General features: G+C 67.4%; 44 protein-coding genes. 30 read left to right on the top strand and 14 right to left on the bottom strand.

Translation table 11 applies throughout. The features are described from left to right. Nucleotides 1-467 precede the first annotated feature (467 nt). The 11 genes from LW840_RS16400 (at nucleotide 468) to LW840_RS16350 (ending at nucleotide 16,435) form a co-directional block, all read left to right on the top strand. A complete protein-coding gene (locus LW840_RS16400; RefSeq protein ID WP_291277387.1) occupies nucleotides 468-3,476 on the top strand; it encodes a SusC/RagA family TonB-linked outer membrane protein in 3,009 nt (1,002 codons plus the stop codon). Nucleotides 3,477-3,489: 13 nt separating this feature from the next. Then, complete coding sequence (locus tag LW840_RS16395; protein ID WP_291277386.1) at nucleotides 3,490-4,752, top strand: hypothetical protein; 1,263 nt, start codon at nucleotides 3,490-3,492, stop codon at nucleotides 4,750-4,752. Between the two features lie 355 nt (nucleotides 4,753-5,107). After that, nucleotides 5,108-8,146 carry a SusC/RagA family TonB-linked outer membrane protein gene (locus LW840_RS16390; protein ID WP_291277385.1) on the top strand — a complete coding sequence of 1,013 codons (3,039 nt, stop codon included), beginning with the start codon at nucleotides 5,108-5,110 and terminating at the stop codon, nucleotides 8,144-8,146. 17 nt (nucleotides 8,147-8,163) lie between these two features. Further along, complete coding sequence (locus LW840_RS16385) at nucleotides 8,164-9,600, top strand: hypothetical protein (protein ID WP_291277384.1); 1,437 nt, start codon at nucleotides 8,164-8,166, stop codon at nucleotides 9,598-9,600. 16 nt (nucleotides 9,601-9,616) lie between these two features. Next, the gene (locus LW840_RS16380; RefSeq protein ID WP_291269450.1) at nucleotides 9,617-10,150 is read left to right on the top strand and encodes a CHRD domain-containing protein; all 534 of its coding nucleotides are present in this window, start codon (nucleotides 9,617-9,619) and stop codon (nucleotides 10,148-10,150) included. A gap of 312 nt (nucleotides 10,151-10,462) precedes the next feature. Beyond that, nucleotides 10,463-11,446, top strand: a complete 984-nt coding sequence (locus tag LW840_RS16375) for a phytoene/squalene synthase family protein (RefSeq protein WP_291267485.1) — start codon at nucleotides 10,463-10,465, stop codon at nucleotides 11,444-11,446. A gap of 12 nt (nucleotides 11,447-11,458) precedes the next feature. Then, complete coding sequence (locus tag LW840_RS16370) at nucleotides 11,459-12,421, top strand: carotenoid biosynthesis protein (RefSeq protein WP_291267484.1); 963 nt, start codon at nucleotides 11,459-11,461, stop codon at nucleotides 12,419-12,421. 143 nt (nucleotides 12,422-12,564) lie between these two features. Further along, on the top strand, nucleotides 12,565-12,855 hold the full coding sequence (locus tag LW840_RS16365) for a hypothetical protein (RefSeq protein WP_291267483.1): 291 nt from the start codon (nucleotides 12,565-12,567) through the stop codon (nucleotides 12,853-12,855). 41 nt (nucleotides 12,856-12,896) lie between these two features. After that, entirely contained in the window at nucleotides 12,897-14,411 is a 1,515-nt protein-coding gene (locus LW840_RS16360; RefSeq protein ID WP_291267482.1) for a phytoene desaturase, read from the top strand. Nucleotides 14,412-14,543: 132 nt separating this feature from the next. Next, a complete protein-coding gene (gene tig, locus LW840_RS16355; protein ID WP_291260797.1) occupies nucleotides 14,544-15,788 on the top strand; it encodes a trigger factor in 1,245 nt (414 codons plus the stop codon). A 35-nt stretch (nucleotides 15,789-15,823) separates the two neighbouring features. Further along, the gene (locus LW840_RS16350) at nucleotides 15,824-16,435 is read left to right on the top strand and encodes an ATP-dependent Clp protease proteolytic subunit (RefSeq protein WP_291260796.1); all 612 of its coding nucleotides are present in this window, start codon (nucleotides 15,824-15,826) and stop codon (nucleotides 16,433-16,435) included. 112 nt (nucleotides 16,436-16,547) lie between these two features. Here LW840_RS16350 and LW840_RS16345 read toward each other — a convergent pair whose 3' ends face one another. Together LW840_RS16345 and LW840_RS16340 are read right to left on the bottom strand one after the other, a co-directional pair. Further along, a complete protein-coding gene (locus LW840_RS16345; RefSeq protein WP_291260795.1) occupies nucleotides 16,548-17,918 on the bottom strand; it encodes a cytochrome P450 in 1,371 nt (456 codons plus the stop codon). Beyond that, nucleotides 17,915-18,673: a hypothetical protein gene (locus tag LW840_RS16340; RefSeq protein WP_291267480.1), complete on the bottom strand. Its 759-nt coding sequence runs from the start codon at nucleotides 18,671-18,673 to the stop codon at nucleotides 17,915-17,917. Before LW840_RS16340 ends, LW840_RS16345 begins: the two co-directional genes overlap by 4 nt. 265 nt (nucleotides 18,674-18,938) lie before the next feature. Here LW840_RS16340 and clpX point away from each other — a divergent pair, with 265 nt between their 5' ends. The 4 genes from clpX to LW840_RS16320 are packed head-to-tail and all read left to right on the top strand — an operon-like array spanning nucleotide 18,939 to nucleotide 23,960. Further along, entirely contained in the window at nucleotides 18,939-20,201 is a 1,263-nt protein-coding gene (clpX, locus tag LW840_RS16335; RefSeq protein ID WP_291260793.1) for an ATP-dependent Clp protease ATP-binding subunit ClpX, read from the top strand. Next, nucleotides 20,198-22,630, top strand: coding sequence for an endopeptidase La (gene lon, locus LW840_RS16330; RefSeq protein ID WP_291260836.1), 2,433 nt, complete (start codon nucleotides 20,198-20,200; stop codon nucleotides 22,628-22,630). The genes clpX and lon overlap by 4 nt, the downstream gene beginning before the upstream one ends. Continuing rightward, the gene (yihA, locus tag LW840_RS16325; protein ID WP_291260792.1) at nucleotides 22,627-23,280 is read left to right on the top strand and encodes a ribosome biogenesis GTP-binding protein YihA/YsxC; all 654 of its coding nucleotides are present in this window, start codon (nucleotides 22,627-22,629) and stop codon (nucleotides 23,278-23,280) included. The genes lon and yihA overlap by 4 nt, the downstream gene beginning before the upstream one ends. Then, nucleotides 23,277-23,960 carry a hypothetical protein gene (locus LW840_RS16320; protein ID WP_291260791.1) on the top strand — a complete coding sequence of 228 codons (684 nt, stop codon included), beginning with the start codon at nucleotides 23,277-23,279 and terminating at the stop codon, nucleotides 23,958-23,960. The genes yihA and LW840_RS16320 overlap by 4 nt, the downstream gene beginning before the upstream one ends. Nucleotides 23,961-23,973: 13 nt before the next feature. Here LW840_RS16320 and LW840_RS16315 read toward each other — a convergent pair whose 3' ends face one another. Further along, a complete protein-coding gene (locus tag LW840_RS16315) occupies nucleotides 23,974-24,501 on the bottom strand; it encodes an NUDIX domain-containing protein (RefSeq protein ID WP_291260790.1) in 528 nt (175 codons plus the stop codon). A 58-nt stretch (nucleotides 24,502-24,559) separates the two neighbouring features. On the opposite strand from LW840_RS16315, the gene LW840_RS16310 reads away from it, so the two are divergent. The 4 genes from LW840_RS16310 to LW840_RS16295 are packed head-to-tail and all read left to right on the top strand — an operon-like array spanning nucleotide 24,560 to nucleotide 29,539. After that, a complete protein-coding gene (locus LW840_RS16310; RefSeq protein WP_291267479.1) occupies nucleotides 24,560-26,071 on the top strand; it encodes a chorismate-binding protein in 1,512 nt (503 codons plus the stop codon). A gap of 11 nt (nucleotides 26,072-26,082) precedes the next feature. Next, nucleotides 26,083-27,657: an adenylate/guanylate cyclase domain-containing protein gene (locus LW840_RS16305; RefSeq protein WP_291277383.1), complete on the top strand. Its 1,575-nt coding sequence runs from the start codon at nucleotides 26,083-26,085 to the stop codon at nucleotides 27,655-27,657. Continuing rightward, nucleotides 27,654-28,430: a lipopolysaccharide kinase InaA family protein gene (locus tag LW840_RS16300; RefSeq protein ID WP_291260787.1), complete on the top strand. Its 777-nt coding sequence runs from the start codon at nucleotides 27,654-27,656 to the stop codon at nucleotides 28,428-28,430. Before LW840_RS16305 ends, LW840_RS16300 begins: the two co-directional genes overlap by 4 nt. 20 nt (nucleotides 28,431-28,450) lie before the next feature. Beyond that, nucleotides 28,451-29,539, top strand: a complete 1,089-nt coding sequence (locus LW840_RS16295) for a glycosyltransferase family 9 protein (protein WP_291277382.1) — start codon at nucleotides 28,451-28,453, stop codon at nucleotides 29,537-29,539. 21 nt (nucleotides 29,540-29,560) lie between these two features. Here the strand turns inward: LW840_RS16295 and LW840_RS16290 are convergent, their stop codons facing one another. Next, nucleotides 29,561-30,172 carry a Maf family protein gene (locus LW840_RS16290; RefSeq protein ID WP_291267477.1) on the bottom strand — a complete coding sequence of 204 codons (612 nt, stop codon included), beginning with the start codon at nucleotides 30,170-30,172 and terminating at the stop codon, nucleotides 29,561-29,563. A 35-nt stretch (nucleotides 30,173-30,207) separates the two neighbouring features. Here LW840_RS16290 and LW840_RS16285 point away from each other — a divergent pair, with 35 nt between their 5' ends. Then, nucleotides 30,208-31,410 carry a PLP-dependent transferase gene (locus tag LW840_RS16285; RefSeq protein WP_291267476.1) on the top strand — a complete coding sequence of 401 codons (1,203 nt, stop codon included), beginning with the start codon at nucleotides 30,208-30,210 and terminating at the stop codon, nucleotides 31,408-31,410. Between the two features lie 96 nt (nucleotides 31,411-31,506). Here LW840_RS16285 and dtd read toward each other — a convergent pair whose 3' ends face one another. Next, nucleotides 31,507-31,986 (bottom strand): D-aminoacyl-tRNA deacylase, encoded by a 480-nt coding sequence (gene dtd / locus LW840_RS16280; protein WP_291267475.1) that lies wholly within the window; start codon nucleotides 31,984-31,986, stop codon nucleotides 31,507-31,509. Nucleotides 31,987-32,107: 121 nt separating this feature from the next. Here dtd and LW840_RS16275 point away from each other — a divergent pair, with 121 nt between their 5' ends. Beyond that, the gene (locus tag LW840_RS16275) at nucleotides 32,108-33,628 is read left to right on the top strand and encodes a hypothetical protein (RefSeq protein WP_291277380.1); all 1,521 of its coding nucleotides are present in this window, start codon (nucleotides 32,108-32,110) and stop codon (nucleotides 33,626-33,628) included. A 264-nt stretch (nucleotides 33,629-33,892) separates the two neighbouring features. On the opposite strand, the gene LW840_RS16270 is transcribed toward LW840_RS16275, so the two are convergent. The 3 genes from LW840_RS16270 to glmM all read right to left on the bottom strand — a co-directional run bounded on the left by LW840_RS16270 (nucleotide 33,893) and on the right by glmM (nucleotide 38,917). After that, nucleotides 33,893-35,539, bottom strand: coding sequence for a peptide chain release factor 3 (locus tag LW840_RS16270; protein ID WP_291260781.1), 1,647 nt, complete (start codon nucleotides 35,537-35,539; stop codon nucleotides 33,893-33,895). Between the two features lie 173 nt (nucleotides 35,540-35,712). Further along, entirely contained in the window at nucleotides 35,713-37,539 is a 1,827-nt protein-coding gene (gene glmS / locus LW840_RS16265) for a glutamine--fructose-6-phosphate transaminase (isomerizing) (RefSeq protein ID WP_291260780.1), read from the bottom strand. A 31-nt stretch (nucleotides 37,540-37,570) separates the two neighbouring features. Beyond that, a complete protein-coding gene (gene glmM, locus LW840_RS16260) occupies nucleotides 37,571-38,917 on the bottom strand; it encodes a phosphoglucosamine mutase (protein WP_291277379.1) in 1,347 nt (448 codons plus the stop codon). A gap of 217 nt (nucleotides 38,918-39,134) precedes the next feature. Between glmM and LW840_RS16255 the strand changes: the two genes are divergently transcribed. The 6 genes from LW840_RS16255 to LW840_RS16230 all read left to right on the top strand — a co-directional run bounded on the left by LW840_RS16255 (nucleotide 39,135) and on the right by LW840_RS16230 (nucleotide 46,169). Then, nucleotides 39,135-39,821 (top strand): hypothetical protein, encoded by a 687-nt coding sequence (locus tag LW840_RS16255; RefSeq protein WP_291277378.1) that lies wholly within the window; start codon nucleotides 39,135-39,137, stop codon nucleotides 39,819-39,821. Between the two features lie 229 nt (nucleotides 39,822-40,050). After that, nucleotides 40,051-41,220 carry a PLP-dependent transferase gene (locus LW840_RS16250; protein WP_291267472.1) on the top strand — a complete coding sequence of 390 codons (1,170 nt, stop codon included), beginning with the start codon at nucleotides 40,051-40,053 and terminating at the stop codon, nucleotides 41,218-41,220. 142 nt (nucleotides 41,221-41,362) lie between these two features. Then, nucleotides 41,363-42,418: a M48 family metallopeptidase gene (locus tag LW840_RS16245; protein ID WP_291277377.1), complete on the top strand. Its 1,056-nt coding sequence runs from the start codon at nucleotides 41,363-41,365 to the stop codon at nucleotides 42,416-42,418. Nucleotides 42,419-42,565: 147 nt separating this feature from the next. Continuing rightward, nucleotides 42,566-43,846 (top strand): phosphoribosylamine--glycine ligase, encoded by a 1,281-nt coding sequence (gene purD / locus LW840_RS16240; protein ID WP_291260775.1) that lies wholly within the window; start codon nucleotides 42,566-42,568, stop codon nucleotides 43,844-43,846. Nucleotides 43,847-44,083: 237 nt separating this feature from the next. Next, on the top strand, nucleotides 44,084-44,938 hold the full coding sequence (mutM, locus tag LW840_RS16235; protein ID WP_291277376.1) for a bifunctional DNA-formamidopyrimidine glycosylase/DNA-(apurinic or apyrimidinic site) lyase: 855 nt from the start codon (nucleotides 44,084-44,086) through the stop codon (nucleotides 44,936-44,938). Nucleotides 44,939-45,008: 70 nt separating this feature from the next. Next, nucleotides 45,009-46,169, top strand: coding sequence for a GIY-YIG nuclease family protein (locus LW840_RS16230; protein WP_291277375.1), 1,161 nt, complete (start codon nucleotides 45,009-45,011; stop codon nucleotides 46,167-46,169). A gap of 120 nt (nucleotides 46,170-46,289) precedes the next feature. Here LW840_RS16230 and LW840_RS16225 read toward each other — a convergent pair whose 3' ends face one another. The 6 genes from LW840_RS16225 to LW840_RS16200 are packed head-to-tail and all read right to left on the bottom strand — an operon-like array spanning nucleotide 46,290 to nucleotide 51,338. Continuing rightward, a complete protein-coding gene (locus tag LW840_RS16225) occupies nucleotides 46,290-46,781 on the bottom strand; it encodes a metallophosphoesterase family protein (protein ID WP_291267468.1) in 492 nt (163 codons plus the stop codon). 8 nt (nucleotides 46,782-46,789) lie between these two features. Further along, complete coding sequence (locus tag LW840_RS16220) at nucleotides 46,790-47,470, bottom strand: hypothetical protein (RefSeq protein WP_291277374.1); 681 nt, start codon at nucleotides 47,468-47,470, stop codon at nucleotides 46,790-46,792. 4 nt (nucleotides 47,471-47,474) lie between these two features. Next, nucleotides 47,475-48,083 (bottom strand): flavin prenyltransferase UbiX, encoded by a 609-nt coding sequence (locus LW840_RS16215; RefSeq protein ID WP_291260770.1) that lies wholly within the window; start codon nucleotides 48,081-48,083, stop codon nucleotides 47,475-47,477. Further along, complete coding sequence (locus tag LW840_RS16210; protein WP_291260769.1) at nucleotides 48,080-49,039, bottom strand: UbiA-like polyprenyltransferase; 960 nt, start codon at nucleotides 49,037-49,039, stop codon at nucleotides 48,080-48,082. The genes LW840_RS16215 and LW840_RS16210 overlap by 4 nt, the downstream gene beginning before the upstream one ends. A gap of 7 nt (nucleotides 49,040-49,046) precedes the next feature. After that, nucleotides 49,047-50,531, bottom strand: coding sequence for a menaquinone biosynthesis decarboxylase (locus LW840_RS16205; protein WP_291277373.1), 1,485 nt, complete (start codon nucleotides 50,529-50,531; stop codon nucleotides 49,047-49,049). Between the two features lie 30 nt (nucleotides 50,532-50,561). Next, the gene (locus LW840_RS16200) at nucleotides 50,562-51,338 is read right to left on the bottom strand and encodes a ubiquinone/menaquinone biosynthesis methyltransferase (protein WP_291269460.1); all 777 of its coding nucleotides are present in this window, start codon (nucleotides 51,336-51,338) and stop codon (nucleotides 50,562-50,564) included. Between the two features lie 142 nt (nucleotides 51,339-51,480). Here LW840_RS16200 and LW840_RS16195 point away from each other — a divergent pair, with 142 nt between their 5' ends. From LW840_RS16195 to LW840_RS16185, 3 genes are all read left to right on the top strand, one after another. Next, nucleotides 51,481-52,083, top strand: coding sequence for a sigma-70 family RNA polymerase sigma factor (locus tag LW840_RS16195; protein ID WP_291267464.1), 603 nt, complete (start codon nucleotides 51,481-51,483; stop codon nucleotides 52,081-52,083). A gap of 130 nt (nucleotides 52,084-52,213) precedes the next feature. After that, nucleotides 52,214-52,798 (top strand): hypothetical protein, encoded by a 585-nt coding sequence (locus LW840_RS16190; RefSeq protein WP_291277372.1) that lies wholly within the window; start codon nucleotides 52,214-52,216, stop codon nucleotides 52,796-52,798. Nucleotides 52,799-52,814: 16 nt separating this feature from the next. Then, nucleotides 52,815-53,543, top strand: coding sequence for a hypothetical protein (locus LW840_RS16185; RefSeq protein ID WP_291277371.1), 729 nt, complete (start codon nucleotides 52,815-52,817; stop codon nucleotides 53,541-53,543). Nucleotides 53,544-53,671: the final 128 nt, after the last annotated feature.

Here is a 53,671-nt window from a genome sequence, read left to right as displayed (position 1 = left end):
TGGCGGTCAGGTAGAGCAGAAATGTGAGATACGGCGTCATCGAGCAGGCACTGGGGAGTGCAGCCTGTGTGGAGACTGGGGGCAGGACGGGGCGCAACGCTGCCCCTGGTGGGGAGCATCCGGCAGACTGATCCACACACTCTGACGGATGCGCGAACGTGAACCCCGGTACCAGCCCCCGTCAAGGCGCAGGAGCCATCGGCGCCCTGGTTGTTCCATTAGCGGGAACTTGCGCGAACCCGGCCGGTTGCCTCCGGCCATCCCTGACCGCCCGGCCGGCATTCGGTGGGTCGAGCCGCGGCCACTGTCTACTCTTTGTAAACTTTTCGGTTAGCATCCATATTCGTCCCGTGTCGGCGCGACTGGCCCCCCAACCGGCCCGTCCTCGCTCACGGCGCGTTCCCCTCCTCGCCCCGCCCGTTTCGCTGCGGGGCCCTCCTCCTCTGTTCCACTCTCTGGAGAAGTTGATGTCCCATCGGTTGAGCATTACCCGTTGGGCAGCAGCGGTAACCTCCCTGGTCCTGGCGGGATCGTTGGGCGCGCAGCAGGCGCCCACCGGAACCATCAGCGGCAAGGTGATCGACGCCGCCACCAAGCTGCCAATTTCGGATGTTCGGATTTCCCTCGTGGGAACCATGTTGGCCGCCCCCACCAACAAGGACGGTGAGTACCGCCTCCTGAACGTTCGGGCGGGTAGCGTCACCGTCGCCGCCCTGCGCATCGGCTACAAGTCGGTCACGCAGACGGCCACCGTCACCGCCGGCACGACGACCAATCTCAACTTCGAGATGTCCACGTCGGCCATCAACCTGTCCGAAGTCGTCGTGACCGGCACCGCCGGCAACCAGGAGCGCAAGGCGCAGTCGGCGCTCGTCGCCTCCGTCACGGCGGCAGACATCATCAAGGATGCGCCCGTCACGAACGTGGCCAACCTGCTGCAGTCGCGCGTGCCCGGTGTGGCGCTCAGCTCGCAGTCGGGCACGAAGGGTACGGCCACGCAGATCCGCATCCGCGGCGCCTCCTCGATCAACCTGTCGAACCAGCCGCTCGTCTTCATCGACGGCGTGCGCGTGAACGAAGGCATCATCGGGTCCGGACAGTCGGGTCAGGCCTACGACCGCTTCAACGACCTCAACCCCGATGAAATCGAAAGCATCGAGGTGGTGAAGGGCCCCGCAGCCGCGACGCTGTACGGTGCCGACGCATCGGCCGGCGTGATCCAGATCATCACGAAGAAGGGCAAGGCCGGCTCGGGCAACTTCCAGCAGACGCTGCGCGCCGAACAGGGCACGTCGAGCGTGTCGTACTGGGACATCCCCGACAACTTCGCCAATTGCACGGCGGCGACCGTGGCCCCCACGAGCACCAACCCGCTCTGCCGCGGTCGCGCAGTGGGCGACCTGGTGAGCGACAACCCGCTCGAGCGCGTCGGCGCCTTCCGCGACGGCACCGAGCGGCTCGTGAACTACGGCATCCGGGGTGGCGGCCAGAACTACGGCTTCGCCCTCAACTATGGTTCGGACAACTCGTCGGGCACGCTGCCGAACGAAAGCTTCAACCGCTACAACCTCCGTACGAACGCCAACTACATCGCCAACTCGAAGCTCAACTTCGACATCGGCCTCGGCCTCGTGCAGACGGCGACGCGCCTCCCGGACAACGACAACAACATCTTCGGCTGGCTCGGCGGCGCCCTGCTGGGCAGCCCCGCCACCCGCAATGACGGGCCGAATGCCGGGTTGTCGAACAACGGCTGGTTCTCCAACCGCCAGTTCAACGCCATCAACTCGGTGTATCGGCAGCTGCTCTCCAAGCGCGTCACGTCGAGCATCACGGCCAACTACGCGCCGACCGAGTGGTTCACCAACCGGTTCACCGGCGGTCTCGACTTCGCGAACGACCTGCAGACCAGCTTCTTCCCGCGCAACGACAGCCTCTGGTACGGTGGGCTGACCGACGGCGGCAGCAACGCCCAGACCAGCCGCGGCGCGGAGCGCTACACGTTCGACTATCTCGGCAACATGAAGAAGCAGTGGGGGAGCGACTGGGAAACGAACCTCTCGTTCGGCCTCCAGGTCATCTCGACCCGCAACACGAACCTGAACGCCACCGGCATCGGCTTCGTGACCAACGCGAACAACTCGATCGGCTCGGGGTCGCAGACCACGGGCGGTGGCGGCTTCACGGAGCAGCGTCAGTACGGCTATCTCGGCCAGCTGCAGATCGGCAACCAGAACAAGCGCTTCCTGCAGGTGGGCGTGCGCATCGACCGCAACTCGTCGTTCGGTGACCAGGCGCCGAGCTTCGTGCTCCCCAAGATCGGCGGTTCGTGGGCGATCAGCGAAGAAAGCTTCTTCTCCCCCCTGAGCCGCTTCGTGAACACGTTGCGCCTCCGCGCGGCCTACGGTACCACGGGTCGCTCGCCGAACCCGGGTGACGCGCTCACCACGCTGGCGGCGGCGTCGTACAACATCACCGGCACGACGCTCGCCGGCGCCGTGCTCGGCAACCCCGGCAACGCCGACCTCAAGCCGGAACGCGGCACGGAGTTCGAGGCGGGGCTCGATGCCGGCTTCTTCGACAACAAGGTGTCGACGGAACTCACGTTCTTCCGCAAGACCACGCAGGACCTGATCATCGCCCGTCCGATTCCGCCGTCGCTTGGCTTCAACGCCAACCCGCTGGCCAATCTCGGCTCCGTGCTGAACCAGGGTGTGGAAGTGGCGGTGAACGTGACGGCGGTGAACAAGCGCAACGTGCGCTGGGACGTCCGCGGTGCGGCCAACACGCTGCGCAACGAGCTGACGAGCCTGGGTGGCATTTCGCCCTTCGCGCTGGGTGGCGTGGGTCGCGCCCTCGAGGGTCAGCAGCTCGGCGTGATGGTGGCCAAGCGCGTGCGCTCGGTCGATGTGGCAGCCAACCGCGTGGTGGTGAGCGATACGCTCGAGCCGGTGGGCAACCTGTTCCCGACGCTCGAGTGGAACATCACGAACACCCTGACGCTCTTCAAGAATCTGCGCATTGCCGCGCTGCTCGACGCGAAGCGTGACTTCGCGGTGTACAACAACACGCGCTTCTTCCGCGAGACGCAGCTGGTGCGTTCGAACCTGCGCCTCGACCCCACGGCCCTGTCGGCCGAAGAGCGGCTGCGCCGGTTCGGCCCGTTCGTGTCGGAAGCCAACGGGTCGGCGGTGCCGGTGAACGACGCCCGCGAGCCCTACATCGAGCGCGGTGACTTCGTGCGCCTCCGCGAACTGTCCGCCACGTACGATGTGCCTCGCTTTCTGATGGACAAGCTGGGCAAGCGCGTGCAGGGCGCCTCGGTGACGCTGGCGTTCCAGAACGTGCGCCTGTGGAGCAACTTCTCCGGTGCCGACCCGGAAGTGAATTCGCAGACGGGTGCGTTCGCGCGCGAAGACTTCCTCACGGCGCCGCTGCCGCGCCGCTCGGTGCTCCGTTTCAATCTCAACTTCTGACCGCAACCATCCCATGAAGAAGATCGTCCGCGCGGTTTCGCGCACGGCGGCGGGTGCGGTACTCGCCCTCGGCGCGACCGCCTGCGGTGACGAGTTCGTCACCGTGACCAATCCCAACGTCATCGACGCCTCCACGGTGGACCCGGTGTCGAGCGGCAACACCCTGGCGCTGTCGGCGCAGCAGAACTTCGTCGACATGTTCGGGCTGCTCGCGATGTACGGCGCCTGGTTCAGCGGCGAGGCGAACGTGTCCGACACGTTCCCCACGCGCAACGAGTTCGGCGTCCGCAACATCACGCCGCTCAACGGGTCGCTGAACGGCGACGTGTGGGCGCCGTTGTCGCGCGCCATCGCCTCGGCCAAGCAGGTGCTCGACCTCGAGCTGCCGAACCCGAACACCAACATCAGCGTGGCGCGTGCGGCCACGTTCCGTGGCTTTGCCATGCTGCAGATGGCCAGCGATTTCTGCACCGGCAGCTTCTCGTCGGGGCCGGAACTCAACACAAATCAGATGCTCGATTCGGCCTCCTTCTGGCTCACCCGCGGTATCGAGGTGGGGCGCGCCAACGGGACGGCGGAAGGCGCATCGCTGGCGAACCTGGCGCTCGTGGGCCGCGCCCGTGCGCGCCTGCAGCGCCGGGACAATGCCGGGGCGGCGGCGGATGCCGCGGCCGTACCGGCCGGGTTCGAGTTCAACATGCGCTACACGGACGACCCGGGTAATCGGGCCCGCCTGTCGAACGACCTGTGGTTCTTCAGCTTCGACCGTGGGTCGATCAGTGTGGCTCCGTTCTGGCGCACGAACGATCCGCGCGTGCCGTACCGTGTGCAGGGCGGTACGCCCGCGCCCACGGCGCAGCCGCAGGATCCCGTGCCTGGTGGGTTCCACCAGCAGTTCAAGTTCCCCGGCTATGCGGCGCCCATCCGCCTCGCGAGCAAGCTGGAAGCCGACTACATCGCGGCCGAAGCGTCGGGGAACGTGACCACGCAGCTGACGCTGATCAACGCCCGCCGGGCGGCGGCCGGCCTGGTGCCGTACAGCGGTCCGCAGGACGCGGCGAGCGTGAAGCGCGAGCTGTTCACGCAGCGCGGCTATGACTTCTATCTCGAAGGCAAGCGCGTGGCCGACTTCCGCCGCGATCCGGCGGCCACGGCGGGCGTGACGGCGACCGGGCAGCCGTACTTCAAGCCCGGCATCGGCAACACGGGAACGGACACCTGCTATCCGATTCCGTTCGTCGAGCGTGACAACAATCCCAACATGCGCACGCCGTAACCAGCAGCGCGTGGTGTGCAGGACGGATCAGGGAGGAGCCTTCGGGCTCCTCCCTTTCTCTTTTTTTGCGGAAGTGCCAACCGGTTCCGTCCAGCACTTCCTCACACCGGCATCCGCTCCTCGCTGGCCCCGTGGGCACCATTTGGGAGCCTCATCAGTTTATCAGCGCGGTTGGCCCCATCCACGCGCGTCTTGCACCGCGAGTGCACGCCCTGCTCCCTCGTCCCGCTCCGGAGGCTGTTTCATGCAGTTGACTAGATCACGTGTCACGCGCGTCGTGGCCTTGCTGCTGTCACTCGCCGGCATCAGCCAGGGTGCAGGGGGCCAAGCCGCAACCGGCGCGGTCACTGGAAGGGTGACCGACGTCGGCACCAAGGGACCACTGTCAGACGTCCGGGTGCAGGTCGTGGGCAGCGTGAGCGCTGGCCGCTCGGACGCCAACGGTACCTATCGCATCACCGGCCTCCCCGCCGGCACCTATACGCTCCGTGCGATTCGGCTGGGCTATTCCCAAGGGGTGGCCAGCGTCACGGTGACGACAGGCGGCACGGTGACGGCCAATTTCGCGCTCAGCGTGGCCGCCACGAACCTCGACGCGATCACCATCTCGGCGACCGGTGAGCAGCAGCGCAAGCGCGAGGTGGGTGCCTCCATCAGCCGGATTGACTCGGGCGCCTTCAATCCGGCGACGGTCGCCAACTTCTCGCAGGTGCTGGCTGCACGCACCCCGGGTATCGTGGTGCAGCAGGGGGCCGGCACCAGCGGCGTGGGAAGCCGGATCCGGTTGCGTGGCGTGACCTCGATCAACCTGTCGAATGATCCGTTGCTGGTGATCGACGGCGTCTTCGCGAACAACAACGTGGGCTCACTGACGTTCGGCGTCGGTGGTGCGCAAGCGTCGCGCTTCGATGACATCAACCCGGAAGACATCGAGGACATTCAGGTGATCAAGGGGCCGGCGGCGACCGCGCTCTACGGCACCGGCGCCGCCAACGGCGTCATTCAGATCACCACCAAGCGCGGCAAGGCGGGGAAGGCGCGGTGGAACTTCTATGGCGAACTTGGCCAGCAGGAAACGCTACTGGACCTGTCAAGCAATGGCACGCTCTCAAATGATGCGTTGCTGCTGGTCAACTACCGTCAGGTCGGGCGGAATGCGGCGGGTGCGCGCGTTGGTGCCTGCTCGCGTGAGGCCCAGGTGCTGCGCACCTGCGTCACGCCGGATACGCTGTACAAGAACAGCCCCTTCATCAACGAAAATCCGTTCCGCACCGGTGGCAATGAGAGCTACGGCCTCTCCGTCTCGGGTGGCGGGCAGGATGCGCAGTACTACCTCGCCGCGGACATCGAACAGGACCGCGGCATCTTCGCGCCGAACAACCTGTACCGGCGCAACTTCAGGGCGAACGTGTCGGCCAACGTACTGCCTTCCCTGCAGGCGGTGGTCAATATCGGGTACCTGAACAGTTCATCGGGCTTCCCGCTGAACGACAACCTGTTTGCCGGCACGCTGTCCGCCGGCCTGCTCGGTGGCGCGTTCGATTGCAACCCGGCGACTCGGACCCGAATCGTCGAGTGCGCGGCCAACAACGACTCCCTTTCCCGCGGCTACGTGACTTCAAACGTGCCGGTGACGCAGTACTTCGTGCAGCAGCAGCAGCAGAACATCCAGCGTCTGGTGCTGGCGAGTACGCTGAATTGGACGCCCAAGAGCTGGCTCAAGGGCACGATGCGGGTTGGTGGTGACCTGCTCCGCCGTGACGACCAGACGCTGGTGCCGCCGGGCCGTGTCTTCCTCAACGCGGCGTCGATCGAAGGGTCGCGCTTTCAGTCCAAGTCCTACATCCCGTCGCTGTCGGCCACGGGGTCGCTGACCGGGACCTTCAACCTGACCGACGGCATTCGCTCGGTGACGACGGCGGGCGGTCAGTATCTGAATGAGCAGACGCGCCGGACGGATGCCTCGGGCGCGGTGCTGCTGCCGGGCACGTCGTCGTTGAATGGCGCGAGCGCTCGCTTCACGGTGAACGAGGTCAATCAGCAGATCGTCACGGTGGCCGGATTCGTGGAGCAGCGGTTCGAGTGGAACGATCGTCTGTTCCTCACGACGGCGCTGCGCTTCGACGACGCCTCGGTGTTCGGCAACTCGGCGGCCGGGTGGACCTACTATCCCAGCATCACCTCGTCGTACGTGATCAGCGAGGAGAACTGGTTCCCGAAATTGGACTGGCTGAATACGCTGCGCTTGCGCGCCGCGTACGGGCGTGCCGGCCAGCGTCCTGGCTTTCGCCAGTCGCAGACGTTCTTCAATCCGGTGTCGGTCAACATCACGGATGCCTCGGCCAACCTGCCAGCGGTCACTATTGGTGGCCCGGTCGGCAATGCCTTCCTGAGCCCCGAAATCACGGCGGAGACGGAAGCCGGCTTCGAATTTTCCGCGTTCAATGCGCGCCTCTCGGGCGAGTTCACCGGGTTCCGGCGCAACACCACGGACCTGCTGGTGCAGCGCACGCTGGCGCCATCGCTCGGTGTCGCCGCCAATCAGTTCGTGAATCTGTCGCTCATGCGCACGCGCGGCGCGGAAGGATCGATCACGGTCCGACCGATCGACAACGACAAGATCCGCTTCGAGCAGAACGTCACGTTCACGACGTTTGCGAACCGCATCGTCGACCTGGGAACGGCAGATGGACAGGTCATTGCGCCGATCGTGTTCGGCACGCAGCAGTTCCGGGCTGGTTTCCCGGCGGGCGGATACTTCCAGCGCCGCATCCTCAGCTACAGCGACCTCAACGGCGACGGGATCATCAGCCGGGTCAACTGCCCGAGCTACGGTGGCCTGGCCAATCCCCAGCTGGTGGGAGGCCCCCGCTGCGAGATCGTGCTGTCCGACTCGCTCGACTACATCGGTCAGCCGTTGCCGGCGCGTGAAATGGCGTTCAACACGAGCATCACGCTGTTCAAGTCGCTGCAGTTGACGGCGCTCGTGAATTACCGCGGCGGTAACAAGCTGTACAACAACACGCGCGAGTTCCGGAACAACGGCGGTTTTGCCAACGGCCCCGATTTCTGGGATCGCAATGCCCCGCTCAGCGATCAGGTGAAGTCGACCGCTCGCGCGATGGGCACGAGTGACGGCTACATCGAGGACGCGAGCTTCGTGCGGTTGAGCGAGATCGCCGGCACGTACACGTTGCCGGTGCAGTGGGCGCGGAAGATGCGCGCCGCTGGCGCTTCGCTGACGATCGGCGCCCGCAACCTGGCACTGTGGACGAACTACACCGGATTCGACCCGGAAGTGCTGTCAGCCACGAACTCCAACTTCGGCACACAGGACTTCCTGACCGCTCCGCCGGTGCGCCGGATCACGGCGCGCCTGAACCTGACCTTCTAACTCCACCGACCCTTATCATGACGACTTCCATGCCTGGGTCGGCGCCACGGGCTCGTTCCCTGCGCCACCTGATGATGGTTTCCCTCGGGGCAGCGTTGCTGACCACCGCGGGCTGCTCGAAGGACAGCCTGTTGGCCGTTGAAGACCCCGACGTCGCCACGCCCGAATCGCTGGCGGATCCGGCCGTCCTGCCGACGCTGCGCGCCTCGGTCATTTCCGACCTGCAGGTGGCGATGGGTGCCGGTGGCGAAGATGGCGTGATCACGCTCGGCGGTCTTTTGGCCGACGAGTTCATCTGGGCCGAGACCTTCCCGACGCGGTTCGAGATGGATGTGCGTTCCACCAACCCAATCAACGGCACGCTCGATGGTATCTACCGGTCGCTGCAGCGCGCCCGGGCCACGGCCGAGCGCGTTGAGCGTACCTTTGCCAGGGTCCAGCCGACGAACCCGTTGCGCGCGGAAGTGCAGGCGCTTGCCGGATTCACGTATGTCATGCTCGCCGAGATGTACTGCAACGGCATTCCACTCTCGACGTTCGACGTCGACGCGGGGACGCCCGAGCTGGGCGAGCCGCTCTCCAATCAGGTGCTGTATACGCGCGCCGTGGCGAAGTTCGACTCGGCATTGGCGTTGATCGGCACTCCGGCCACACCAACGGCCGAGCAGACCAGAATCCTGAACCTGACGCGGATTGGACGCGGGCGGGCGCTCCTCAATCTCGGGCGCTTTGCCGATGCGGCCACAGCGGTCGCGCTCGTGCCGACAGGCTATCGCTACAACCTGTTCCACTCCGAAAACTCCGGACGTCAGAACAACGGCGTGTTCTTGCCGACGCAGAACTTCCCCCGCTTTTCGGTTGGTGACCGGGAAGGGATCAACGGGCTACCGTTCTTCACGGATGGGGCCACCGATCCTCGCGTGTTCTCGCCACGGGGCACTGGGGTGGCCTTCTTCCCGCGCGTCGGCGCCGACAACATCACGTTGATGAACGTGCAGACCAAGTACATGAATCGGTCGGCAACCGTTGTGCTGGCGGATGGCGTCGAGGCCCGTCTGATCGAGGCGGAAAACCAGCAGCGGACCGGTGGTGATTATGTCGCTACGCTCAACACCCTGCGTGCTGCGCTGCCGACATTGATCACGAACGCGGCGCTCCCGGCCGCGTTCAACCCCCCGGCGATCGCCGCGCTGCCCCCGCTGGCCCGCGGTGCCAATACGGCTGCGGAAGTCGACCAGGTGTTCAAGGAGCGCGCCTACTGGATGTTCCTGACCGGACATCGCCTCGGTGACCTCCGCCGGCTCGTGCGCCAGTACGGACGGAATGCCGAGGCGGTGTTCCCCACTGGCGTGTTCCACAAGGGCGGCACCTACGGAGTTGATGTGAACTACCCGGTGCCCTTCATCGAGACGAACAACAGCAAGTTCGTCGCCTGCATCGATCGCAACGCTTAAGAGGAGTCCACGGCTCATGACGCATCGCATATTGGCCGTCGCCGCGTTGGCGACGGCCGTCGGGCTCGCCGCCTGCTCCGAGAACTACGCGGTCATTTCTGCCTCGGCGCCGGAGAAGACGAACTTCACCACGACGCTGAGCGGCGCCAACGAGGTGCCGGCAGTGACCACCAGCGCGACCGGGTGGGCCAACTGGGTGCTGGAGGATCCGAACACGCTCCAATACGAGATCTATGTTGCCGGCATCGACTCGATCACCATGGCACACTTCCACGCCAACGTGGCCGGGCAGAATGGGCCGGTCATGGCGTGGTTCGTCCCGACCGAGGCCTCCCGGGCGCCCGGTGTCGGCAACATCTCCGTCGGGACATCGGGCGGCATACTGCGCCAGAACCGTGTGTCACGCGCCTCATTGACCATGGTCGCGCCGTTCACGTGGGACTCGGTGATCACGCGCATGCGGGCGGGATCGACGTACCTCAACATCCATACGCGACGGAATCCCGGTGGTGAGTTACGGGGCCAGGTTGGCCCCGGACGTCGGGAGTAGTCCCTCGCGTCCCCACCAGGCGGCCGAGCGCCCCGGTCATCACCCTGATGTCCGGGGCGCTTTGGGTGTCAGCGGTCCGTTACACCTGTCCTGTAACCAAAATGTTGACAGTTGGACCAAGCGGTCACAGGTTCATTGTCATCTCCGGCGCCGTCGCGTTTTCGCCCCCCAAGGGGGCTGGAACCCGTTGTCCCGTCCTGCGTTAACATGTTGCCGGGGCTCACTGCGGTTTCCGGGCCAGTCTGTGCCATCTTCGTCATCCCTGCCTGACATCGCTTCGATGAAACCTCGGCGTCTTCCGAGTCCGGTGGCATGATCGCACCCGCCACGCACACCGATGCGGCGGAGTGTGCGCGCATCACGATGGCGCATGCGCGCACCTTCTCCCTGGCCAGCAAGCTGCTGCCGCTGGAGAAGCGCCGTGCGGCCTATGCGCTCTATGCCTTCTGCCGCGTGGCCGACGACCTGGTGGATCAGGCCGATCATGGCAATCTGGTGGCGCTGCGCCTGCAGCTCGACGCGTACCGCGAGCAGCTGCAGGCCGCGCTCGATGGGCGTCCGTCGGGCCCCATCTTCCGCGAGATGGCGTGGGTAACGCGGGCGTATGAGGTGTCCCCCGCCCCCCTCTTCGAGCTGCTCGATGGCGTGGGTCGCGATCTCGAGGCGCACACGTACGCCACGTGGCCCGAGCTCGAGCAGTACTGCGAGGGGGTGGCGAGTTCGGTGGGTGAGATGTGCACCTACGTCTTCGGCGTGCCGGCTGGTCCGGCCATGCGGGTCAAGGCCATTCAGTACGCACGCACGCTGGGTACCGCCATGCAGCTCACCAACATCCTGCGGGATGTGGGTGAAGATGCGGGGCGCGGACGCTGCTACCTGCCGGCCGAGGACATGGCGCGCTTCGGGCTGACCGCGCAGGACGTGCTGGCGCGCGATCCCGCATTGGCGCGCCATGCGTCGTGGGCCAGGCTCATGGCCTTCGAGGTGAGCCGGGCGCGCGCCTTGTATGCGGCGGCGATGCCGGGCATTGCGCTGCTCGATGCCGACGCCCAGCGGTGTGCGGCCGCCTGCGCCACGGGCTACGCCGGCATCCTGACCGCCATCGAGGCCCAGGGCTACGATACCATTTCGTCGCGAGCCCGCATTGGGCGGCTCGCGCGCGTGGGCATTCTCTGGAACGCGTGGCGGTACCGCGCCCCCACGCCCGATCTGTCCGCGCTGGGCCATGGCCCGCGCATCGTGTGGGAACCCAACACGGCATCGTCCAACGCCGATGCTCTTGTCCGTCTTGCCTGAGGTGCAGTTCGCATGACCCTGTACACGGACCAACAGGACCGCACGAGGTCGACGCTCTTCAAGATCGCGTCGATCACCTTGCTGGGGCATCTGTTTTTCAGCGCGTTTTCCGCATTCGCCTTTGCCACGTTCCTGCTGCCGCCGTATCCGGAGTGGTTGCAGACGCCGCAGAACCAGAAGGTGATGGCGCTTGGCTACACGTACGGCGGCGCCACGACCGTCACCCTGGGGGCCATCTCCGGGCTCGCGTTCCTCGCCTGGGCCGTGGGAACGCGCAAGGCGGTGATCACCTTCCTCGTGGCGTTCGTGCTGGCGCTCACGTCGGAGTACGTGGGCACCCGCTGGGATTACCCGTTCGGTGCGTACGAGTACACGAGCCAGCTGGGCTACAAGATTGGCGGTAAGGTCCCGTTCAACATCCCGACCTCGTGGTTCTACATGCTGGTGGCCTCGCTGGCCATGTGCGGGCGCTTCCTGCAGGGGAAGGACGACAACGTCTCCAAGTGGTGGTGGTCGCTGGTGGGCGGGGTCGTGCTCACGCTTTGGGATGTCTCCATGGACCCGGCCATGGTGAAGACCACGCATTGGATCTGGGAAATCGGCGACCTGTCCGACCGGAGTGCCTTCGAGCAGTTCATCGGCAAGCCCATCTTCTTCGGCATGCCCATCACCAATTGGCTCGGCTGGCTGCTCACGGGCATCCTCGTGGCGCGGGTCATGCTGGCCTTCGTGCCGCCGTCGGAGTGGGTGGCCAAGGTGTCGCCGCACCGGTTGCCGATTGCGCTCTACGCCATCAATGGGCTGCTGCCGCTGGCCATCTGCTTCCGCTGGGACATGGTGCCGGCGGGGGTGCTGGGCACGATCGCCATGGTGATCCCCCTGTGGGCGGCGCTGCGCAACGATCCGGCGCCGGTGACGAGTCTGGGGACCGCCCCGCTGCGGTCGGTGCGCGACCGCGCGCTCGGTACGCACTGACCGAGGCTCCCCTCGGGCGAAACGGCCGGGCCACTCGCCCGGCCGTTTCCTTTTCCCCTACATTTCGCGCAAGGCGGCCGCAGCCATAGGGGGTTCCCGGGCACACCGCGCACCGCTGCCGCGTTAGCCTCCTGGACTGCGACATGGATCGCCTCGTTCCCATTTTCGACTCTGATGCCCTGCCGATCGGCATCCTCGTTCTCATCGTGTTCGAGGCGCTGGTGCTGGTGATCTGGCAGCGGCGCAAGCCCGACTCCGCATTGGGGAAGCCCAATGTTGCGCGGATCGTGTCGTTTCTCGGAGCGGGGGGGTCTCTCGTTGCAGCCATGATCTTCCACCGGCGTCCTGACCCGTCGCCGGAGGGGTTTGCCATTGCCATGCTGTCGGCCATGGTCATTCACCTCTGGCACATCGCCGTCCTGCTGCGTCGCTGACCACGCGGCGGCGGCGTCCCGATCCTCCAGCTTTCCGATCCATGCGCATCGTTGTCATTGGCAGTGGCTTCGGCGGCATCGCCGCCGCCATCCGTCTGCAAGCCCAGGGACACGAGGTCACCATTGTCGAGAAGCTCGACAAACCGGGTGGCCGCGCATACGTGTTCGAGCAGGATGGGTTCACGTTCGATGGGGGCCCGACGATCGTCACGGCGCCCTGGGTGCTCGACGAACTGTTTGCCCTGACCGGCCGCAAGACGGAAGACTACATCAAGCTCGTCCTGCTCGATCCGTTCTACAACATCCGGTTCGAGGATGGCAGCGTCTTCCATTACAACGGCGACAAGGACGACATCTTCCGTCAGGTCGAGGCGTTCTCTCCCCGCGACGTGGAGGGCTATCGTCGCTTCCGCGAGAAGTCGTGGGAGATCTTCAACGTCGGCATGCCGCTCATCGACAAGCCGTTCCTCACCATGGGCTCCATGGTGAAGGCGATCCCCGACCTGGTGCGTACGCGGGCCGACCGCTCCGTGGCCGGGTTCGCCGAGAAGTACATCCGGGACGAGCGCCTGCGGCAGGTCTTCTCCTTCCACCCGCTCCTCGTGGGTGGCAATCCGTATCGCTCGTCGAGCGTGTATGCGCTCATCCACAAGCTCGAGCAGCAGTGGGGAGTGCTCTTTGCCATGGGCGGCACGGGGGCGCTCGTGCGGGCCCTCATCCAGGCCTTCGAAGATCTGGGCGGCGAACTTCGGCTGAACAGCGAGGTGGACGAAATCCTCGTGGGCGAGAGCCGCCGCACCACTGGCGTGCGCCTCAAGAACGGGCAGCAGCTGCGCGCGGACGCCGTGGTGTGCAACGGCGATCTGGTGCAGGCCTACCGCACGCTCATCGCGCCCGACAAGCGCCCCAGTGTGCCGAACCGCAAGGTGGAGAACCTGCAGCACTCCATGTCGCTGTTCGTGATCTACTTTGGCACCAACAAGCAGTACCCGGGCACGGCGCACCACGAGATCATCATGGGTCCGCGCTACAAGGAGTTGCTCGAGGACATTTTCGAGCGCAAGATCCTGTCCGACGACTTCTCGCTGTATCTGCATCGCCCCACCGCCACCGATCCCTCGCTCGCCCCGCCGGGGCACGACTGCTGGTACGTGCTCTCGCCCGTGCCGCATCTGGGCAGCGGCACCGACTGGGAAGCGGTGGGTCAGCGCTATCGCGACCGGATCATGCAGTACCTCGAAGACCGGTATCTGCCCGACCTGCAGCAGCACATCGTCACCGAACGGCGCATCGATCCCCGGTACTTCGAGAACACGCTCAACAGCTACCTGGGGAGTGCCTTCGGTCCGCAGCCGGTGCTGACACAGTCGGCGTACATGCGGCCGCACAACCAGAGCAAGGACATCCCCAACCTGTACTTCTGCGGCGCGGGCACGCACCCGGGGGCCGGCCTGCCGGGGGTCATCGCATCGGGGAAGATCGTGGCGGAGCTCATCGGGGGCGCCCCCGCGCGCAAGGGAGCAAAAACGCCGGCGCCCACGCTGGCACCGGTCTGACCCCTCGTCCCTCGGCCCTGAGTCCTCAGGCGCCGAGCAGGAGAGTCGAGAGGCGGCGACAGAGACATGAGCGCGCTCGATTCTCGGGTCTCCCCCTCCAGTCTCCCCCCCTCCCCCGCTAGATTTGGCCGGATGAACATCACCATTACTCCGACCGAGACCGCTGGCGTCTCCCGGCGCCTGCAGATCACGGTGCCGGCCGATACCGTGGCCTCCTATGAGGACCAGGCGGCGCGCAAGTACGCGACGCAGGTCCGCCTTCCGGGGTTCCGCCCGGGCAAGGCTCCGCCGTCCATGGTACGCAAGAAGTTCCCCGAGGCGGTGCGTCAGGAAGCCATCGAACTCGTGATCAACGAGGCGTTCCGCGAGGCCATTGAGCGGGAAGGGTTGAAGCTCGCCGCCCAGCCGCATGTGCACGACCTCAAGGCCGTCCCGGGGCAGCCGCTGGAGTTCGAGCTGCACTGTGAAGTGCGCCCGGAACTGGCGCTGGAGAAGCTCGAAGGGTACACGCTCACGCGGACCGAATCGGCCGTAACCGACGAGCTCGTCGACGAGCAGATCGAACGCATCCGTGAACAGAAGGCGGAGTGGTCGCCGGTGGAGGACAAGGCGGCCGAGGGGGACATGGTCACCGTGCTGCTCTCCACCGCCGAGCCCGACGGATCGCTGCCCGAAGGGAAGGAGTACCGGCTCGTGCTGGGGGGTGGCCAGGCGATCGCCGGCATCGAGGAACTCATCATGGAAACCGCGCCTGGTGCCACCGCCGAGAAGTCGGTGCGCTGGCCCGACGATTTCCCCGATGAGACGCAGCGCGGCGTCTCCAAGCTCGTGCGCGTGGTGGTCAAGGACGTGAAGCGCAAGGCGCTGCCGGCGCTCGACGATGCGTTCGCGCGCGAGGTCGGAGACTTCGACACCCTCGACGCGCTGCGTGCCACGGTGCGGACCGACATGGGCGAGCATGCGCGCCGCGAGGCCGAGGCCGACCTGCGCGGCCAGCTCGTGCGGCAGATCGTGGAAACCAACCCGTTCGACGTGCCCAAGGCGTGGGTCATGCAGCTCGTCGAGGGGTATATGCAGATGTACGGGGTCCCCGACGCGCAGAAGCAGACCTTCGCCAAGGAATTCTATCCGATGGCGGAGAATCAGGTGCGTCGCGACCTGATCGTGGATACGATCGCCGAGCGTGAGTCGATCGCCGCCAGCGCCTCCGAGGTCGATGCGCGCGTGGAAGAGATGGCGAAGGCCCGGAACGCCGATCCCGGTCAGGTGTACGCGCAGCTCCAGAAGCAGGGGCGCCTGCAGGAGATCGAGCGCGAGATCACCGAGGAGAAGGTGTTCACCTGGTTGCTCGAGAAGAATCCCGTGACGACGGCGTGAGCCGCCGTCTTGTAGTCACCTGAATGGAGAACGTGATGGCATCGATCTACATGCCGTACATCATCGAGCGCTCGAGCCGTGGCGAGCGCACGTATGACATCTTCTCGCGCCTGTTGATGGACCGCATCGTGTTCCTGGGGTCGCCGATCAACGACGACGTCGCGAACATCATCATCGCGCAGATGCTGTTTCTCGAGGCCGACAACCCCGAGAAGCCCATCCACCTGTACATCAACTCGCCGGGCGGGTCCGTGTCCGCCGGATTGGCGATGTACGACACCATGCAGTTCATCAAGGCACCGGTGCACACCACGTGCATGGGTATGGCCGCCTCGATGGGCGCCTTCCTGCTCTGCGCTGGCGCCGCCGGCCATCGCAGTGCGCTGCCGCACAGCCGCATCATGATCCACCAGCCGTCGCAGAACGGCGGCGGCGGCTCGGCCTCGGACATCGAAATCCAGGCCAAGGAGATCCTCTATCTCCGCAGCAAGATGAACGAGCTCATGGCCAAGCACTCCGGGCGCCCGATCGAGCAGATCGAGCGCGACACCGACCGGGATCGCTTCATGAGCGCCGAGGACGCCCGCGTGTACGGCCTCGTGGACAACGTCATCCAGCATCAGGCGGAGCTCGTCGCCGCCAAGTGACCGTGGCGCGGAGCCACCGAACAACGGAGGCACGGGGACATCCCTCGTGCCTCCGTTCGCGTTTACCGCAGGCCGTGCGCCTCCCCCGCGCCGCGCCTCACGCGGCCGGCGCTCACCGCGCCCGGACGCGCATCATGATCTCCACGGCCGGACGCGTGGTGAGCCGCGCATAGGGCCGTACCGTCTCCGGCTGGAGCGTCTCGAAATCGAAGTGTCGCGCCAACCGGGCAATGATGAGCGCCGTCTCGATGGTGGCGAACGCCGCCCCCACGCAGATGCGCGGTCCGGCGCCGAATGGCAGGTAGCTGCCCGGCACCTGCTCGGCCTCGCGCTCGGGGAGAAACCGGTCGGGATCGAACAGCGCCGGATCCTTCCACAACTTCACGTGGCGGTGAATCGACCACGGCGCAATCATGAGCATGGTCCCCCGCGGCACCCGTCGCCCGGCAATCTCGGTGTCCTTGCCCGCCACGCGCGGCAGGAAGGTGATGGGCGGATAGAGTCGCAGCACCTCGCGAAAGAAGTTGCGCACGTAGGGCAACCGCTTCGTGTGCTCGAGCAGTACCGGGCCGTCGCCGGCCACGGCGCGCACCTCGTCGCGAATGCGCTCGACCACGTCGGGGCGCTGCGACAGGATGAAGAACGCCCAGGTGAGCGAACTGGCCGTGGTTTCGTGCCCGGCGAGGAAGAACACGCCGAGCTGGTCGATGAGTTCGTCGCGCGTGAACGGGGCACCGGTGTCGCTGTCGCGCGCCTCCAGAATGGCCCCGGCAATGTCGTCGTACTCGGGATGCTGCAGACGCGCATCCAGCATGGCCCCCAGGTGCATGCGAATGCGGGCGCACGCCTGCCGCACCGCCTCGGGCTGCGTGACCGGCGACCACGGCTTGTCCCAGAGCAGGCGCTTGATGTCGATGCTCCCCACCTGTCGCTCGAAGCGCATGAAGTCCTCGAACACGTCGTGCGAGGTCTGCCCTTCCAGCGGGACGGAGAAGATGGTGCGCGTGATGACGTCGGCGGTGAGGTGGCTCATGGCCGCGTCGAGGGAGAAGGTCTCCCCGTTTCGGGCCTGCGACGTGAGGCGCTGCTCGTAATCGTCCACGGCCGCCGCCATGAACTCGAAGGCCCGGTTGATCCGCATGTGCGAGAACGCCGGATCCACCATTTTGCGCTGTCGGCGCCAGGTGTCGCCGCTGGTAACGAACATGGAGTTGCCCACCAGATCCTCGAGCGCCTCCACGAACAGATCGTTCTTGGGGAAGGTGTCGTGATCGGTGAGGATGCGGGACACCCAGACCGGGTCGTTGACGAGCAGAATCCCCCGCCGCGTGTAGCCGAGCGGCGTGATCATCTCGCGATAGGCGAGGTCGGGGAGGAGGCTCAGCAGGTCCTTCTCGCGACGCCAGAGCAGGCGCAGCAGCGACGGGACCGGTGGCCGGGGGGTGGGGGCGGGGGGACGCCAGAGCGTGACGGCGCCCGTCACGCCTCAGCTCCGGCAGCCGGTGCGGGCCCTGGGCCCCGTCGCGTGCGGTAGAAGGCCAGCCGGATGCGCGCCTGATGGTAGATGATGATGACCAGCCCCACGGCCAGTGGAATGGCCCACATCTTGGGATTCAGCGCGTGACCGGGATTGAGGCGCACGAAGCCGAAGGCCATGAACGCGGTGTACACGGAGATGCCCGACCCCACGATGGCCTTCACATGCTCCAGCTGGTACATGATGCGACTGGGTGCGGCACTGTAGATGAACCAGAGGTTCGTGAGCCCCGAGGCCACGCCCACGATCGCGAACGCCTCCATGAGCCTTTCGTCGATGAGCCATCCCCGATAGGCGCAGTAGAGGGCCGCCACGATCGTGAGCACGTTGAGCGCCACGTTCGCCGGATGCCGGTTGGCCGGGTGATTCTTCTTGTTGCGAATGGTCGCCACGCCGTGCCAGACGAGCTGAATGGTGAGGATGGCGAGGTACAGCATCATCCAGCCGAAGATCCCCTCGATGCGGTACTGCGGCCAGGCGAGCGCGACCTGCTTGGGGTGCGTGGTGAGCGGATCGAGCAGGGTGGTGATGGACATGCCGATCGCCATGCTGGCCGTGACCAGCATCAGGCGGGCGTACCAGTGCCCCACCTTCCGGTGGGTCTGGCTTCCCTTGCGCCCGAGCGTGGGGATCCAGAACAGGACCAGCCCCACCGCCCCGCAGGCGATGTGAACGAACAGGAAGCCTTCGAAGGGCCACATGCGGCGGGTGGGTACCTGTGACGGGGACGGGGGTATCAGCGGGGGAAACGGTCCAGCCACCGGCGGTCCGGCGGGGTTTGCTGGAACTTGGCGCCGGTTGGGATTTGGCGGGAGGGTGCCGACACTCTCCACCACGGCGTTTCGCTTGACCCTGCCTGTCTCAGGGGTTTAACTCTTCCAGCGGTACGGCGTGGTCCAGCCGTGCCTTGCATTTCTTTGCCGGGCGGGGATTTCGTCCCCGACTTGCCCACTGTACCGGATCGTTATGTCCCACGACAAGCATCTGCGCTGCTCTTTCTGCGGAAAGTCCAAGGACGCCGTCCGGAAGTTCATTTCGGGCCCGTCGGTGTACATCTGCAACGAGTGCATCGCCCTCTGCAACGAGATTCTGGCGGAGGACGAGGAGCGCGAGGTTGCCGAATCGATCACGCAGGTGCCCACCCCGCGTGAAATCAAGAACATCCTCGATCAGTACGTGATCGGGCAGGAGCAGGCCAAGAAGGCGCTGTCGGTGGCGGTGTACAACCACTACAAGCGCATCAATGCCGCGGGCACGGCGCGGGAGGACGACGTCGAGCTGGACAAGTCGAACATCCTGCTCATCGGCCCCACCGGCACCGGCAAGACGCTGCTCGCGCAGACGCTGGCGCGCATTCTCGACGTCCCGTTCACCATTGCCGACGCGACCACGCTCACCGAGGCGGGATACGTGGGCGAGGACGTGGAGAACATCCTGGTGCGGCTGCTGCAGGCCGGCGACTTCAACGTGGCCGAGTGCGAGCGCGGCATCGTCTATATCGACGAGATCGACAAGATCGCGCGCAAGTCGGAGAACCCGAGCATCACGCGCGACGTGTCGGGGGAGGGCGTGCAGCAGGCGCTGCTCAAGATCCTCGAGGGCACCGTGGCCAGCGTGCCGCCGCAGGGCGGCCGGAAGCATCCGCAGCAGGAATACATCCAGATCAACACCAAGGACATCCTGTTCATCTGCGGCGGCGCCTTCGACGGGCTCGAGAAGATCATCGAGTCACGGACGGGCAAGCGCCAGTTGGGCTTCGACAGCAAGAAGGGCGACAGCAAGGTGGTGTCCATCAAGCAGACCACCCCCAAGACGCCCTTCGCGGAAGTCGAACCCGACGATCTGCTGCGCTTCGGCATCATCCCCGAACTGGTGGGTCGTCTGCCGGTGTGCGTGCCTCTGGAGGCGCTCGACGAGGACGCGCTGGTGAGCATCCTCAAGGAGCCCAAGAACGCGCTCACCAAGCAGTACCAGCGCCTCTTCGACCTGGAAGACGTGAAGATCACCTTCGAGGAGACGGCGCTGCGCGCCGTGGCCCAGAAGGCCCTCAAGCGCGGCACGGGTGCCCGTGGACTGCGCGCCATTCTCGAGGAAACGCTCCTCGACACCATGTTCGAACTGCCGACACGCGACGACGTCGTGGAGGTCCGGGTGACCGAAAACGCCGTCTCGAGCGGCGCCCCACCCCTCCTCGAAATCGCGCCCAAGCGGCAGAAGAAGGAAGCCTGAGCACGCAACGCACTTCGAGGACCGGCGGCCCCAAGCTGCCGGTCCTTCCGCTTCGCGACGTGGTGTTGTTCCCCCACGTGGCCATGCCCCTCCTGATCGGGCGCGACGCCTCGCTCGCGGCCGTGACCGCGGCGCTCGAGGGAAATCGGGAAATCCTGCTGGTCACCCAGCGCAACGCCGACGTGAACGTGCCCGCGGGCAGCGACCTGTACCGCATTGGCGTGCGCGCACGCGTGCAGCAGGCCTCCCGCGTGGCCAACGGCACCACCCGCATCCTGGTCGACGGGTTCGAACGGGTGAAGGTGACGCGCTTCGGCACTGTGAAGGCCATGACCCGCACCAGGGGGCTCAAGGCCGGCACCATGCTCGAAGCACGCGTGGAGGCGCTGCCGCTCAAGAAGAGCCGGAGCACCGGCCGGACCGGCGGTGACACCACGCACGCCCGCATTCGCCACGCGCTGGCGCTCTTCGAGGAGTACGCAGGGCTGCAGCGCCGCTTGCCGCCCGAGGTGATCGGTCTCCTGCAGGGGCTCGACGACGAAGAACGCATGGCCTTCGGCATGGCGGCCCACCTGCAGATTCCCATTGAGCAGCGCCAGGCGCTGCTGGGGGCCAACAGTCTTGCCGACCTGGCCGGACAGCTGGTGCAGATGCTGGGCGCCGAACTCGAATTGCTCAAGCTGGAGCGGAAGATCGACGAGCAGGTCCGGGGATCCCTCTTCCAGAACCAGCGCGAGTTCTTTCTTCAGGAGCAGCTCCGCGCCATTCACAAGGAGCTCGGGCAGGAAGAGGGAGACGAGTTCGAGGAGCTGGCGCGGCAACTGGCAGCACGGGGGCTCCCCGAGGCCGTGGCGGCGCGCGCGCAGCGTGAGTTGCGCCGGCTCAAGCGCAGCTCGCCGACCAGTCCCGATGCGGCCGTGGCCCGCGGGTGGCTCGACTGGGTCCTGGCGCTTCCCTGGGAGGCACGCACGGCCGACACGACCGACCTGGCGCTCGCGCAGGCCTCCCTCGAGGGAGACCACCATGGTCTCACCGAGGTGAAGGAGCGCATCCTCGACCACATCGCCGTGCTGGCGCGGGTCGGGAAGCTGGCCGGACCCATCCTGTGCCTGGTCGGGCCGCCCGGCGTGGGCAAGACGTCCCTGGGGCGTTCCATCGCCCACGCGCTCGGCCGCAAGTTCGTGCGCATGGCCCTTGGCGGGGTGCGCGACGAGGCGGAGATCCGCGGGCATCGTCGCACCTACATCGGGTCCATGCCCGGGCGCATCCTGCAGGCCATGCGCCGCGCGGAGAGCGTGAATCCGGTCATCCTGCTGGACGAAATCGACAAGCTGGGCGCTGACTGGCGCGGTGACCCGGCCGCGGCGCTGCTCGAGGTGCTCGATCCGGAGCAGAACCACGCGTTCACCGATCACTTCCTCGAGGTGGACTACGACCTGTCGCAGGTGCTCTTCGTGACCACCGCGAACTCGCTGTCCAGCATTCCCGAGGCGCTGCGGGATCGCATGGAGATCATTCGCCTGCCCGGCTACCTCGAGCAGGAGAAGCTCGCCATTGCGAAGCAGTTTCTCGTGCCGAAACAGCTGGTGGCGAATGGCGTACCCGCCGAACGGGTCGCGCTCGCCGACGACGTGCTGCCGACGATCATCCGGCAGTACACTCGCGAAGCCGGGGTGCGCGATCTCGAGCGCCGCATTGCCCGTCTTTCCCGCAAGCTGGCGCGTCGCGACTGGAGCGGCCGTGGTACGGTGAAGATCACCGCCGCGCAGCTGCGGGAGATGCTGGGCACGCCGCAGCATGGCGACGACGACCCGGAACTTCGGGATCAGGTGGGCGTGGCCAGCGGCCTCGCCTACACGAGCACGGGGGGCGAACTGCTGGAGATCGAAGTGAGCGTGGTGCCCGGCCGCGGCCGCTTGCAACTCACCGGCACGCTGGGTGACGTTATCAAGGAGTCGGCCGCGGCGGCGCTGAGCTTTGTGCGCGGGCGGGCGGGAGCGCTGGGCCTTTCCCCCGATTTCCATCGGACGCGTGACATCCACGTGCATCTGCCGGCGGGTGCCACGCCCAAGGACGGCCCGTCGGCCGGCATCGCGCTGGCCACGGCACTTACGAGCGCGCTCACGGGTATTCCCGTACGTGGCGATGTCGCCATGACGGGCGAGATCACGTTGCGCGGGCGGGTCCTGCCCATTGGCGGGGTGCGGGAGAAGGGTGTGGCCGCGCACCGGCACCGCATCGCGCATGTGATCGTGCCGGCCGGCAACAGCAAGGATCTGGCGGAGCTGCCGGAGGACGTGCGCAACGGCGTCATCTGGCACCCGGTGAAGTCCATGGATGAAGTGCTCACCCTCGCGCTGCGGGGGGACGTCCCGGCCCTGCACGAGGAGCGCGTGATCATGGCGACGGGCGACGAGATCGTGGCATGAGCGAGGACGCGACGCCCGCCACGGGGGCAGCGGCCGATCCCCTGGTGATCCGGCACCTCGAATACCTGGGGCCCATGTCCACGCGCGACGGCTGGCGCCCGGATCCCTCGTATCCCGAAGTGGCCTTCGTGGGGCGCTCCAACGTGGGCAAGTCGTCGCTGCTGAACAGGCTCATGAAGCGCAAGGCGTTCGCGCGCGTGAGCAACACGCCGGGGCGCACCCGCGAGATTCATTTCTTCGACGTGAACCGGCAGTTCGTGCTGGCCGACCTGCCGGGGTACGGCTACGCGCGCATCAGCAAGGCGCGCAAGGCCGAATGGCGCCCGCTCATTGAAGGGTACCTGACCGACAGCCCGAAGCTGTGGGGCGTGGTGCAACTGCTCGACGTGCGCCACGATCCCACCGACGACGACATGGTCATGCTCGACTTCCTGGCCGAGCTGGGGGTGCCCACCATCTTCGCCGTGACCAAGGTGGACAAGCTGCGGCGCGCCGAGGTGGCACCGCGCGTGCAGGCGCTGGCGCGACAGCTTGGGCTCGATCCTGATCAGATCGTGCCCTTCAGTGCCCAGACCGGACAGGGGCGCGACGAGTTGGCGTCCGCGCTCATGGCCTTGCTCGCCATGCCACACTGGAAGGAGGCGCCATGACGCGCCTCGTACGGCAGCCGGCGCTCGCGCTGCTGGCGTGCGTGGCGCTGTCGGCCTGTGCGAGTGCCGGGCCCGCGGCGGCGCAGGTTCCGCCCACCGGCGTGCCACCCGCAGGTCAGGCGGGCGTCCCCGGGGACACCCTTGATCCGAACTGGGTCCCTGCCGGGTACGGCACCCTGCGGCAGGACGACATCGCGCTCAAGTCATCGCCGGCCAACGGCCTGCAGATCCGCGCCATTCCGCTGGACGAGCGATTCATCCGGTTGCTCTCTCCCGATTCCTACCGATCACTGCGGGAGCTGCAGGCCAGCAAGGCGCAGGCGCTGCTGGCGGTGAAGGAGCGCAATCGCCTCCCGTCGTATTCCATCTGGTACGTGAGCTTTTTCGCGCTCGAGCAGGGTGAGACCCGCTTCTCCCCGCAGGAATTCATCATCTCCAACACCGGTCGCGATTTCCGACCGCTGGACATCGTGCCGCTCACGCCGGGGTTTGGCGAGTACCGACTGAAGCAGCGCGAGGTCCAGTCGGCGCTGCTGGTGTTCGACGGGCAGATCGATCTCAATCAGCCCGTCACGGCCCAACTGGAAAGCGTGCCCAGCGTGACCGACTGGAACACGATTCTGCAGCGGGTGGAGCGTGAGCGCGCGCTGGTGCGCTCCCGGGCGGCGGCCAAGCGCTGACCCCCTCCGGCGCCTACGGCACCCGCAGCACGTCTTCCACCGGCCCGGCATCGCCGTGGCGCAGCAGGTGCAGCGTGTACTGCACGGCCTGATGCTCCCGTGGCCAGGCCAGCCGCTGGAGGGCCTCGGCTGGCGTGAGCCACTCCCAGGCGTCGTGTTCGACGCCGGGTACGACCGGCTGGTTCGGCTCCATCACGGCGGCAAACACGACCGCCAGCTGCACGCTGTCGTACGGATGCAGATAGAAGGGGTTCACGGTAATGCTGTAGAGCCGCGCGGGTGACCGTCCGGTCTCCTCCTGCACCTCGCGGCGGGCCGCGTCGGCGGGACGCTCACCTCGCTCGATGCGCCCGTGCACGATCTCCCACGCCCCCGTGCAGCGGGTACCGGCCGCGCGGCGCATGGCCAGCACGCGCCACTGATCGGTGCTGCCCTCCGGTGCAGGAGTCAGGACCACCACATCCACCACCCGCACATCGACGCGGGTCCCCACGGGCTGGGCATCCTGGAGTGCATCCCGCGGCGTTGTGTTCTCTGCCATGCGCGAATGCTAGGCGATCGGCTTCCCCACGGCGAGCGTCGCGGCGAACTTTGTGGCGATGACCGCCTTTGAAGATTTCCGTGCACGTGCCGCCGCCTGCACGGCCGCTGGTGGCCTCGTGCCGGTATGGCGCGACTGCCTGCTCGACCTCTGCACGCCCGTGTCCGCGTTGGCGAAGCTGCGCCGTGGCCCGTTCGCGTTCCTGCTCGAGTCGGCCGTGACACGCGGTCAGGCGTGGTCACGCTACACGTACCTGGGCACGGAGCCGCGGGGGGCGTGGCGCCTCAAGGATGGCATCGTGCACGACTGGAGCGCCGAGCAGGGCTGGCATGGGGCCCGCTCGCCGGACGATCCGCTGGGCGACCTGCGGGACATCGTGCGCGCCATGAACCCGGTGGCCGCGCCCGAACTTGGCGAACTGTGGAGCGGCGCGTTCGGATTCTTCAGCTATGACACCGTGCGGCACATCGAGCACCTGCCCCATGCGCCGCGCCGGGCACTCGAGTATCCCGATGCCTGCTTCGTATTCACGGACGCGCTGGTGGTCATCGACAACTGGCGGGGCCAGGCACGCGTGATCGTGTCGGTGCCCGTCCCGGCCGGTGCGAACGACGCGCAGCTGGCGCAATTGCACGCGCGCGCGATGCACACGCTCGAGGAGACCACGGCTCGCCTGCAGGGACCGGAGGTACTGCCGGCGCTGGCGCTGCACGAGGACGCCCTGCCGGCGGTCGGGCGCTCCACCTATGCGCGGGCCGACTTCCTGCGCGACGTGGACCGGATCAAGGAGTACATTCTCGCGGGCGACGTCTTCCAGGCGTTGCTGGCGCGACGCATGGAAGTGCGCCTCGACTTCGACACCACCACGCTGTACCGCACGCTGCGCGCGCTCAACCCCAGCCCGTACATGTTCCACCTCCAGCTGGATGGGCTCGAACTGGTGGGCAGTTCACCGGAGATGATGGTGCGCGTGGCCGATGGCAAGGTCACGGTGCGCCCCATCGCCGGCACGCGGCCACGTGGCCGTACCGAGGCGGAAGATCGCGCCCTCGCCGATGAACTCCTGCACGACGAGAAGGAGCGTGCCGAGCACGTGATGCTCGTCGACCTTGGGCGGAACGATGTGGGGCGCCTCGCGCGCTACGGCACGGTGGAGGTGACCGACCTCATGGTCATCGAGCAGTACTCGCACGTGTTTCACATCGTGAGCCAGGTGGAGGGGCAGCTTCCCCCCGGGGCGAGCGCGCTCGATGCCTTCCGCGCCGTATTCCCGGCCGGCACCATGACCGGGGCGCCGAAGGTGCGCGCCATGCAGATCATTGACGAGCTCGAGCCGGAGCGGCGCGGCGCCTATGCCGGCGCCCTGGGGGTGATCGGCGCCGGCGACACGCGCATGGACCTCGCCATCACCATTCGCACCTGCGTGATCGCCGACGGCGTGGCGTCGGTGCAGGCGGGGGCCGGCATCGTGCACGATTCCGTGCCTGAGAAGGAGTGGGACGAGACCGAGAACAAGGCCCGCGCGATGCTCACCGCCATCGGACGCGCCCGTGCGGCGTCGCCGCCCTGATCATGCGCCTCGTGCTGCAGTCGGTCGCGGGAGACCGCCGGTTTTCTCTCGCCGGGCGTCAGGCGCTGGTGGTGGGGCGCGACCCCGTCAGCGATTTGCCCATTCTCGACCCGGCCGTGTCACGACGGCACGCCGAGCTGCGCGTCGATGCGCGTGAGCCGCTGGTCCATGTCACCGATTTCGGCTCCCGTAACGGCACCTGGATCAACAACGCCCGCATCACGCGCGGGGTGTTGCGTCCCGGCGATCGCATCGCCTTCGGCACGGTGGCCTTCACGCTCGAGGAGGGCGCGCCCACCCCGGTCCGCGCGACACCGGCCGTGTCGTCGTCCGACCCCGGCACCACGCTGCTCCGCGAGCGCGTGGTGCCCTCGCGGGACCAGGCGCTGGCCGACGTGGCGCGCGATACCGAAGGCACCGAGCGGGCCACACAACGGCTCACGCAGCTGGTGCGCATCGCGCAACGCCTGGGAGCCTTCGGTGACCTCGACGGGCTGCTCGAGGCCATCGCCTCGGAGCTCTTCGACACCTTCGATGCCGACCGCGTGGCCATTCTGCTGTCGGCCAGCGATGGCCTACTCGAGACGCGGGTGTCCCGCGATCGGCGCGGGGCGATTCCCCGGCCGGTACCGCGCGCGATTGCGCACGGTGTCGCCGAGCGGCAGGTGGCGTTGCTGACCAACGACGCCTCCAGCGACGCGCGCACGGCCGGCGAGTCGGTGCTGCAGCAGTCGGTGAAGTCGGCGATGGCCGCGCCACTCATTGGCGAACACCGGGCCACGCTCGGCGTGCTGTACGTGGATCACCTGCGTGACCGGGCGGTGTTCGATGACGACGACCTGGCGCTGCTGGTGGCCTTCGCCGCCATCGCCGCCGCGGCGGTGGAGCGCGAAACCGCCGCGGAACAGCTCTCGCGTGCCGCGCGGGTGCGCGAGAATTTCGAGCGGTACTTCACACCGCAGATTGCCGAGCGGATCGCCGCCACGACCCACCAGGTGGAGCCCGGCGGCACGCGGCTTCCCGTCGTGGTCATGTTCACCGACATCCGCGGCTTCACCGCCATTGCGGAGTCGTTGCCGCCCATGCAGATGGCCAATCAGCTGAACGAGTACTTCACGGTGATGGTCGAATGCGTGTTCCGCCATGGCGGCGCGCTCGACAAGTTCATCGGCGATGCCATCATGGCCTATTGGGGCGTGCCGGAGGCGCGGGACGACGATATCGACGGCGCCGTGGCGGCGGCATTCGACATGCAGGGCGCCTTGGCGGCGCTGAATGCCCGCTGGCGCGAGGAAGGCCGCCCCGAACTGCACATCGGCATCGGCATCCATCATGGCGACGCCTTCGTGGGCAACATCGGGTCCCCCCGGCGCCTCGAGTTCACGCTCATTGGCGATACGGTCAATGTGGCGAGCCGGCTGTGCCGCCTGGCCCAGGCCGACGAGGTGCTCGTGAGCGAAACCGTCGTGGAGCATGTCAGTCGCTCGCGTATCCTGCCGGTGCACTGCCGCTCGCGCGACGACCTCCGGGTGCTCCGGCGTACCAGCAGCGACAGCCCGGTCTGGCAGGTGGAGTGCCCCCGATGACCATGGAGAGCGCGGCGGTTGGCGTGATCCCCTCTCGGCGCGCCACGGTGCACGCGGCGCCGTCGTGGCTGGCACCACTCGTGTCGCTCGTCGAGCAGCACGGCACCCTTTACGAGTGGGCCGCGTCCCAACCGCAACCGCGGGCATTGCGCGGACGCGCCCCCGTATATGTGGCCCCGCTGCCCCCCGAGGGGCCCAGCGTGGTGGTGCGGCATGCGTGGCACGGGGGGCTCCTGTCGCCGCTGACCCGGGACGTGTTCCGACGTCCGACCCGCGCGCCCGTGGAGATGGCGAATTCGCGCCGCCTGCGCGAGCTGGGCGTTCCCACCACCGAGGTCATCGGCTTCGCCCTGTACGATGCCGCCATGGGACTGGCCCGGGTCGATGTGGTGACGCGCTACGTGCGCGACACCGCCGACCTGGGCATGGTCCTCGCCGGTCTCGCTCCGGCCATCGACTGCGACGCGGCGCTCGCCGCGACGCTCGATCTGCTTGCCCTGCTCGCCCGGCACCGCGTTCTGCACCCCGACCTCAACGTGAAGAACATCCTGCTCGAAACACCGGCCGGGGGTGCCGCTCGCGCGATGGTGATTGACGTGGATGTGGTCACGCTGGGCGCAACGTCCGTGCGCCGAACGATGGAGCGCAACGTGGCGCGACTCGTACGCTCGCTGCGCAAGTGGAAGCAGCAGTTCGGCTGTGAGCTGGCCGAGCAGCGCATTGCCGCGTTTGCGGCGGCGGCGATCGCGTGCACGCCGGCGGAGGCGGCGTGACGTCCCACCAGACGCCGGGCGTGCCGACCACTCCCCCGCTCCCTCCGGTACGGCTCGACCGCATCGGCATCGTGATGATGAGCGCCGTCGGCGACGCCGTGCACGTGATGCCGGTGATTCACGCGCTCAAGGCACATGCGCCTCAGGCGCGCATCACCTGGGTCCTGCAGCCCGGTCCGGCCACGCTCGTGCGCGGGCACCCGCTGGTGGATGACATCGTGCTCTTCGACCGATCGCGCGGGTGGCGGGCGTTTCTCGAGACGCGCGCGGCCCTGGCGACCCGCGCATTCGACGTGGTCCTGGCGCTGCAGGTGTACTTCAAGGCGGGGCTGATTACCGGCTTCACGCGCGCCCCGGTCAAGCTGGGCTTCGATCGGGCACGGGCGCGAGATGCCAACTGGCTCTTCACCACGCACCGCATCGCGCCACATGCCGGCCAGCATGTGCAGGGGCAGTACTTCGAGTTTCTCGACGCGCTGGGCGTTCCGCACGGCACACCGTCGTGGACGCTCGGCCCGTGGAACGAGGAAGAGCAGCGCTGGCAGCGCGAGTTCCTCTCGCGGTTCGACCGCCCCCTTGCGCCCATTGTGGTGGCCACCAGCAAGCCCGCCAAGGACTGGATGCCCGATCGATGGGCGGCGGTGTGCCGCCTGCTGTGGCATGAATATGGGCTCCAGCCCGTGCTGGTGGGCGGGCGGTCGCCGCGCGAGGTGGCGGCGGAAGCGGTGATCCTGCGCGAGGCCCCCATGGCGCACTCGGCCTTGGGCAGTGGCCTGCGCCGGCTGGCGGCCATCCTGGATGGCGCTGCGGTGGCGTTGTCACCCGACACCGGTCCGCTGCACCTTGCCGTGGCGCTGCGCACGCCGGTCGTGTCACTGCTCGGGTATACCAACCCCAAGCGGGTGGGCCCGTACGACTACGCGCACGATCTCATGATCGACGCGTACGGTGATCCGGGTGAGGACTACCCCATCGACATGACGTACCGCGAGGGGCGGGTCGAACGCATTACCGTGGATGACGTGGCCGCGAAGCTGGCGCTGTGGCAGACACGCTATCGCGAGGCGCGGCTCGCGGCGCTGGAGGCGCGCGGCCTGCGCGGTGGGTAGTGGGCCCGTGGTGGCCAGCGCCTACGACACACACACCGGCCCGAACGCGTATTCGTAGCCAAGTTCGCGAATGAGCCCCACGAGGCGACCGAGCGGCAGTCCCATGACGGCGAAGTAGTCGCCGTGAATGCGTTCGACCAGCGTGGCACCGAAGCCCTGAATGCCATAGGCACCGGCCTTGTCCATGGGCTCGCCGGTGGCGACGTACTGCGTGATCTGCTGGCGCGTGAGCGGGCGGAAGCGCACCGTCACGGCCTCGACGCCCGAGAGGGTACGCCCCTCGTGTGCCACGGCCACGGCGGTGACCACGGTATGCTCGCGCCCCGACAGACGCTCGAGCATGGCCACCGCCTCGCTGGCGTCCGCCGGCTTGCCCAGAATGGCGCCGTCGATGACCACGATGGTGTCGCTGCCGATGACCACGGCGTCGGGGTGCTGGAGGGCCAGGGTGTGCGCCTTCGTACAGGCCAGCCGTTCCGCGTGCGCCACCGGCTCCTCGCCGGGCCACACCGACTCATCGATATCGGCCGGCCGTACGTCGTGGACGATGCCGATCTGCGACAGCAGTTCCCGCCGGCGCGGAGATTGCGAAGCCAGGATGACGTGCACGGGCGTCCGGTTTGGCGAAGTCATGCGGTAAGTTTACCGTGTCTCTCTTCCCCCTCGCCATGTCCGACACCTCCTCGAGCGGCTCCGGCAGCCCGGCGGCTGCCCATTTCGAAACGCTGGCCATTCGCGCGCAGGCACCGGTGACGCCGGCGCGCGAACACTCGGTGCCGCTGTACCTCACCTCGAGCTTCCGCTTCGACGATGCCGAGCATGCGCGCGCGCTGTTTGCGGAGGAGATGAGCGGCAACATCTACAGCCGCTATGCCAATCCGAACACCGACGAGTTCGTGAACAAGGTGTGCCTGCTGGAGGGGGGCGAGGACGGGGTGGCCACCGCCTCGGGGATGTCGGCCGTGTTCACGGCGATCGCCGCCCACGTCGCGAGCGGCGATCATGTCCTGTCGGCCCGCGCCATCTTCGGCAGCACGCACCAGCTGTTCACACGTGTCCTTCCCAAGTGGGGGGTGACGAGCGATTACGCCGACATCGCCGATCCGGCCAGCTGGGAGCGGTTGCTGCGCCCCACCACGAAGCTCATCTACGTGGAGACGCCGTCGAACCCGGGACTCGAGCTGGTGGACCTCGCCTGGCTGGGATCGCTCGCGCGCGCGCGGGGAATCCCGCTCGTGGTCGACAACTGCTTTGCCACACCCTACCTGCAGCGTCCGCTCACGCACGGTGCCACCGCCGTGATTCACTCGGCGACGAAATACATGGACGGACAGGGGCGCGCGCTGGGCGGCGTGATCGTGGGCGATCGGTCGTTCATGGCCGACTGCCGGTTCTTTGCCCGGCATACCGGGCCGGCCATGAGCGCGTTCAATGCCTGGATGCTTTCCAAATCGCTGGAAACCCTGGCGGTGCGCATGGACCGGCACTGCAGCAACGCGTTGGCGGTGGCCCGGCATTTCGAAGGCCATCCGGCCGTGCAGGCGGTGCGCTACCCGTACCTGCCGTCACACCCGCAGCACGAGCTCGCGCGGCGCCAGATGACACAGGGGGGCGGGATCGTGGTGCTCGAACTGGCCGGTGGGCTCTCCCGCAGCGGGCGTTTTCTCGATCGCCTGCGCCTGGCCTCCCATTCCGCCAATCTCGGGGACACCCGGACGATCGTCACACACCCGGCATCCACGACACACAGCAAGCTCACGGGTGCAGAACGCGCGGCCGTGGCGATCACCGATGGTCTCATTCGCATCAGCGTGGGGCTCGAACATGTGGGTGACATCATCGACGATCTGGAGCAGGCGCTCGCCGACTGAGCCACTCGGCTTAACGAGAATCGCTTCTTGCCACTGCAGGCTGTGCATGCTGCCGTTCAGGGTGTAGGATATAGCTGAGTTCGGCGGCCCTGTACGTCAGCGGGTGGAGTCGGCCTCCCGTTCCAGCCAGAACGTGACGGGGCCGTCATTGACCAGTTCGACGTCCATCATGGCACCGAACTCCCCGGTCTCCACGTGCACCCCTCGCTGTTTCAATCGCATTACGAAACGGTTATATAGTGGTGCGGCAGCATCTGGTTTTGCCGCATCCACAAAGCTGGGTCGGCGCCCTTTGCGGGTGTCGCCGTAGAGCGTGAACTGTGACACGACCAACAGGGCGCCGCCCTGCTCCCCGATGTCATGGTTAAGTTTCTCTTCGTGGTCTGGAAACAGACGCAACGTGAGAATCTTCTCGGTCATCCACTCGATCTCCCGATCGGTGTCCGAGTGCGTGAAGCCGACCAGCAGCAGGTACCCGCCATCGATTCGCCCGGCGAGTCGCTCGCGCGGCCCTCCGTCCGACCCCTCACGAATGCGGACTTCGGCGCGTTTTACGCGTTGGAGCAGTATTCGCATAGCAACAAGATTGGCTCCCTGGTCACGTCGCGAAAGCCGCTGGACGAACACGCGCCGCCCGACCATCGAGACAAAGCAAATCAACAGACCCGTGCACCCACGTCTTGCGCTTCATTTCGATTTGACGCCGCGCCACGCGGCGACCGATGCCGACTCGGCCTTCCTTGCCGCGTGTGTCGCGTGGCTGGGGTTGGATCAGGGCCAGCGGCTCAGTTGGGACACGCCCTCGAATCACACGCTCGACGGTGGGCGCATTCTCCGCTGGGCGCCGTATCGGCACGAGGGCTCGGCGCTGGCCGACATCGTGGTGCACGCGCCCGATCCCCTCGACCGTTCGCTGCAGTGGTCCACGCATGTGACCTATGTGGTCACGACGTCGGCCTCCGGCACCCAGCAGCGGCAGGTGAACATTCGCGTGGGCACGGAAGGGGGGGCACCCAACGGGGCGCCCCCGCCAGTGCGCCCGCCGCGGCTGCTGAGTGAGCTCGACGCGGCGTTCACCCTGGTTTCGAACGACGGGCCGCTGCAGCGCGTCCCCACGCAGCTCGAGGCTGGCACGCTCGACGCCTTCGTGCGCTTCGTACTCTGCGATCCGGCGCGCACCATGCCGGTGCTGCTGCTCACCGAACTGCCGGACGGTGGCTACGTCCTGCCACCCGAGCAGTTTGCGGCCGAGATGTTCGGGCTGGGGCTGTGCTTCCAGCTGCGCCACTCCGATACGTTCGCGCTGTCCGATGCCGTGGGGGGCCATGCGCGCTCGGTCTTTCTCGGATCGGCACGCGCCTACCTGCCCGGCTTCACGCTCGAATCGGATCCGTTCCAGCATCCGCTCGTGCTGGCCCGGGCGCTGGCGCTTCCGGGCGAACGTCGTCGCCTCGTGCAGCGGCTGGCCGAAGTGTCGGTGCAGCGTCCCTTCTCCGATCCCGCCATCGCCGACACGTTGCGCGACCTGCGCGCGGCGTCCTACGGCGCGCGGCCCGATGCCACCGAGGCGTTGGCTGCGGCGGAGTCGGGTGTCGAGATGGACAAGGGGCGGCTGATCGGCATCGTGCGCCAGCTCGAAGAGGCGGTCCGGGCCGCCGAAGGGGAGTTGAGTCGCACGCGGGAGCGTCTCTCCGAGACACGGCAGCAGCTCGACCAGGAGCGCGCCTCGGCGCGTGCGCTGCGCACGACGCTCGCCGCCCACAAGGAGCGCCAGCCCATCGCGAAGCCGGCCAGCGACGCCCCGCAGTCGGTGCTGGAGGCGGTGGAGCGTGCGCAGGCCCTGTACGGCGACGCCATCCGCATTCTTCCGTCGGCGTTCACGTCGTCGAAGGAATCGGAGTTCCCTGATCCCGACACGGCCTGGTCGTACCTGAAGGCGCTGGGCGAAGTGGGTCGCCGTCGGCAGGACCGTGCCCTGGGTCGTCCCCTGGGCGAAGTCTTTGCCGATTTGGGGGTGGATTACTCACCCGGTCCCAGCGATCCCTCGCGCAAGACCCCCTACGTGTTTCGGGATGGCGATCGCGAGGTCGAGTGCGCCGATCAGCTGCGCAAGGGGAGCAATCCGGCCACCTGCCTGCGCATCTACTTCGCCAGCACGGAAGATGGCGGCTTCGTGATTGGTCACGTGGGGCGGCAGATCGACACGATAGGCAAGTGAGGGGCGTGGGCTGGCTTGGTGAACGGCAGACGGCAGACGGCAGGAACTACAGCACGCAGCGCGCAGGAATTCTGTAGAACTAAACGGGGGCGACCGCAGCGCGGCGCCCCCGATTCCCTTTGTGGTAGGGATACCGGGAGCCGCGCGAAGCGCCGGCTCCCGAGTTGTTCTACCACATTTCTCCCGACTGCGTGCTGTAGTTCCTGCCGTCTGCCGCCTGCGGTTTGCCGTTGAACGCCCCTCAATCCCGCGAGCCGCCTGCCCTCACGGCGCCGTCTCATGGAACTGCACATTCGTCTCGTGCTGCAAGGCGCGCCGCAGCGCCCACTGATCCTGGAAGAGCACGACGATCGCCCCCTTGTGATCGTACACCTTCATGCGCCCGAGACCGGTCGCCACGCGCTCGACATCGGCCTTGGGCCCGGTGAGCCAGCGGGGCCAGCGGTAGCTCATCTTTTCGAACTTGCAGGGCGCCGAATACTCGTACTCGAGGCGGAACGCCATGACGTCGAACTGGAGCTGCCCCACGGCCCCCACGATGGGCTGTGCCCCGGCGCTGGTTTCCGCGTAGAACACCTGCGCGGCGCCTTCCTCGGTGAGCTGACGTAGCCCCTGGTCGAACTGCTTGCGCTTCATCGGGTCGGCCGGCATGGCGCGCGCAAAGTGCTCCGGTGCGAATCGCGGAATGCCCTGAAACTCCATCTTGCCGTCGCCGCCCAGCGTGTCCCCGATGCGCAGGTTGCCACGATCCATGACGCCGATCACGTCACCAGGCCACGCCTCCTCGATGGCCACGCGGTCGCGCGCCATGAACTGCTGCGGGGCCGCGAGGCGAATGGGTTTGCCCGACCGCTGGTGCAGCACCTGCATGTTGGCTTCGAAGTGCCCGCTGACCACGCGCAGGAAGGCCACCCGATCGCGGTGCTTCGGGTCCATATTCGCCTGGATCTTGAACACGAACCCGGTGAAGTCCGTACGCGCCGGATCGATGGGGCCCACGCTCGACTCCCGCGGCCCGGGTGACGGCGCCAGCTCGAGGAACTCACGCAGGAAGGGCTCGATGCCGAAGTTGGTGAGGGCCGATCCGAAGAACACGGGGGTGAGTGAGCCATCGATGACGCGGGCATGCTCGTACTCGTGTCCCGCGGCGTCGAGCAGCTCGATGTCCTGCATGAGGCGATCGAACGCGCTCTCGCCCATCGCGTCGAGCAGCGCGGGATCATCGATGCTCACGATGGTATCGTCGGCCCGCGTGGCACCGCGATCACCGCTGCGCTCAAACAGGTGCACCTCGCGCTTGAGCCGATCGTACACGCCCACGAACACGTCGTTCTCGAACACCGGCCACGTGGCCGCGTAGCAGTCGATGCCAAGATCCGCCTCGACATCCTGGATGAGCTTGAGCGGGTCCTCACCATGACGGTCGCACTTGTTGACCAGCGTGAAGATGGGCGTCCGCCGCATCTTGCACACGTCGAACAGCTGCCGGGTGCGTTCTTCCACCCCGCGGCGATTGTCGAGCAGCATGATGGCGCTGTCGGCGGCCACGAGTGTGCGGTAGGTGTCTTCGGAAAAGTCCTCGTGCCCCGGGGTGTCGAGCAGGTTGAGCTGATACCCGAGAAACTCGAACTGGAGCACCGAACTGGTGACGGAGATGCCGCGCTCCTGCTCGAGCTTCATCCAGTCCGACGTCGCGTGCCGCGTGGCGCGCCGCGCCTTCACCGAACCCGCAAGGTGGATGGCCCCACCGTACAGCAGCAGCTTCTCGGTGAGGGTGGTCTTGCCGGCGTCGGGGTGCGAAATGATCGCGAACGTGCGACGGCGGGCAATCTCCCGCGCGAGGCGGGAATGATCGAGCGGCGCGGTGGCAGCGGCTTCGGTGGAGACGATGTCGGGGGGGCTGTCGGACATCTTCCTAAGATAGTGAGGGGGAGCAACCGGCAGCCGCGGTCGATGGCCTGTGGCAGCAGGAGGATGGGGACAGGGGGGACGGAAGAAGGGGGGCATCACGCGATGCCCCCCTTCACCCTTCCCTCCGAGATCTTCGACCGGCTCCCCGGGGCAGTGCCCCGTGGTCCGGGGCTCTACTCCACGGTCACCGACTTGGCCAGGTTGCGGGGCTGATCCACGTTGCACCCGCGCTTCACGGCGATGTAGTACGCCAGCAGCTGCAATGGCACGCTCGCCAGAATGGGGCTGAGCAGGTCGACCGTCTCCGGGATGCGGAACTCGTAGTCGATCTTGCCGGCCAGGCTGGGCTCGTCGCGCGTGGTGATGGCAATGACCTTGCCCCGGCGCGCCTTCACCTCCTGGATGTTCGACGTGATCTTGTCGAAGACCGCGTCGTGCGGCGCGATGCACACCACCGGCATCATCTCGTCGATGAGGGCAATGGGGCCGTGCTTCATCTCGGCCGCCGGATAGCCCTCGGCGTGGATGTACGAGATTTCCTTGAGCTTGAGCGCCCCTTCCAGCGCCGCCGGGAAATTGTAGCCACGGCCGAGGTACAGGAAGTTGGACGCGCGCTTGAACTCCTCGGCCAGCGCCTCGATCTCCTCGGCCCGATCGAGAATGCTCTGGATCTGCGCCGGCAGGTTGGCCAGCGCCTGGGCAATCTCGCGGCCCCGCGCCACGCTCAGGTCGCGCAGGCGCGCGAGCTTGAGGGTAAAGAGCGCCAGCGCCACCACCTGGCTGGTGAAGGCCTTGGTGCTGGCCACGCCGATCTCGGGACCGGCGTGCAGGTAGATGCCGCCGTCGTCCTCACGGGCAATGGTGGAACCCACCACGTTCACCAATCCCAGCGTGCGGGCGCCGCGGCGCTTGGCCTCGCGCATGGCGGCCAGCGTGTCGGCCGTTTCCCCCGACTGCGAGATGACGATGCAGAGCGTGCGCGGCGTGACGATCGGGTTGCGATAGCGGAACTCCGACGCGTACTCCACCTCGACGGGAATGCGGCACAGCTCCTCGATCATCATCTCGCCAATGAGCGCCGAGTGCCAGCTGGTGCCGCAGGCGGTGATGATGATGTTGTCGACGGCGAGCAGGTCTTCCTTGGAGATGTTGAGCCCGCCAAGCTTGGAGAAGCCTTCCTCGAGAATGAGACGCCCGCGCATGGTGTTCTCCACCGTGGTGGGCTGCTCGAAGATCTCCTTGAGCATGAAGTGCGGATAGCCGCCGCGCTCGATCTGCGCGAGGTCCCATTCGATGCGGGTGACCGGCTTCTCCCGGATCACGGAATCGAGATCGAGCACCCGGTAGCCATCCTTCGTCACGACGGCGATGTCGCCATCGTCGAGATACACGACATGCCGCGTGTGCGAGAGGATGGCCGAGGCGTCGGACGCGATGAAGTTCTCGCCTTCCCCGATGCCGACGAGCAGCGGACTGCCCTTGCGGGCCGCCACCATCTTGTCCTTCTCGTCGCTGCTGATGACGGCAATGCCGTACGTCCCATCGACCTGACGCAGCGCCTCGATGACCGCGGCCTCGAGATTGCCGGCGTAGGCGGTTTCGATGAGATGCGCGAGCACTTCCGTGTCGGTGTCGGACTTGAACACGTACCCGCGCGCCTCGAGTCCCGCCTTGAGGACCGTGGCGTTCTCGATGATGCCGTTGTGCACCACGGCAATCTTGCCGTTCTGACTCACGTGCGGATGCGCGTTGTTCTCCGTTGGCGGCCCGTGCGTGGCCCAGCGGGTATGGGCAATGCCCAGCGTCCCGTGCGGCGGACTGGCCGCGATGACCGACTCGAGCCGGGCGATCTTGCCGGCCGCCCGGCGGGTTTCCACGCCCTTGCCGTTCATGATCGCCACGCCGGCCGAGTCATAGCCGCGATACTCGAGCCGCTTCAGTCCTTCGATCAGCATGGGCGTCGCCACGCGATCACCAACGTATCCTACGATTCCACACATGGGCGTTCAGGTCAGGGAAGCAGGGAGCGGTTCAAGCCAGGGCGGCGAGCGGCGCGCGTGCCTGGGCAATGAGCGCCCGGGCCTCGCGGTCCGACGGCGCTTCGGCGATGACGCGCACGATGGGTTCGGTGCCGGACGGCCGCAGGTGCACCCAGCGGTCCGCCCAGTCGAGGCGCAGCCCATCCTGCGTATCCGCGCTCGCATCGGGAAAAGCCCCGCGCAGCGCGTCGTACACGGCGTCGAGCGCCGCGTCCGGTCGATCCAGCTTGTCCTTCACGATGACGTAGCGAGGGCGCGCCGCCACGAGTTCGGAGAGCGGCCGATTCTCTTCGTGCATGAGCTGCAACATGAGTGCCGCGCCGACCGGCGCGTCACGGCCCAGGTGCATGTCGGGGAGAATCACGCCGCCGTTGCCCTCGCCACCAATGGTGGCCCCGGCCTCTCGCATGGCGAGGGCCACGTTCACCTCACCCACCTTGGCGAAATGAAACGGCACGCCCATTTCGGCCGCGACATCGGAGACCACCTTGCTGGTGGAGAGGTTCGTCACCACCGGTCCCGGACGATGCCGCAACACCGTGCGTGCGGCAAAGGCCAGCGTGTAGTCCTCGCCTGGCGCCCGCCCGTCATCGAGCACGAGGGCGAGCCGATCCACATCGGGGTCCGTGGCGAAGCCCACGTGGGCGTGCGTGGCCCTGACGAGCGCTTCCAGCTCGCCAAGGTTCTCGGCCACCGGCTCCGGGGGCCGGTGAAAGCGCCCATCGGCATCCATGTTGATGGCGTACACTTCGCACCCGAGCTCCGTGAGGAGCTGGGGCATGATCGCACTGCCCGCACCGTGGCAGCAGTCGAGGGCAACCCGGAAGCGGCGCGCGCGAATGCCCTCCACGTCGAGCCACGGCAGCGCCAGCAGCTGCGCAATGTGACGGGCAATCGCCTCATCATCCTGCTCGATCGTCCCCAGCTGGTCCCAGGTGGCGCGGGGGATGCCGGTGTCCAGCAGGGCGCGCATCTCGGCCCCTTCGGCCGCCGAAAGGAACAAGCCCGAGGGCCCAATGAACTTGAGCGCGTTCCACTCAATGGGATTGTGGCTGGCGGTAATGCCAAGCCCCCCGGCGGCATGATGGTGTTCCACCGCGAGCTGAATGGTGGGGGTGGGCACCATGCCGATATCGATGACGGTGCAGCCGACCGATTCGAGGGCGCCGTGCACGATGCGCGTGAACATGGGTCCGGACACGCGACTATCGCGCCCCACCACCACCCGGCGGTTGCCGTGGCGTGACGCCCACGCCCCGAAGGCCGCCGCGAAGGTGGCCACCACCTCGGGCGTCAGGGCCTCGCCAACCCGGCCACGCACACCGGACACACTGACCATCAAGCCATCGAACGCCATGTCGCTCCTCGGGCGGGTCATCGGGGCGCGCCCCGTTCAGTCGCAATCCGTAAAGCTAGGTACCTGCCACGCGGTCAACCAACAGGGCCGTTACCGACTCTGCTGTCCGCTGTCCGCGGATATGACGAGCGGCGCACGGGGGCGTTACACCGCTGGCCCCGGGGCGCACGCGGCGGCGCAACGCGTTATGCTGCGATGCATGAATCCGCTGGCCTTGCTTCCTTACGCGCTGGCGGCGGCCGGCGGTCACGTCGGTGCACACTCCGCCAATGCCCTCACCGCCGCCGGCTTCACCCTGCTCCAGCGCTCCGCGCGCCTCGTGCGCCTGTTGGCGGGGAAGCAGGCCGCAGCCCTGCTCGAGCAGCCGCAGCAGTGGGTGGTGGCCTTCGCGGCCAGTGACGGACGCGCCCTGGTGGGTCTCGATCCGGCGTTGTCCGTCGACGCTCTCGCCGGTCTCTGTGCGACCCACAACGTGGGCGCCGTCTTCACCACCGCAGCGCTGGCGTCGCGCCTCCCCCCGCACGTGCCACGGGTACTGCTCGATCAGGTCCCGCGTGCGGCTCAACTGCACGTGGAGACGCAGGTGGCCACCGTTGATCTCGGCTCCCACTTTGCGCTGGAATTGGTCGGGGTGCAGGAGGGCGAGGAGAGTGCCGGATCCACGGAGACCTGTTACCTGGAGGCTGCCACCGGCAAGCGGCGGTCTCATGGCGAGCTGTTGCAGCAGGCGAGCGCCACGGGTTCGGCGCGCCGGGGCACGCAGGTGGCACCCGTCGCTCGCGGCGCCGCACTGCACGAACCGTCGGTTCTCGTGGCGGCGCTGCTGGCCCCGTTGCTGGCGGGGGCCACCATTCCCCTGGAGCACGCCGGTGACGTTGTGACGTAGAGGACCCGGCGGGCCCCTGCAACAACCGGAGCGGCGGCGTCTCAGGACGGGTGGACACCGCGCATCACGCGGCGGGCTTGGGGTCCTTGGGGAACCGGGGCCATTGCACCAGGGGCGGCTGCGCCGCGCGCTCAGAGAGCCGGACGGCGCGCCGGGCGCCGGACGCTCGCCGGCCGGATGTCGTGCGACTAGCTTCCCGCTCCATCTCCCCACGGACGACCCGGAGCCCATGACGCGCATTTTCGACGAAGACCTGACGGGTGGCTTCGCCACTCGAGCCATTCACGCCGGTCAGCGCCCCGACCCAGTGTCGGGCGCGATCATGACCCCGCTGTATCTCACCTCCACCTACGTGCAGGAGAGCATCGGCGTCAACAAGGGGTACGAGTACGCCCGCGGGAAGAATCCGACGCGCCAGGCGCTGGAGCGGAACGTGGCCACCCTCGAAGGCGGCACCCACGGTTTCGCGTTCGGCAGCGGCATGGGATGCCTCGATTCGATCATGAAGCTGTTCCGGGCCGGCGACCACATTGTATGCGCCGAAAATGTCTACGGCGGCACCTTCCGTCTCTTCGATCGGATTCTGCGGCATATGGGGCTGTCGTTCACGTACGTGGACACGAGTGAGCCTCAGCGCGTCGATGACGCGATGACACCCACCACTCGCGCGCTGCTCGTGGAGACGCCCACGAACCCGCTCATGCGGCTCACCGATCTGCGCGCCATGAGCGAGATCGCCAAGCGTCACCAGGCTCTGCTGATCGTCGACAACACCTTCGCCACGCCGATCTACCAGCGGCCCCTCGAACTTGGTGCCGACATCGTCTGGCATTCGACCACGAAGTACATCAACGGTCACTCTGATATGATCGGCGGGCTCGCCGTCGTTCTTGAGGATGAGCTGGCCGACCGGTTGCAGTTCATCCTCAATGCTGCGGGCGCCGTGCCGGGGCCGTTCGACGCCTGGCTCGCCTTGCGCGGCACGAAGACGCTGCCGCTGCGCATGAAGCAGCATGACCTCAACGGGCGGGCGATCGCCGATTTTCTCGTGGGGCGCCTGGGGGCCGAGCGGGTCATCTACCCGGGCCTTTCGTCACACCCGCAGCATGAGCTCGCCAGACGCCAGATGTCGGCCTTCGGCGGCATGATGACGCTGGAGCTCGGCTCGAAGGACAACGCCCGCCACTTTCTGGAGCGGGTTCGCGTGTTCTCCCTCGCCGAGTCCTTGGGGGGCGTGGAAAGCCTCACGAACCACCCGTACACGATGACCCACGGCTCGGTGCCCGCCGAGGTGAAGAACGCCATGGGCCTTACCGAGGGCATGGTGCGGCTGAGCTGCGGTATTGAGGACGCCGAGGACCTGATTGCGGATCTGGATCAGGCGCTGGTGGGGATCTGAGGCGGCGCGCCCACAGCATCACGATTCGCTCCCATAACTCGAAACAGGCAACTCGGAACTCCGCGGGAGTGACGGGTTGCCTGTTTCGCGTGGCGAGTGCCCCCCCTGCAACCTTTCCGGATCTCTTGCCGTACGGTCCCCCATGGCCATCCAACTCACGCAGATCAGCTCCGTGACCTGGGAGCATCCCGCCGATCGGGCCGCGTTGCGCGCCCTGCGGGCCCTCCCCGGTTTCGACGAGGTCGTGCGCAAGATCGCCGGCGCCTTTGGCGAACGCGGCGTCCGCAATCTGTTCCTGGGCGACGCGGTCCTCGTGGGGCCGACGCAACGCCCGGCCCTGTATGCCCGGTATCTCGACGTGCTGCAGACCCTCGACTGGCCGGCTGCCGGCCAGCCGGCGCCGCAACTCTACGTGGCGCAAACCCCGATCGCCAACGCCGGCGCCGTGGGGTTCGAGCAGCCGTTCATCGTGATCAGTTCAGGAACGCTCGAACTGCTCTCCGCCGACGAACAACGCTTCGTGCTGGCGCAGCAGCTTGGCCACATCATGACCGGCCGCACCACGTACCGGACGATTGCGCTCATTGTGCTCTTCTTCGGCATGAGTGCGCTCCCCCTGTTGGCCAGCATCGCGCTCCTGCCCTTCCAGCTGGCGCTGCTGGAGTGGTACCGCACCTCGGAGCTCAGCGCCGATCGCGCCGGCATGCTGGGCACACAGGATCCCCGCAGCAGCCTCATGACCTTTCTGAAGCTCGCCGGGGGGAAGGCCGACGGGGATACCATCGATCTCGACGCGTATCTCGCGCAGGCCGAGGAGTACCAGATGGGAGGCTCGGCGTGGGACAGCGTGCTCAAGGCGCTCAATACCGCGCTGCGTGAGCACCCGTTTCACACGGTGCGTGCCGGTGAGCTGAACCGGTGGCAGCAGTCGGGCGCGTACGGTGCAGTCCTTGGCGGCGACTACATCCGACGTGGCAGCGAGGCCGAGCGTCCGTTCCGCGACGATCTGCGCGACGCCTCGGATTACTACATGGAGAAGGCCAAGGAAGCGGCAGACGCTGTGGGCGGCGTGATCAATCGCGCCGCAGATGCCTTCCGGGATGCGTTCAAGGCCGCCGCGAGCATGAGTGATGCCGCGCCGAGTGCACCGCCGCCGCCCAGTGAGCCACCGGCACCAGATCGCCCGGCGGGACCCTGAACGGCTCGTGGGAGACATGAAGCTGCGGAGACGCGGGGGGCACTCGATCGTACATGATGATCGGGTGCCTTTTGCTTTGTTGTTCACCGTGCCTCCGCGGCTCCGTGTCTTCGACGAGCAGTTCCCTCCCCGGATAGATTTCCGCCCATGAAGATCCTCCTCCTTGGCTCGGGCGGCCGTGAACATGCCCTCGCGGACGCGCTGTCCCGAGAGAACACGCCGGTCGACCTCATCGCGGCGCCGGGGAACCCGGGTATCGCGGAGCTGGCGCGTCTCGTGTCGATCAACGCCAACGACCCCCGCGAGGTGGCGGCGCTGGCGGAAGCCGAGCAGGTCGGGCTGGTGGTGGTGGGCCCCGAGGCGCCGCTCGCCGCCGGGGTGGTGGACCACCTGCAGCAACGCGGCATCCCGGCGTTTGGCCCCACGATGGGCGCCGCCACGGTGGAAACCAGCAAGGCCGACACGAAGGCGCTCATGATGGCCGCCGGGATCCCCACGGCCCATGCCGAGACGCATCGCCTCGCGCGCGAGGCGAAGGAGGCGGTCCGCACCCGGTTTGGCGCACCGGTGGTGATCAAGGCCAGTGGCTTGGCGGCGGGCAAGGGCGTGATCGTCTGCCAGACGGAGGCCGAGGCGTTCGACGCGATCGATCGCATCCTCGACGATCGGGTTTTCGGCGAGGCGGGCGCCGAGTGTCTCGTGGAAGCCTTCATGACCGGCGAGGAGCTCTCGCTCTTCGCGATTGCCGACGGTCATGATGTGCTGCCCATGATTGGTGCGCAGGACCACAAGCGCCTGCTGGATGGGGACGAGGGGCCGAATACCGGCGGGATGGGGGCCTACACGCCCGTCTCCTTCTCCACCCCGTCGCTCGTGGATGACGTGACGGAGCGCATCTTCCTGCCCACGCTGCACGCGCTGCGCACGCGCGGCACGCCATTCACCGGCCTGCTGTACGCGGGGCTGATGCTCACGCCCGAAGGGCCCAAGGTGGTGGAGTTCAACTGTCGTTTCGGTGATCCCGAGACCCAGGCCATCCTGCCGATGCTCACGAGCAGCCTGCTCGACCCCCTCCTCGCTGTTTCACGTGGTGCGCGCATCGGGAACATGGCGCCGTTTCAGTGGCGCCGCGGCGCCAGCGTGACCACCGTGGTGGCGTCGGGCGGCTATCCCGATGCCCCGGTCACCGGCTTCCCGGTGCATCTGCCGAGCTTCAGCGACTCCGTGCGCGTGTTCCATGCGGGCACGAAGCGCGGGGACAACGGTGACCTGCTCACGAGCGGTGGCCGCGTCTTCGCCGTGACCGCGCTCGCCGACAGTTTTGCCGCCGCACAGCGGGCATCGCGCGACGCGGCGTCGCGCATCGAGTTCGAGGGGGCGGTGTACCGGCGGGATATCGGCTGGCGCGAAGCGTCGCGGGTGGGCTAGACTCGCCGATGCGCTGGCGGGACGTCGTGCTCTGGAAACGCCCCCGCACAGAGCTCACAGCGATGGTGGAGGACACGGCGCAGTGCACACCGCCGAGCAGGAACGCGCACAGCTCCTCGGTGCCCTCCGCCTCCTCGGTGAACTCTGCGATTTCGCGTTTCCCCTGACTTCGACCCGCGCGTTTGCGTTGACGTCGGCCTCATTCTCGACCTCAGCGCACGCGATACTCCATCCCGCATGCCTGAACTCCCCGAAACCGAAACGATTGCCCGCGACCTGCACGACATGGTCGTGGGCGCAGTCGTTTCCGGGGTGTCTGTGCCCCGCCCCGACGTGCTGCGCGAGGCAGACGCACGCGGGTTCACCGAGGCGCTTGCCGGCCAATCGATACGGCGGGTGTGGCGCCGGGCCAAGCTCATTGTGCTGGACGTGGACTCGCGTCCGGACGCGGCGGGCGCGGCGCCCGCATGGCGCATCGTGGTGCAACCGCGCTTTACCGGCGGGCTCGTGGTAGACGATGGTTCGATGCCGGCCGAGGAGCACGCCTATCGCTGTGTGACGTTCGCCCTGCACGACGGGCGGGCCCTGCATTACCGCGATGTGCGGCGGCTGGGCACCGTGGCGCTCATGGATGCCCCGCGATTCGTGGCGTACTCCGGAGCGCTCGGCCTCGAACCCCTTGACCCTGCGACCGACGACGCTGCATTTTCGGGTTGTGTTCGGGCGTCGCGTCAGGCTATCAAGATTGCGCTGATGGATCAGAAGCGGCTCGCCGGAGTGGGCAACATTTACGCGAACGAGGCCCTGTGGCTCGCCGGAATCGATCCATCACGCGAAGCATGCACGCTCAGCCCCCAGGAGCTTTCACGGTTGCGCACGGAGTTGCGCGCCGTGCTCTCAGCCAGCATTGCGGCACGTGGGACCAGCTTTCGCGACTACCGGGATGCGCGCGGTGAGCGGGGACGGTTTGTCGAACAGCTGGCCGCGTACGGTCGCGCCGGGGCACCCTGTCGCCGCTGTGGACGGCGCCTGGTCGGTACCCACGCCGTGGACGGACGCAGCACGGTCTTCTGCCCGGGGTGTCAGTACTGAGCTGGCCAGCGGGCTTGCCGCCGCCCTCCCGCTCTCCCGCCGCCGCCCGCGCCCCGCACTCGCCACCCAGTTGGACCTCGCGGTTGGCACCCCGGACGCCGACGTCGCCCGTCTCAAGGCGCAGGTGCGCGACACGGCCCGCAACGAGCCGGGCGTGTACCTCATGCGAGGGGCGCATGGCGAAGTGCTGTACGTGGGCAAGAGCACGCAGGTGCGCACGCGGCTGTTGTCGTACTTCCGCCTGCCGTGGCCAGAGCATCGCCACGCCCGCCTGCTGCGCGAGACCTCGCGCATCGAGTGGGAGCCGCACCCCAGCGAGTTCGCCGCGCTCCTGCGGGAGGTGCGCCTCATTCGTGCCCACCTGCCCCGCTACAACGTCCGCTCGGCGCGACCGCTCGACAAGTGGTGGGTCATTACCATTGGCAGGGGACCGGCGCCACGGCTACGCATTCAACGGGCCAGCGCCGCCGCCCGCTCGCGTGAGGTGGCGCAGGTCATCGGTCCCTTCGCCTCACGGCGTCCGCTGCAGGACGCGCTGCGCGTGCTGAACGATGCGCTGGGGCTGCGTGACTGCGGTGATCGCGTCCGCATGCACACCACCGACAGTGCGGAACTGTTCGAACAGACCCACCCGGCGCTGCAGCGTACGCCCGGGTGCCATCGGTACGAAACCCGACGCTGCCTGGGGCCGTGCATTGGGGCCACGAGCGAGTACGCGTACCGCGCCCAGCTCACCCGCGCCAGAGCGGTGCTCGAGGGTCGCGACGATACGCCGCACCAGCACCTCGTGCGCGAAATGACGGTGGCAAGCGCGGCGCTTTCCTACGAGCGTGCCGGATGGCTGCGCGACCGACTCACCGCGCTGCAGGAGTTCGACGCGCAACTGGCGCGGGTGCGGGAAGCGCTCACGCGGCCAAGCTTCGTGTACGCGGTGCCGGGACGTGACGGCGACGACCGCCTGTATCTCGTGCGGCACGGGCGGGTCATGGCCGAAGCGCGCTGCAGCGACCCCGACGCGATCAACGCGCTGCAGGCCATGGAGCGCGCGCCCGCACAGGCTCCCACCGGCGCCATGGTGGACCAGCTCGATGAGCTGCTACTCGTGGAGTCGTGGTTTCGCGGGCGCAATGGCGCCGATGCGCTGGCGGCCGACACGGTGGTGGGAGCGCTGGAGAAGCTGGCGACGCATGTGCGATCCGCTGGCTTGGCCGCGGAGCGGCAAGGGGGGTGAACAGTTCGTCGGAGATCGCGGAGCCACGAAGGCACGGAGAGCTTTACCTCACCAGTTGGTCTCCGTGGCCTCCGTGGCTCCGTGTACGCCGACGAGCTTTTCTTCGCCTCTCGCCTCGCGCTACTCCGCGTCGATCCCCAGCGGAATGAGCTCGACATCCGCCTGCCCCTGGTAGATGTAGAGCTTCGCGACACAGGGTTGCAGCTTGAAGCGCCGCGGGCCGGCGGCGCCGGGGTTCACCACAAGGCGCCGCGCGGCCTTCGTGACCAGTTGCTGGTGCGTGTGTCCGTACACGATCACGTCGGCGGTGGGATATGCCCCCACCAGTTTGGGCGGCGTGGGACTGCCCAACTCGTGCCCGTGCGTGACCACGATACGCACGCCGTCGATCACCTCTTCGATACGCTCCACCAGGTCGGGGCGCCCCGGGGCGTCGGTGTTGCCGAAGACCGCCCGGACGGGAGCGATGGTTGCCAGTTCGGTGAGGACATCGGCGGGCCCCACGTCGCCGGCATGGAGGATTTGCGACACTCCCTGCAGCGCCTCGAAAACTTCGGGGCGCACGAGGCCGTGCGTATCGGAAATGAGACCAATGATGGTCGCGCGCTTCATGGTGGTACTCAGGACAAGGGCGAATCGGGATGCCGGCGCAGCGCGCGGCGGCGCTCGAGCTCGGCACGGGCTCCCTCGGCGTCGCGGGTGCCGGGGAAGCGTTCGGCCAACCGGCGCAGCTCTGACATGGCCCGCGCCTCGTCGGCCAGCGGGCCAAGATACAGGTCCACGAGCCGGTGCGTCGCATACAGCTCGTCGGCACGTGTGGCATCGGGGGCCTTGCGCAGCCGCATGAGCAGTTCGCGCGCGCTCGACGGATCCCCCTCGGCCCGCAGCTGCACTTCAGCCTCGGCCCGCAGCAGCGACGCGCGATCGCCATGTTCGGCGCGCACCTGCGCAAATGCCTGCGAGGCCCCCGCGAGATCGCCCCGCGCGGCGAGCGCCTCGGCGTGTGAGTACACGGCCGTGTCCCTGCCGCGCCCCCCCGGCTCGAGCACCGCCATCATGCTGCGTTCGCCGACCGCCTGCACGACCCGCACACCGACGACGGTGACGACGGCCCCAATGACCCCGCCGAGTGCCGCGACCCAGAGCCGGGTGGGAAACGGCACGCGCGCCACCGACGCGAAGACGAACGAGACGGCACCGAAGGCGACCCAGGCGTACAGCAGCACGACGCCCTGATTGCGGCGATCGCCACGTCGCTGACGCTCGACCTGCCGCTCGAGGAGGACCGGATCGAGCGTCATGGGGCTACGATGACGCTCCCCAGCGCTTTCCCACGGTGTGCTCGAGCTGCAGGTGGTCGAGCACCCGCGCCACCATGAAGTCCACCAACTCGGCGATGGCCGTGGGCTGGTGATAGAAGCCGGGGGCCGCGGGAATGACCGTGGCACCGGCACGCGTCACGGTCGTCAGGTTCTCCAGGTGGATGAGCGAGAGCGGCGTTTCCCGTGGCACGAGCAGGAGCGGACGACGCTCCTTGAGTGCGACATCGGCGGCGCGCTCCACCAGCGAGCGCGAGGTCCCGTGTGCAATGGCGCTCACGGTACCCATGCTGCACGGGCAGACCACCATGCCGCTGGTGCGCGCTGAACCGCTCGCCGGCGCGGCCCCCCGGTCGTTGTCGTCGAAGACCGTGACCGTGGCGTCGAATGCCGCGGCCCCTACCTGCGCCCGCAGCGCGGCAAGGTCGCCGAGGCCGCTCTCCGTCTGCAACAGGCGCCAACCATGGCTCGACACGATGAGCCACGTGGGGACGCGCAGCTCCACCAGCGCCTGCAGCAGCCGCACCGCATAGGGAGCACCCGACGCCCCGGTAATGGCCAACACCACCGGATGGCGGAACGGCACGGCGCTCATGGAGTCTCCGGCAGCAGAAGGCGGGCGGTCAGCACGAACGCCAGAAAACCGAGGGAAATGAGTCCGTTCATGGTGAAGAAGGCCGCATCGATGCGACTCAGGTCGTCGGCCTTCACGAGCCGATGTTCCCAGAGCAGCATGAGGGCGATGCCCACCACGGCCGCCCACAGGATGCCCTGGACGAGTGGTGTCGCGGTGCCAAGCGGCTGCGCCGCCACCACGGCGGCGAAACAGCCCACGGCCAGCACGTGGAGCAGGCGCGCAATGCCCACCGCGCGGTGCACCCCGAACGTACTGGGCACACTGTGCAGGCCGTGCCGCGTGTCGAACTCCGCATCCTGCAGGGCATAGATCATGTCGAACCCACCGCTCCAGCACACCACCGCGGCGGCGAGGACCAGCAGCAGCCACACCGGGTGACTCCACGCGCCGGTCACGGCGAGATAGCCCCCCACCGGGGCAATGGACAGCCCGAGCCCCAACCACAGGTGCGACCAGCGGGTGAATCGCTTGGTGTAGCTGTAGCCCAGTACCCACAGCAGCGCCACCGGTGACAGCGCCAGGCAGAGCGGGTTGAGCATGAAGCTGGCGAAAATGAACAGGGCGCTGCTCGCCACGATACTCAGCTTCGCCTGTCCCACGGTGAGCGTGCCGGCCGGCAGTTCGCGCATGGCCGTGCGCGGGTTGAGTGCATCCACATCGCGGTCGACGAGCCGGTTGAACGCCATGGCGGCGAATCGCGCGCTCGTGAACGCCAGCAGCACCCACCCCACGATGGCCGGTGTCACCGGTGCCACCACGCTCGCGAAGATCACGCCGACGAGCGAGAAGGGCATGGCGAACACCGTGTGCGGCAGCTTCACGAAGTTGGCCAGTCGCACGGGGAGCGACTGCCCACGCATGAGCTGCCCGTCACGCGCGCCCTTGGGGGGCACGATGTTCGAGGGCGTGGTCACCGGCGGCTCACGGCCTCGGGCCCAACCCGAGACTCGCCCACTTGGCATCGACCGCCTGCTTCGTGGCCGCATCCATTTCAATCACCTTGGGCCACGCCCGCGTGAAGCCTTCCTCCGGCCATTTGCGCGTGGCGTCGATCCCCATCTTGCTGCCGTACGTGAAGGCGCGGCTGGCATGATCGAGCACGTCCACCGGCCCCATGGTGAAGCGCACGTCGCGCTGCGGGTCCATGTTGTTGAGCGCCACCCACCAGGCTTCCACCGGGTTGCGCACATTGATCTCCTTGTCCACCACCACCAGCACCTTGGCCAGCGACATGAGCCCCTGCCCCCACAAGGCGTGCATCACCTTGTCGGCATGGCCGGGATACTTCTTGTCGATGCTCACGAACACGAGGTTGTGGAACCCGCCCTCGGCCGGCATGTGGTAGTCCACGATCTCCGGCGTCGTGAGCTTGAGCAGCGGCAGGAAGATGCGCTCGGTGGCGTGCCCGAGATAGAAATCTTCCATGGGCGGCCGGCCCACGATGGTGGTGGCGTACACCGGGTTCTTGCGCATGGTCACCGCCGTCACGTGCACGCGCGGGTACAGATCTGCCTCGCTGTAGAAGCCGGTGTGATCGCCAAATGGCCCCTCCACGATCAGCGCTTCGGCCGGGTCGATGTACCCCTCGATCACGAACTCCGCATCGGCGGGCACTTCGAGATCGTTGGACACCGCCTTGGTGAGCGCAACCGGCTTTCGCCGCAGGAAGCCGGCGAAGAGGAACTCGTCGATGTTGGGCGGGAGCGGCGCGCTGGCGCTGAACATGCTGGCAGGATCGCTCCCCACCACGATGCACACCGGCATCTTCTCGCCACGCTCCGCCATCTGCCGCATGTGCTCGGCGCCCGTCTTGTGGCGCTGCCAGTGCATGGCCACATGCTTCTTGCCCAACTGCTGCACGCGGTACATACCCACGTTGCGGATGCCGCGCACGGGGTCCTTGGAAATCACGGCGGTCATGGTGATGTACGGGCCACCGTCTTCGGGCCAGCAGTGCAGCACGGGGATGCGGTCGAGGTCGATCTCGTCACCCTGCCACACGACTTCCTGGCAGCTCGGATGCACGCGGGAGGTGCGCGGCGGGAACTTGCTCACCTCCAGCAGACGCGGCAGCAGCGACAGCTTGCCAAGGAAGCCATCGGGCACCTTGAGATCCATGAGCTGCGTGATGCGCGCGCCGATGTCGTCGAGGCTCTCGACGCCGAGCGCAAGCGCCATGCGCTTCATGGAGCCGAAGAGGTTGATCGCCACCGGATACTGCGCGATGGTGCCATCGCGCAGCACCGGCTTCTCGAAGAGCAGCGCCTTGCCGCCACCCGGCATCTTGGAGACCCGGTCGGCGATTTCGGTGAGTTCGAGATGCACCTTCACCGGCTGCGATATGCGATGCAGCTCGCCGAGGCGATCGATCGCGTCGATGAATTCGGAAAGGGTATCGAGTGCCATGCGTGAGTGAGTCGCCCGCGAACGGGCTGGTTACACGGTGCCCGTGTGGATGGCCGCGATGCCGAGCGTGAGTCGCTCCCACGTCACGGTGGAGAAGCCGGCGGCGCGCATGCGCTCGGCCAGCGTTTCCTCCGTGGGGAAGTTCGCCACCGACATGGGGAGATACGTGTACGCCGACTTGTGCCCGCTCACGAGTCGCCCGATGAAGGGGAGCACGTGGTGGAAGTAGGCGAGGTACGCCGCACGGACCAGCGCAAAGCGCGGCGTGGAGAATTCGAGAATGACGAAGCGCGCCCCCGGGCGCAGCACACGACGGACTTCACGCAGGCCGGCGTCGAGGTCGGCCACATTCCGGATGCCGAAGGCCACGATGGCCCCATCGATGCTGCCGGAAGCAAAGGGCAGTTGCAGGGCATCGGCGCCCACGGGCGTGAGCACCGCATACGGGGCCTTCCCCTTGCCGTGCTGCAGCATGGGCACCGCGAAGTCGGCTCCGGCCACGAACCCGCGAAAGCCGGGCTGCCGCACCAGCAGCGCCCCCACGTCGAGGGTGCCGGCGCACAGGTCGAGGTAGGTGCCGGCGGGACGCGCATTCCAGGCGAGCGCACGCAGCGCCCGCTTGCGCCAGCGCTTGTCGATGTTGAGGGAGAGGACGTGGTTGAGCAGGTCGTAGCGCGGCGCAATGTCGGAGAACATGCGCTGCACATACTCGCGCTTCCCTTCCCCCTGGGCGGCGCTGGCGGCGACCTGCAGGTCATCGCCCGGGTGGCTCGACGCGGCGGAAGGCGCGTCCAGAATGCGTGGCATCCCGAAACATCGAGGGGCGAGGCAGGCCGAGCAAGCGCCGGAACGCGGCTTTCGCGCGGCGACGGGACGCGGGGCCGGTCCGGAATCATTGCCCCTGTGGCTGGTCCGGCCGGGGATGCTGGACTAGCTTTGGCCCCTGCGCATGCCAATGCCCGACGAGCTGGGAACACTCCCCGACGCCGATGTGGTCCGCCTCGCCCAGCAGGGGCGCGAGCTCGCGTTTCGCGAACTCGTGCGCCGCTACGAGCGGCCCGTGTTTTCGCTCGTCTTCCGCATGGTGCGCGACCGGGAAACTGCCGAGGACCTGGCGCAGGACGCCTTCGTGAAGGTCCTCAATCACATCGACAAGTACAGCCCCGAGTTCAAGTTCTCGAGCTGGCTGTTCAAGATCGCCAACAACGTCGCCATCGATCACCTGCGGCGCCGCAAGCTGGACACGATCAGCATGGACGGCAGCCCGCACGCGACGACGGCGTCGGAGGTGGAGGCGTCGTCGCTGGAGCTGGTGTCGGAGCAGGAGAGCGCGCTGGACGAAATGGAGGCCAAGGAGCTGGGGTCGGCCATCGAACGGGCCATCGCCGCGCTGCGCCCGGAGTATCGCGCCTGCATCATGCTGCGACATGTGGAGGGGCGCGCCTACGAGGAAATCGCGGCCACGCTCGACCTCCCGCTGGGGACGGTGAAGACGTACATCCACCGCGCCCGGCATGAGCTCCGCAAGGCCCTCGAACCCCTGCGTCAGTGACCTGCGGCTCCGCCTTTCCGGAAGATTTGGCGGGCGTCAGCCTGCCGGGCCTTCCCCGTACCGAAATCCGCTGGATGTCCCTGAAACTTCGCCCCGCTGCTGCACGTAGGCCCCGCATGGAGGTACCTCAATGATCGATCGCCACCTCAGACCAGACGAAATCGAGCTCCTTCTCGACGGGGAAGAGGGCTTCGGCGTGGCCCAGTTGCGGGCGCACGCCGCTTCGTGTTCGGTGTGCCAGGCCGAAATGGCCAGTGCGCAGGAGATCATGCTGGCGCTCGACGCCCTCCCCGACTTCGCCCCCTCTCCGGCGTTTGCGGACCGGGTCATGAGCCAGGTGCAGGTCTTCGAGCCGTGGCATGCGGCCGCCACCCGCGCGGTGGAGCAGTTCATCCCCGCCAGCCGTCCGGCCCGTCTGGCGGCCGGCTTCGCGGCTGCGGTGGGGGCCGGGCTGGCCACGGCCGGGGCCACCTGGGCCGTGGCCCGCGCCGACATGGGACTGCTGCTGGCCCAGCTGGGGCTCGAGCGCTCCCGTGAGCAGGTGGTGGCGGCGGGTAGCGATCTGGCCTCGACCGTCCTGGGGCAGCCCGGGCTCGACGCCCTGCGCGGCAGTTCTCCCGAAGTCATGGCCGTCGCGCTGGGCGGATTCGTGGCGGTCGCCGGCATGGGCGTCGTGGGCATCCGGGCGCTCGCCTCGTCATCACGCACCCGCTGAATCACGGAAACCGGACATGCTCTCCACCACGCTCGTTGCCGTCGCCGGTACCTTCGGCATTGGCCTGGTCATTGGGCTGGTGGTGCTCATGACCGCCGAGGAGGCGCTGCTGGCCGTGGCCAAGGGCGCGGCGCGCGATGTGAGCGGCAGCTTCTGGGCGGGCCTGCTCACCCAGCTGCTGGCCGTGCCGGCGCTGGTCGTCCTGCTCCTGGCGTGCGCGATCACCATTATCGGTATCCTGGCCATTCCGGTGGCCGCCTTGGCCTGGGCGCTGGCGCTCGCCGGTGCCGTGACGCTGGGCATTCTGGCGGTGGCCATGGTCATCGGGCGGGCCATCGCGGGGCGTGGCCGGGCCACGTCCGAGCGCGGCGCGGCGCTGCGCGGCCTTGCGGTAGGGCTGGTGACGCTGTCACTGGTGTGGTTCGGCGCGGCCTTGGCCGCGAATGTGGCCGTACTGGGCGCCATCACCCGCCTCGTCGCCGTGGCGTTTACCTGGGCGGTTGCCACGGTGGGGTTGGGCGCCGTGGTCAAAAGCCGCATTGGTGTTTCGCGCCTCAGCGTGAAGCTCGGCCGTTTCGGCGGTACGACGGTGGGCGGATTCACTGGCCAATGGAGCCCATCCAGCAGCACCGGGGTGAACGAAGTGCAGGTGCCTGTAAGCTGGCAGACGCCAACGCCCGTGCAGGGCGTGGTGGCGGCGCCGAAGCCGAAGACGGATGCGCCATCGGGGGCGAGTGGGCTGTAGTAGGTCTGGGGTGGTCGTCGCACAGCAGACGGCAGACGGCAGGAACGACAGACAGCAGACGGCAGGAACGCGGTACGACAATACGGGCGCAGCCGCTTCGCGGCGCGCCCGATTTCCTTTGCGGGAGG

It is taken from the genome of Gemmatimonas sp. (genome assembly GCF_021298855.1).
Classification (GTDB): Bacteria; Gemmatimonadota; Gemmatimonadetes; order Gemmatimonadales; family Gemmatimonadaceae; genus Gemmatimonas.
This window is presented reverse-complemented; position numbering and strand designations above follow the sequence as displayed.

What these genes read in the sequence shown, in the direction of transcription:
- LW840_RS16285 (WP_291267476.1), top strand. Translation starts at nt 30,208, where the DNA reads ATGTCCGACACCTCCTCGAGCGGCTCCGGCAGCCCGGCGGCTGCCCAT.
- LW840_RS16375 (WP_291267485.1), top strand. Translation starts at nt 10,463, where the DNA reads ATGATCGCACCCGCCACGCACACCGATGCGGCGGAGTGTGCGCGCATC.
- clpX (WP_291260793.1), top strand. Translation starts at nt 18,939, where the DNA reads ATGTCCCACGACAAGCATCTGCGCTGCTCTTTCTGCGGAAAGTCCAAG.
- LW840_RS16395 (WP_291277386.1), top strand. Translation starts at nt 3,490, where the DNA reads ATGAAGAAGATCGTCCGCGCGGTTTCGCGCACGGCGGCGGGTGCGGTA.
- LW840_RS16220 (WP_291277374.1), bottom strand. Translation starts at nt 47,470, where the DNA reads ATGACGCTCGATCCGGTCCTCCTCGAGCGGCAGGTCGAGCGTCAGCGA.
- LW840_RS16225 (WP_291267468.1), bottom strand. Translation starts at nt 46,781, where the DNA reads ATGAAGCGCGCGACCATCATTGGTCTCATTTCCGATACGCACGGCCTC.
- glmS (WP_291260780.1), bottom strand. Translation starts at nt 37,539, where the DNA reads ATGTGTGGAATCGTAGGATACGTTGGTGATCGCGTGGCGACGCCCATG.
- LW840_RS16370 (WP_291267484.1), top strand. Translation starts at nt 11,459, where the DNA reads ATGACCCTGTACACGGACCAACAGGACCGCACGAGGTCGACGCTCTTC.
- glmM (WP_291277379.1), bottom strand. Translation starts at nt 38,917, where the DNA reads ATGGTCAGTGTGTCCGGTGTGCGTGGCCGGGTTGGCGAGGCCCTGACG.
- tig (WP_291260797.1), top strand. Translation starts at nt 14,544, where the DNA reads ATGAACATCACCATTACTCCGACCGAGACCGCTGGCGTCTCCCGGCGC.
- mutM (WP_291277376.1), top strand. Translation starts at nt 44,084, where the DNA reads ATGCCTGAACTCCCCGAAACCGAAACGATTGCCCGCGACCTGCACGAC.
- LW840_RS16385 (WP_291277384.1), top strand. Translation starts at nt 8,164, where the DNA reads ATGACGACTTCCATGCCTGGGTCGGCGCCACGGGCTCGTTCCCTGCGC.
- LW840_RS16185 (WP_291277371.1), top strand. Translation starts at nt 52,815, where the DNA reads ATGCTCTCCACCACGCTCGTTGCCGTCGCCGGTACCTTCGGCATTGGC.
- LW840_RS16270 (WP_291260781.1), bottom strand. Translation starts at nt 35,539, where the DNA reads ATGTCCGACAGCCCCCCCGACATCGTCTCCACCGAAGCCGCTGCCACC.
- LW840_RS16255 (WP_291277378.1), top strand. Translation starts at nt 39,135, where the DNA reads ATGAATCCGCTGGCCTTGCTTCCTTACGCGCTGGCGGCGGCCGGCGGT.
- LW840_RS16340 (WP_291267480.1), bottom strand. Translation starts at nt 18,673, where the DNA reads ATGTGGCCCTTCGAAGGCTTCCTGTTCGTTCACATCGCCTGCGGGGCG.
- LW840_RS16190 (WP_291277372.1), top strand. Translation starts at nt 52,214, where the DNA reads ATGATCGATCGCCACCTCAGACCAGACGAAATCGAGCTCCTTCTCGAC.
- LW840_RS16400 (WP_291277387.1), top strand. Translation starts at nt 468, where the DNA reads ATGTCCCATCGGTTGAGCATTACCCGTTGGGCAGCAGCGGTAACCTCC.
- LW840_RS16310 (WP_291267479.1), top strand. Translation starts at nt 24,560, where the DNA reads ATGACCGCCTTTGAAGATTTCCGTGCACGTGCCGCCGCCTGCACGGCC.
- LW840_RS16300 (WP_291260787.1), top strand. Translation starts at nt 27,654, where the DNA reads ATGACCATGGAGAGCGCGGCGGTTGGCGTGATCCCCTCTCGGCGCGCC.
- LW840_RS16320 (WP_291260791.1), top strand. Translation starts at nt 23,277, where the DNA reads ATGACGCGCCTCGTACGGCAGCCGGCGCTCGCGCTGCTGGCGTGCGTG.
- LW840_RS16380 (WP_291269450.1), top strand. Translation starts at nt 9,617, where the DNA reads ATGACGCATCGCATATTGGCCGTCGCCGCGTTGGCGACGGCCGTCGGG.
- LW840_RS16200 (WP_291269460.1), bottom strand. Translation starts at nt 51,338, where the DNA reads ATGCCACGCATTCTGGACGCGCCTTCCGCCGCGTCGAGCCACCCGGGC.
- dtd (WP_291267475.1), bottom strand. Translation starts at nt 31,986, where the DNA reads ATGCGAATACTGCTCCAACGCGTAAAACGCGCCGAAGTCCGCATTCGT.
- purD (WP_291260775.1), top strand. Translation starts at nt 42,566, where the DNA reads ATGAAGATCCTCCTCCTTGGCTCGGGCGGCCGTGAACATGCCCTCGCG.
- yihA (WP_291260792.1), top strand. Translation starts at nt 22,627, where the DNA reads ATGAGCGAGGACGCGACGCCCGCCACGGGGGCAGCGGCCGATCCCCTG.
- LW840_RS16215 (WP_291260770.1), bottom strand. Translation starts at nt 48,083, where the DNA reads ATGAGCGCCGTGCCGTTCCGCCATCCGGTGGTGTTGGCCATTACCGGG.
- LW840_RS16365 (WP_291267483.1), top strand. Translation starts at nt 12,565, where the DNA reads ATGGATCGCCTCGTTCCCATTTTCGACTCTGATGCCCTGCCGATCGGC.
- LW840_RS16350 (WP_291260796.1), top strand. Translation starts at nt 15,824, where the DNA reads ATGGCATCGATCTACATGCCGTACATCATCGAGCGCTCGAGCCGTGGC.
- LW840_RS16245 (WP_291277377.1), top strand. Translation starts at nt 41,363, where the DNA reads ATGGCCATCCAACTCACGCAGATCAGCTCCGTGACCTGGGAGCATCCC.
- LW840_RS16205 (WP_291277373.1), bottom strand. Translation starts at nt 50,531, where the DNA reads ATGGCACTCGATACCCTTTCCGAATTCATCGACGCGATCGATCGCCTC.
- LW840_RS16290 (WP_291267477.1), bottom strand. Translation starts at nt 30,172, where the DNA reads ATGACTTCGCCAAACCGGACGCCCGTGCACGTCATCCTGGCTTCGCAA.
- LW840_RS16315 (WP_291260790.1), bottom strand. Translation starts at nt 24,501, where the DNA reads ATGGCAGAGAACACAACGCCGCGGGATGCACTCCAGGATGCCCAGCCC.
- LW840_RS16195 (WP_291267464.1), top strand. Translation starts at nt 51,481, where the DNA reads ATGCCAATGCCCGACGAGCTGGGAACACTCCCCGACGCCGATGTGGTC.
- LW840_RS16360 (WP_291267482.1), top strand. Translation starts at nt 12,897, where the DNA reads ATGCGCATCGTTGTCATTGGCAGTGGCTTCGGCGGCATCGCCGCCGCC.
- LW840_RS16250 (WP_291267472.1), top strand. Translation starts at nt 40,051, where the DNA reads ATGACGCGCATTTTCGACGAAGACCTGACGGGTGGCTTCGCCACTCGA.